At 66.1% G+C, this 54,359-nt stretch carries 61 protein-coding genes, 1 tRNA gene and 1 pseudogene (1 of these 63 running past the window's edge); 34 read left to right on the top strand and 29 right to left on the bottom strand.

All coding sequences use genetic code 11. The annotated features are described in order from the left end of the window. A protein-coding gene (locus A5658_RS19195; RefSeq protein WP_067339004.1) for an NAD(P)/FAD-dependent oxidoreductase crosses the window boundary here: on the bottom strand, positions 1-1,053 show its 5' portion. The gene continues 513 nt to the left of window position 1, outside the view; only the first 1,053 of its 1,566 coding nucleotides appear in the window; its start codon is at positions 1,051-1,053; its stop codon lies off the left edge, out of view. A gap of 95 nt (positions 1,054-1,148) precedes the next feature. Here A5658_RS19195 and A5658_RS19190 point away from each other — a divergent pair, with 95 nt between their 5' ends. Beyond that, on the top strand, positions 1,149-1,748 hold the full coding sequence (locus A5658_RS19190) for a TetR/AcrR family transcriptional regulator (RefSeq protein WP_067338917.1): 600 nt from the start codon (positions 1,149-1,151) through the stop codon (positions 1,746-1,748). On the opposite strand, the gene A5658_RS19185 is transcribed toward A5658_RS19190, so the two are convergent. The 5 genes from A5658_RS19185 to A5658_RS19165 all read right to left on the bottom strand — a co-directional run bounded on the left by A5658_RS19185 (position 1,745) and on the right by A5658_RS19165 (position 7,662). Then, a complete protein-coding gene (locus tag A5658_RS19185) occupies positions 1,745-3,379 on the bottom strand; it encodes a fatty acyl-AMP ligase (RefSeq protein ID WP_067338914.1) in 1,635 nt (544 codons plus the stop codon). The two genes, A5658_RS19190 and A5658_RS19185, sit on opposite strands and share 4 nt — an antisense overlap. 283 nt (positions 3,380-3,662) lie before the next feature. Next, on the bottom strand, positions 3,663-4,613 hold the full coding sequence (locus A5658_RS19180) for a 4-(cytidine 5'-diphospho)-2-C-methyl-D-erythritol kinase (protein ID WP_067338912.1): 951 nt from the start codon (positions 4,611-4,613) through the stop codon (positions 3,663-3,665). A 29-nt stretch (positions 4,614-4,642) separates the two neighbouring features. Then, positions 4,643-5,587 carry a 16S rRNA (adenine(1518)-N(6)/adenine(1519)-N(6))-dimethyltransferase RsmA gene (gene rsmA, locus A5658_RS19175; protein ID WP_067338909.1) on the bottom strand — a complete coding sequence of 315 codons (945 nt, stop codon included), beginning with the start codon at positions 5,585-5,587 and terminating at the stop codon, positions 4,643-4,645. After that, positions 5,551-6,678 carry a resuscitation-promoting factor gene (locus A5658_RS19170; RefSeq protein WP_067339002.1) on the bottom strand — a complete coding sequence of 376 codons (1,128 nt, stop codon included), beginning with the start codon at positions 6,676-6,678 and terminating at the stop codon, positions 5,551-5,553. Before A5658_RS19170 ends, rsmA begins: the two co-directional genes overlap by 37 nt. 138 nt (positions 6,679-6,816) lie before the next feature. Further along, a complete protein-coding gene (locus A5658_RS19165) occupies positions 6,817-7,662 on the bottom strand; it encodes a TatD family hydrolase (protein WP_067338906.1) in 846 nt (281 codons plus the stop codon). 18 nt (positions 7,663-7,680) lie between these two features. On the opposite strand from A5658_RS19165, the gene metG reads away from it, so the two are divergent. Then, positions 7,681-9,222 carry a methionine--tRNA ligase gene (gene metG, locus A5658_RS19160; RefSeq protein ID WP_067338904.1) on the top strand — a complete coding sequence of 514 codons (1,542 nt, stop codon included), beginning with the start codon at positions 7,681-7,683 and terminating at the stop codon, positions 9,220-9,222. Positions 9,223-9,232: 10 nt separating this feature from the next. On the opposite strand, the gene A5658_RS19155 is transcribed toward metG, so the two are convergent. Beyond that, positions 9,233-9,595, bottom strand: a complete 363-nt coding sequence (locus A5658_RS19155) for a nitroreductase/quinone reductase family protein (RefSeq protein ID WP_067338901.1) — start codon at positions 9,593-9,595, stop codon at positions 9,233-9,235. Between the two features lie 13 nt (positions 9,596-9,608). Continuing rightward, on the bottom strand, positions 9,609-10,073 hold the full coding sequence (locus tag A5658_RS19150) for a DUF1772 domain-containing protein (RefSeq protein ID WP_067338899.1): 465 nt from the start codon (positions 10,071-10,073) through the stop codon (positions 9,609-9,611). A gap of 97 nt (positions 10,074-10,170) precedes the next feature. Here A5658_RS19150 and A5658_RS19145 point away from each other — a divergent pair, with 97 nt between their 5' ends. The 4 genes from A5658_RS19145 to A5658_RS19130 all read left to right on the top strand — a co-directional run bounded on the left by A5658_RS19145 (position 10,171) and on the right by A5658_RS19130 (position 14,179). Then, positions 10,171-10,749 (top strand): TetR/AcrR family transcriptional regulator, encoded by a 579-nt coding sequence (locus A5658_RS19145; protein WP_067338897.1) that lies wholly within the window; start codon positions 10,171-10,173, stop codon positions 10,747-10,749. 77 nt (positions 10,750-10,826) lie between these two features. Continuing rightward, on the top strand, positions 10,827-11,996 hold the full coding sequence (locus A5658_RS19140; RefSeq protein ID WP_067338892.1) for an NAD(P)/FAD-dependent oxidoreductase: 1,170 nt from the start codon (positions 10,827-10,829) through the stop codon (positions 11,994-11,996). Next, entirely contained in the window at positions 11,993-12,895 is a 903-nt protein-coding gene (locus A5658_RS19135; protein WP_082993295.1) for an RNA polymerase sigma-70 factor, read from the top strand. The genes A5658_RS19140 and A5658_RS19135 overlap by 4 nt, the downstream gene beginning before the upstream one ends. 21 nt (positions 12,896-12,916) lie before the next feature. Further along, positions 12,917-14,179 (top strand): aminodeoxychorismate synthase component I, encoded by a 1,263-nt coding sequence (locus tag A5658_RS19130; protein ID WP_067338889.1) that lies wholly within the window; start codon positions 12,917-12,919, stop codon positions 14,177-14,179. On the opposite strand, the gene rsmI is transcribed toward A5658_RS19130, so the two are convergent. Continuing rightward, entirely contained in the window at positions 14,135-14,971 is an 837-nt protein-coding gene (gene rsmI, locus A5658_RS19125) for a 16S rRNA (cytidine(1402)-2'-O)-methyltransferase (RefSeq protein ID WP_067338885.1), read from the bottom strand. The two genes, A5658_RS19130 and rsmI, sit on opposite strands and share 45 nt — an antisense overlap. A gap of 24 nt (positions 14,972-14,995) precedes the next feature. Here rsmI and A5658_RS19120 point away from each other — a divergent pair, with 24 nt between their 5' ends. Next, on the top strand, positions 14,996-16,555 hold the full coding sequence (locus A5658_RS19120; RefSeq protein WP_067338882.1) for a dolichyl-phosphate-mannose--protein mannosyltransferase: 1,560 nt from the start codon (positions 14,996-14,998) through the stop codon (positions 16,553-16,555). Between the two features lie 102 nt (positions 16,556-16,657). Beyond that, on the top strand, positions 16,658-17,536 hold the full coding sequence (locus A5658_RS19115; protein WP_067338879.1) for a hypothetical protein: 879 nt from the start codon (positions 16,658-16,660) through the stop codon (positions 17,534-17,536). Between the two features lie 34 nt (positions 17,537-17,570). Here the strand turns inward: A5658_RS19115 and A5658_RS28925 are convergent, their stop codons facing one another. After that, positions 17,571-17,786, bottom strand: a complete 216-nt coding sequence (locus A5658_RS28925) for a hypothetical protein (protein ID WP_231997376.1) — start codon at positions 17,784-17,786, stop codon at positions 17,571-17,573. A gap of 137 nt (positions 17,787-17,923) precedes the next feature. Between A5658_RS28925 and soxR the strand changes: the two genes are divergently transcribed. Then, positions 17,924-18,355 carry a redox-sensitive transcriptional activator SoxR gene (soxR, locus tag A5658_RS19110; protein ID WP_067338876.1) on the top strand — a complete coding sequence of 144 codons (432 nt, stop codon included), beginning with the start codon at positions 17,924-17,926 and terminating at the stop codon, positions 18,353-18,355. A gap of 43 nt (positions 18,356-18,398) precedes the next feature. Next, complete coding sequence (locus A5658_RS19105) at positions 18,399-18,983, top strand: alpha-ketoglutarate-dependent dioxygenase AlkB (RefSeq protein ID WP_369830548.1); 585 nt, start codon at positions 18,399-18,401, stop codon at positions 18,981-18,983. A gap of 3 nt (positions 18,984-18,986) precedes the next feature. Here A5658_RS19105 and A5658_RS19100 read toward each other — a convergent pair whose 3' ends face one another. The 3 genes from A5658_RS19100 to A5658_RS19090 are packed head-to-tail and all read right to left on the bottom strand — an operon-like array spanning position 18,987 to position 21,321. Beyond that, positions 18,987-19,643 carry a DUF5642 family protein gene (locus tag A5658_RS19100; protein ID WP_067338873.1) on the bottom strand — a complete coding sequence of 219 codons (657 nt, stop codon included), beginning with the start codon at positions 19,641-19,643 and terminating at the stop codon, positions 18,987-18,989. A gap of 24 nt (positions 19,644-19,667) precedes the next feature. After that, a complete protein-coding gene (locus tag A5658_RS19095) occupies positions 19,668-20,321 on the bottom strand; it encodes a DUF5642 family protein (protein ID WP_067338870.1) in 654 nt (217 codons plus the stop codon). 1 nt (position 20,322) lies between these two features. Beyond that, on the bottom strand, positions 20,323-21,321 hold the full coding sequence (locus A5658_RS19090) for a GNAT family N-acetyltransferase (RefSeq protein ID WP_067338867.1): 999 nt from the start codon (positions 21,319-21,321) through the stop codon (positions 20,323-20,325). Between the two features lie 90 nt (positions 21,322-21,411). Between A5658_RS19090 and A5658_RS19085 the strand changes: the two genes are divergently transcribed. Beyond that, a complete protein-coding gene (locus A5658_RS19085; RefSeq protein WP_067338864.1) occupies positions 21,412-22,176 on the top strand; it encodes a methyltransferase domain-containing protein in 765 nt (254 codons plus the stop codon). Here A5658_RS19085 and A5658_RS19080 read toward each other — a convergent pair. Beyond that, a complete protein-coding gene (locus tag A5658_RS19080) occupies positions 22,161-22,712 on the bottom strand; it encodes a hypothetical protein (RefSeq protein WP_082993294.1) in 552 nt (183 codons plus the stop codon). The two genes, A5658_RS19085 and A5658_RS19080, sit on opposite strands and share 16 nt — an antisense overlap. 138 nt (positions 22,713-22,850) lie before the next feature. Between A5658_RS19080 and A5658_RS19075 the strand changes: the two genes are divergently transcribed. From A5658_RS19075 to A5658_RS19050, 6 genes are all read left to right on the top strand, one after another. Beyond that, a complete protein-coding gene (locus tag A5658_RS19075) occupies positions 22,851-23,513 on the top strand; it encodes a TetR/AcrR family transcriptional regulator (protein WP_067338994.1) in 663 nt (220 codons plus the stop codon). Positions 23,514-23,606: 93 nt separating this feature from the next. Then, complete coding sequence (locus A5658_RS19070) at positions 23,607-24,818, top strand: cytochrome P450 (protein WP_067338861.1); 1,212 nt, start codon at positions 23,607-23,609, stop codon at positions 24,816-24,818. Positions 24,819-24,844: 26 nt separating this feature from the next. Next, the gene (locus A5658_RS19065; RefSeq protein WP_067338858.1) at positions 24,845-25,813 is read left to right on the top strand and encodes an enoyl-CoA hydratase/isomerase family protein; all 969 of its coding nucleotides are present in this window, start codon (positions 24,845-24,847) and stop codon (positions 25,811-25,813) included. Position 25,814: 1 nt separating this feature from the next. Further along, the gene (locus tag A5658_RS19060; RefSeq protein ID WP_067338855.1) at positions 25,815-28,127 is read left to right on the top strand and encodes a CaiB/BaiF CoA-transferase family protein; all 2,313 of its coding nucleotides are present in this window, start codon (positions 25,815-25,817) and stop codon (positions 28,125-28,127) included. Further along, positions 28,120-28,881 carry an SDR family NAD(P)-dependent oxidoreductase gene (locus tag A5658_RS19055; protein WP_067338852.1) on the top strand — a complete coding sequence of 254 codons (762 nt, stop codon included), beginning with the start codon at positions 28,120-28,122 and terminating at the stop codon, positions 28,879-28,881. The genes A5658_RS19060 and A5658_RS19055 overlap by 8 nt, the downstream gene beginning before the upstream one ends. Next, the gene (locus tag A5658_RS19050) at positions 28,881-30,134 is read left to right on the top strand and encodes a hypothetical protein (protein ID WP_067338991.1); all 1,254 of its coding nucleotides are present in this window, start codon (positions 28,881-28,883) and stop codon (positions 30,132-30,134) included. The genes A5658_RS19055 and A5658_RS19050 overlap by 1 nt, the downstream gene beginning before the upstream one ends. Here the strand turns inward: A5658_RS19050 and A5658_RS19045 are convergent. Genes A5658_RS19045 through A5658_RS19035 form a run of 3 tightly spaced genes read right to left on the bottom strand, consistent with a single transcriptional unit; the run spans position 30,123 to position 33,663 of the window. Further along, the gene (locus A5658_RS19045; protein WP_067338849.1) at positions 30,123-31,235 is read right to left on the bottom strand and encodes a Xaa-Pro peptidase family protein; all 1,113 of its coding nucleotides are present in this window, start codon (positions 31,233-31,235) and stop codon (positions 30,123-30,125) included. The two genes, A5658_RS19050 and A5658_RS19045, sit on opposite strands and share 12 nt — an antisense overlap. 39 nt (positions 31,236-31,274) lie before the next feature. Then, positions 31,275-32,501 (bottom strand): Xaa-Pro peptidase family protein, encoded by a 1,227-nt coding sequence (locus A5658_RS19040; protein ID WP_067338845.1) that lies wholly within the window; start codon positions 32,499-32,501, stop codon positions 31,275-31,277. Position 32,502: 1 nt separating this feature from the next. Further along, the gene (locus A5658_RS19035; RefSeq protein ID WP_067338842.1) at positions 32,503-33,663 is read right to left on the bottom strand and encodes an amidohydrolase family protein; all 1,161 of its coding nucleotides are present in this window, start codon (positions 33,661-33,663) and stop codon (positions 32,503-32,505) included. 307 nt (positions 33,664-33,970) lie between these two features. Here A5658_RS19035 and A5658_RS19030 point away from each other — a divergent pair, with 307 nt between their 5' ends. Genes A5658_RS19030 through A5658_RS19020 form a run of 3 tightly spaced genes read left to right on the top strand, consistent with a single transcriptional unit; the run spans position 33,971 to position 36,295 of the window. After that, entirely contained in the window at positions 33,971-34,648 is a 678-nt protein-coding gene (locus A5658_RS19030) for a TetR/AcrR family transcriptional regulator (protein WP_067338838.1), read from the top strand. Next, positions 34,648-35,391, top strand: coding sequence for an SDR family NAD(P)-dependent oxidoreductase (locus tag A5658_RS19025; RefSeq protein WP_067338835.1), 744 nt, complete (start codon positions 34,648-34,650; stop codon positions 35,389-35,391). Before A5658_RS19030 ends, A5658_RS19025 begins: the two co-directional genes overlap by 1 nt. Before the next feature lie 22 nt (positions 35,392-35,413). Then, positions 35,414-36,295, top strand: coding sequence for an ABC transporter substrate-binding protein (locus A5658_RS19020; RefSeq protein WP_067338832.1), 882 nt, complete (start codon positions 35,414-35,416; stop codon positions 36,293-36,295). On the opposite strand, the gene A5658_RS19015 is transcribed toward A5658_RS19020, so the two are convergent. Further along, complete coding sequence (locus A5658_RS19015; protein ID WP_067338828.1) at positions 36,292-36,570, bottom strand: hypothetical protein; 279 nt, start codon at positions 36,568-36,570, stop codon at positions 36,292-36,294. The two genes, A5658_RS19020 and A5658_RS19015, sit on opposite strands and share 4 nt — an antisense overlap. A 227-nt stretch (positions 36,571-36,797) precedes the next feature. Here A5658_RS19015 and phoU point away from each other — a divergent pair, with 227 nt between their 5' ends. From phoU to A5658_RS18995, 4 genes are read left to right on the top strand one after another with little or no spacing between them, the layout of a single operon-like run. Next, on the top strand, positions 36,798-37,445 hold the full coding sequence (gene phoU / locus A5658_RS19010) for a phosphate signaling complex protein PhoU (protein ID WP_067338989.1): 648 nt from the start codon (positions 36,798-36,800) through the stop codon (positions 37,443-37,445). 30 nt (positions 37,446-37,475) lie between these two features. After that, positions 37,476-37,793: a helix-turn-helix transcriptional regulator gene (locus A5658_RS19005; protein ID WP_067338825.1), complete on the top strand. Its 318-nt coding sequence runs from the start codon at positions 37,476-37,478 to the stop codon at positions 37,791-37,793. Continuing rightward, on the top strand, positions 37,790-38,263 hold the full coding sequence (locus A5658_RS19000) for an SRPBCC family protein (protein WP_067338822.1): 474 nt from the start codon (positions 37,790-37,792) through the stop codon (positions 38,261-38,263). Before A5658_RS19005 ends, A5658_RS19000 begins: the two co-directional genes overlap by 4 nt. Then, positions 38,260-38,889, top strand: coding sequence for a maleylpyruvate isomerase family mycothiol-dependent enzyme (locus A5658_RS18995; RefSeq protein WP_067338819.1), 630 nt, complete (start codon positions 38,260-38,262; stop codon positions 38,887-38,889). Before A5658_RS19000 ends, A5658_RS18995 begins: the two co-directional genes overlap by 4 nt. 1 nt (position 38,890) lies before the next feature. Here the strand turns inward: A5658_RS18995 and arsB are convergent. Further along, a pseudogene (gene arsB / locus A5658_RS18985) lies at positions 38,891-40,392 on the bottom strand (ACR3 family arsenite efflux transporter). Further along, positions 40,356-40,811, bottom strand: coding sequence for an ArsI/CadI family heavy metal resistance metalloenzyme (locus A5658_RS18980; RefSeq protein ID WP_067338813.1), 456 nt, complete (start codon positions 40,809-40,811; stop codon positions 40,356-40,358). The pseudogene arsB and the gene A5658_RS18980 overlap by 37 nt, the downstream one beginning before the upstream one ends. A 99-nt stretch (positions 40,812-40,910) precedes the next feature. Here A5658_RS18980 and A5658_RS18975 point away from each other — a divergent pair, with 99 nt between their 5' ends. The 3 genes from A5658_RS18975 to A5658_RS18965 are packed head-to-tail and all read left to right on the top strand — an operon-like array spanning position 40,911 to position 42,625. Continuing rightward, entirely contained in the window at positions 40,911-41,270 is a 360-nt protein-coding gene (locus A5658_RS18975) for an Rv2640c family ArsR-like transcriptional regulator (RefSeq protein ID WP_067338985.1), read from the top strand. Between the two features lie 27 nt (positions 41,271-41,297). Continuing rightward, entirely contained in the window at positions 41,298-41,699 is a 402-nt protein-coding gene (locus tag A5658_RS18970; RefSeq protein WP_067338810.1) for a metalloregulator ArsR/SmtB family transcription factor, read from the top strand. Then, entirely contained in the window at positions 41,696-42,625 is a 930-nt protein-coding gene (locus A5658_RS18965; protein WP_067338807.1) for a cation diffusion facilitator family transporter, read from the top strand. The genes A5658_RS18970 and A5658_RS18965 overlap by 4 nt, the downstream gene beginning before the upstream one ends. Positions 42,626-42,632: 7 nt before the next feature. Here A5658_RS18965 and A5658_RS18960 read toward each other — a convergent pair whose 3' ends face one another. Further along, positions 42,633-43,181 carry a TetR/AcrR family transcriptional regulator gene (locus A5658_RS18960; protein WP_067338804.1) on the bottom strand — a complete coding sequence of 183 codons (549 nt, stop codon included), beginning with the start codon at positions 43,179-43,181 and terminating at the stop codon, positions 42,633-42,635. Between the two features lie 110 nt (positions 43,182-43,291). On the opposite strand from A5658_RS18960, the gene A5658_RS18955 reads away from it, so the two are divergent. Beyond that, positions 43,292-43,756: a hypothetical protein gene (locus tag A5658_RS18955; RefSeq protein WP_197503163.1), complete on the top strand. Its 465-nt coding sequence runs from the start codon at positions 43,292-43,294 to the stop codon at positions 43,754-43,756. Here A5658_RS18955 and A5658_RS18950 read toward each other — a convergent pair. Together A5658_RS18950 and A5658_RS18945 are read right to left on the bottom strand one after the other, a co-directional pair. Next, the gene (locus tag A5658_RS18950) at positions 43,697-44,410 is read right to left on the bottom strand and encodes a TetR/AcrR family transcriptional regulator (protein WP_082993293.1); all 714 of its coding nucleotides are present in this window, start codon (positions 44,408-44,410) and stop codon (positions 43,697-43,699) included. The two genes, A5658_RS18955 and A5658_RS18950, sit on opposite strands and share 60 nt — an antisense overlap. Continuing rightward, positions 44,403-45,656 carry a cytochrome P450 gene (locus tag A5658_RS18945; RefSeq protein ID WP_067338798.1) on the bottom strand — a complete coding sequence of 418 codons (1,254 nt, stop codon included), beginning with the start codon at positions 45,654-45,656 and terminating at the stop codon, positions 44,403-44,405. The genes A5658_RS18950 and A5658_RS18945 overlap by 8 nt, the downstream gene beginning before the upstream one ends. A gap of 240 nt (positions 45,657-45,896) precedes the next feature. On the opposite strand from A5658_RS18945, the gene A5658_RS18940 reads away from it, so the two are divergent. Genes A5658_RS18940 through A5658_RS18930 form a run of 3 tightly spaced genes read left to right on the top strand, consistent with a single transcriptional unit; the run spans position 45,897 to position 47,908 of the window. Further along, on the top strand, positions 45,897-46,622 hold the full coding sequence (locus A5658_RS18940) for a YafY family protein (protein ID WP_067338795.1): 726 nt from the start codon (positions 45,897-45,899) through the stop codon (positions 46,620-46,622). Between the two features lie 11 nt (positions 46,623-46,633). Beyond that, a complete protein-coding gene (locus tag A5658_RS18935) occupies positions 46,634-47,035 on the top strand; it encodes a nuclear transport factor 2 family protein (RefSeq protein WP_067338792.1) in 402 nt (133 codons plus the stop codon). 12 nt (positions 47,036-47,047) lie between these two features. Beyond that, complete coding sequence (locus tag A5658_RS18930) at positions 47,048-47,908, top strand: alpha/beta fold hydrolase (protein WP_067338789.1); 861 nt, start codon at positions 47,048-47,050, stop codon at positions 47,906-47,908. Between the two features lie 50 nt (positions 47,909-47,958). On the opposite strand, the gene A5658_RS18925 is transcribed toward A5658_RS18930, so the two are convergent. The 5 genes from A5658_RS18925 to A5658_RS18905 form a co-directional block, all read right to left on the bottom strand. After that, positions 47,959-48,031: transfer RNA gene (locus A5658_RS18925), tRNA-Ala, on the bottom strand. Between the two features lie 44 nt (positions 48,032-48,075). Then, a complete protein-coding gene (glpR, locus tag A5658_RS18920; protein WP_067338785.1) occupies positions 48,076-49,056 on the bottom strand; it encodes a gephyrin-like molybdotransferase receptor GlpR in 981 nt (326 codons plus the stop codon). Positions 49,057-49,178: 122 nt separating this feature from the next. Beyond that, positions 49,179-49,832: a GNAT family N-acetyltransferase gene (locus tag A5658_RS18915; RefSeq protein WP_067338782.1), complete on the bottom strand. Its 654-nt coding sequence runs from the start codon at positions 49,830-49,832 to the stop codon at positions 49,179-49,181. Positions 49,833-49,853: 21 nt separating this feature from the next. Beyond that, the gene (gene glp, locus A5658_RS18910; protein ID WP_067338778.1) at positions 49,854-51,146 is read right to left on the bottom strand and encodes a gephyrin-like molybdotransferase Glp; all 1,293 of its coding nucleotides are present in this window, start codon (positions 51,144-51,146) and stop codon (positions 49,854-49,856) included. 43 nt (positions 51,147-51,189) lie between these two features. Next, positions 51,190-52,098: a UTP--glucose-1-phosphate uridylyltransferase gene (locus A5658_RS18905; RefSeq protein WP_067338775.1), complete on the bottom strand. Its 909-nt coding sequence runs from the start codon at positions 52,096-52,098 to the stop codon at positions 51,190-51,192. Positions 52,099-52,122: 24 nt separating this feature from the next. Between A5658_RS18905 and A5658_RS18900 the strand changes: the two genes are divergently transcribed. Continuing rightward, positions 52,123-52,710, top strand: a complete 588-nt coding sequence (locus A5658_RS18900; protein WP_067338771.1) for a 5-formyltetrahydrofolate cyclo-ligase — start codon at positions 52,123-52,125, stop codon at positions 52,708-52,710. On the opposite strand, the gene A5658_RS18895 is transcribed toward A5658_RS18900, so the two are convergent. Then, positions 52,707-53,384 (bottom strand): HNH endonuclease family protein, encoded by a 678-nt coding sequence (locus A5658_RS18895; RefSeq protein ID WP_067338768.1) that lies wholly within the window; start codon positions 53,382-53,384, stop codon positions 52,707-52,709. The two genes, A5658_RS18900 and A5658_RS18895, sit on opposite strands and share 4 nt — an antisense overlap. A gap of 296 nt (positions 53,385-53,680) precedes the next feature. Between A5658_RS18895 and A5658_RS27685 the strand changes: the two genes are divergently transcribed. Then, positions 53,681-54,031: an FmdB family zinc ribbon protein gene (locus A5658_RS27685; protein ID WP_082993292.1), complete on the top strand. Its 351-nt coding sequence runs from the start codon at positions 53,681-53,683 to the stop codon at positions 54,029-54,031. A 65-nt stretch (positions 54,032-54,096) separates the two neighbouring features. Beyond that, a partial coding sequence (locus A5658_RS18885) for an SAF domain-containing protein (RefSeq protein ID WP_369830547.1) occupies positions 54,097-54,359 on the top strand: 263 nt, incomplete at its 3' end.

Below are 54,359 nucleotides of genomic sequence, written 5' to 3'. Positions count from 1 at the left end.
GATGCCGATCGACCCTTGCATGCCGGGCTCGTTGAGAAAGTCATAGGGCGGCGCGAACTCCGGCAGCCCGTCGAGCGCGAAATGGATCTGCACGAACGAAGCCCGATGGTCGCGTCCGCTGAGCCGGGTGACCAGGTCGGCGGGCAGCTGATCGGCCCCGACCATGTCGATCAAGGTCAAGTCGGGCGATAGGTTGGAAATCACCACGGGGGCAGTGATTTCCGAGCCATCCTTGAGACGAACGCCCGTCACAGAGGAGTTGTCGGTGAGGATCTTCTCGACCTTGGCGCGATATCTGATCTCGCCTCCATGCGAGACGAAAAGCTCGTGCAGGTGCTGGCAGAGTGCGCCGATTCCCCCTTCGAGCTTTGTCATCATTGCCGCTCCCTCGTTCGGGACGGCGAGCGCGAACGCCAAACATGTTGCGCTTCCCGGGGTGTAGGGCCCTCGGTAGGTGGAGTTGATCGCGAGGAAGGCAAGCATCCCGCGCAGCACCCCGTGCTTGTCCTTGTCGGGCAGGAAGCGGTCGATGGCGTCCATCGCCGTTCCGAACAGGACCTCGTGGATGGCTCTGCGCTCGTATTCGTTTGCGGCGCAGGCGTACATCTCGTCCAAGGTCTTGGGCAGCGTGCATACCTCGAAGCGGTCGAGTGCCTTCGCCGGACCCTGGCTCCAGCCGATCATCTCGGCCATGCCGGTGACGGCTTCGGCGCCGAGCTTCTCGGCGAGGTGGGTCATCAGCTGCATCGGGTCGCGGTAGAAGATCATCGGCTCTTCGCCGTTGTCGCCGAGATTGACCGACTGAACCTCGGCGTCCACGGTGGGCAACGTGTCGAGCCCGAGTTCTTTGGTGATCTGGGGAGCGGTCGGAAACTGCACGGAACCGGCTATCTCGTAACGGAATCCGTCGATCAACTCGACCGTGGCCGCCATGCCGCCGCTGTATGTGTTCGCCTCCAGGCACAGCGTCCGCATGCCGGCGCGCTGCAGAACCGCCGCCGCGGTCAACCCGTTGTGCCCGGCGCCGACCACGATTGCGTCATAGTCCGTCATCACCATGCTCCTTATCCGAGATGCGAGGTCAGGACCCTCCGCGAGGTAATATATGTCAGTACTGACGTAATTGGAAGTGTGGTGGGATGCCAGCTATGAGTGAGCGGCCGAACCTGCACACGTTGCGACGGACCAAGACGCGCGAGGCGCTACGGCAGGCCGCCTTGAAACGTTTCGCCAGCGACGGCTTCGGCAACGTCACCGTCGAACAGCTCGCCCAGGAAGCCGGGGTCACCGAACGCACGTTCTTTCGGCACTTCCCCAGCAAGGAAGCGGTGCTGTTTCAGGATTACGACACGCAGGTGGAGTGGCTGGCCGACGCGCTCGCCCAGCGTCCACTCTCTGAGTCGCTGTTCGATGCCGTACGGGCCAGCATCGAAAACTTCCCGCACGACCTCGAATTGGTTCGGCAGGCGGCGCTCGCCCGTGCCGAATTGATCACCGGGGAACAGGTCGCCAGCCACCTGCGAGTGGTGCAGTCATCGTTCGCCGCGGTGATCACCGACTTCGTCAAGCAGCGCTACCCCGATGTGCCGAACATCGATCTGGTCGCCGACGTCGCGGGCGCCTCGCTGGCGGCGGCAATGGTTGTCGGCGTGGAACGGTGGGGCCGCAACGGCTGCCGTGAAGATTTGAGCGAAATCACCGCCACGACGCTGGGACTCGTGCGCTCGGGGCTGTCCCCGTTGGCTTAGGTAACGAGCGTGACGGAGTTCGCCCGGCGCAGCTTGCCCGACGACGTCTTCGGGATGGTGCCGGGTCCGAGCACCACGACGTTGCGCGGCCGCACGTCGACCTCGGCCACGACCTCGTGGGCCACCTGGTGCTCGATGCGTCGCACCTCGACCGGGTCCTGCCAGGAGTTGGATTCCACAGCGACCGCGAAGGTTTCGCGTGAGTGCCCGGCGTCCAGCCGGACCGCGACGGCGCAGCCGACGCGCACACCCTCGACGCGGCCCGCGGCGCGCTCGATGTCGGTGGGGTAGATGTTGCGGCCGGCCATGATGATGACGTCCTTGACGCGGCCGCAGACCACGACGTGGCCGTTCTCCATCAGGTAGCCCAGGTCACCGGTGTCGTACCACCCGTTTTCATCCTGCGCGGGCAGGAAACCGCCCATCGTGATGTAGCCGGGTGTCACGCATTCGCCGCGCAACTCGATGACGCCGACGCCGCGAGCGGGCATCACGTTGCCGTTCTCGTCGACGACGCGGGCCTCCAGGTCCTTCAGCAGCGGACCGAGCGAGGCCAGCCGCCGGGTGTTGCCTTTAGTGGCCGGGACCGCGCGGCGCAGCGCCGCCAGCAGATCGGCGTCGACCTCGTCGACCACCAGGCCGGCGTTGCACTCCGAGAACGACACCGCCAGCGTCGTCTCCGCCATGCCGTACGCGGGCAGGATCGCCGACGGCTTCAGCCCGAAGGCCTTGCCGGCGTCCAGCAGGTCCTCGACGTCGGCGGGGTCGACGGGCTCGGCGCCCGACAGCGCGAACCGCAGCGTCGACAGGTCGTATTGGCCCGGCTCGGCCTGCTTGCGCAGCCGCTTGGCGAACAGCGCGTAGGCGAAGTTGGGCGCCGCGGTCATGGTGCCCTTGTACTTGTCGATGAGCTTGGCCCACAGCAGCGTGTCGCGCAGGAAGTCCATCGGGGTGACCTTGACCAGCTCGGCGCCGAAGTACATCGGGATGGTCAGGAAGCCGACCATGCCCATGTCGTGGAAGCAGGGCAGCCAGCTGACCATGACGTCCTTATCGACGTCGTACTGCGCGCCGATGAACATGGCCTCGGCGTTCGAGTAGATGTTGCGGTGCGTGATCTGGACGGCCTTGGGCGAGCCGGTCGAGCCGGACGTCAGCTGCATCAGCGCCAGGTCGTCTTCGTCGGTCTCGACCGGGTCGATCGGCTCGGCGTCGAGCAGGTCACCGATCTTGAGCACCTTGATGCCCTTTTCCTCGAGCACCGGGATGGCGACCAGGAAGGGCTCGGACACGATGACCGCACTGGCCTCGATCATCGCGATCACGTTCATGGTGTCCTCGGCCCAGACGGCGAGGTCGGTGCGCGGCGTCGGCTGGTGCAGCATCGTCAGGCTGGCGCCGCGCATCCACAGCGCCTGCGCCGTGGGCGCGATTTCCACCGGGAATCCGGCCAGAACGCCGACGGCGTCACCGTGCCCGACGCCCGCGGCAGCCAGTCCGCCGGCGATGCGCCGCGCGCGCTCGTGCACCTCGAGCCAGGTGTGCCGGACCGGCTCGTGGGGCTCGCCGGTAACCATGCCCCGCGAGCTCTCATGAGCGTTGCGGAACATGTTGTCGGTAAACCTGCTCACGATTGCCTCCTCGGTCCCGGCGCCATCGCCCAGCCCTTAATGTTGCTCCTGCTCAAGCACACTTTGGGATAGCCGCGCGCCCACAATTGGGCAGCGATTTGATCTCGATTCGTTTGCGCACCGATAACCGCGTGCAACGTCGCGAAGCCGCTGACGGCACGCCCGCCGAGGGGAACGGCGGGCGAAGAAACCAGGCTCGTTGCTCGACCAGAAATCAGCACCGCCGACAATCTTAAACTCCCCTTAAGTAACTGCCAAACTGTGTGACGAAATCGGCGCTTCGTCAGGCCCCGGAGGCCGGCGTAGGCACCACCCGGGCGCCGTGCACGGGACCGCTGGCGACCCGCACCGTCCGACAGACGCCGGCGCCGGACAGCTCGGTGCCCACATCGACGGCCGAGGACGCTGACCGGCACAGGAACGCGCACGTGGGCCCCGACCCCGACACGAGGCCAGCCAACGCGCCGGCCTCCACACCGGCCCGCAGCACCCGGCGCAGGGGCGCGCTCAGGCTCACCGCGGCCGCTTGCAACTCGTTGCCCAGCAGCGGCGCCAATTGCTCCGGGTCACCGGCCGCCAGGGCAGCCAGCACCGGACCGGCCTCGTCGAGGCGCGGCGGATCGCCCACCTCACGCAACCGATCCAGCTCGCGAAAAACCTTCGGAGTGGACAGTCCACCCTTGGCGAACGCCAACACCCAATGGAAAGTGTTGCGGGCCAACACAGTCGCCAGCTCCTCGCCGCGACCGGTGCCCAGCGCGGTGCCGCCGTGCAGGGCGAACGGCACGTCGCTACCGAGCTTGGCGGCCAGCGTGTGCAGATCGCGACGGGGCACCCCGAGTTCCCACAACGAGTTGAGCGCGACGAGCACCGCGGCCGCATCCGCGCTGCCGCCGCCCATTCCGCCGGCCACCGGGATGCTCTTGTCGATCACGATCTCCACGTCCGGTGCGCGACCGACGTGCTCGGCCATCAGCTCGGCTGCCTGCCAGGCCAGATTGCGCTCGTCGAGGGGTAGCTGGCCGGCGCCTTCGCCGGTGATCTCCAGCGAGAGCACGTCGGCGCCGCGAACGGTGACCTCGTCTACCAGCGAAACGGCGTGAAACACCGTCGTCAGCTCGTGATAGCCGGTCGGCATCAGGTCCCCGACGGCCAGATACAGGTTGATCTTCCCGGGGGTCCGAACCGTCACCGCCCCAGTGGGCACCCACTCGGCTGCTGTGCTCCCGTCCATCGGCACCGGACGAGACTATCGCCCGCCGGTCAGCTCGCGGACGCTTGTGGGTGAGCCTGACCTCGCGGCGGTGCGTCGCCAACGTCGCCCGAACGCTGGTAGAGCCGGACGAACTCGTCGATGGTCAGTGTCTCGCCGCGGCGGGCCGGGTCGATACTCGCGGCCAGCAGGCGGCTTGCCGATTCGTTACCCGACCCCGCCCATTCGACGAAGGCGTTGCGAGATGTCTTGCGCCGCTGCGCGAATGCGGTGTCGATGAGCCTGAAGACGTTCTGGCGGAATTTCGCATCGATCGGCCACGACGGGTTGGTGTAGCGGTCGATGCGTACCAGTCCGGAGTAGACCCGGGGGATCGGCCAGAAGACGGTCGGCGACACCGTCCCGTGCCGACGAACCTGCCCGTGGAAACGGACCTTGACGCTGGGCACGCCGTACTCCTTGCCGCCCGGTTCGGCGGCGAGCCGCTCGGCGACCTCGGCCTGCACCATCACCATTACCGTTCGCAGCGTTGGGAATTCGGCGAGTAGGTGCAGAATTGCCGGGACCGCGACGTTGTACGGCAGATTCGCCACGACCGCCGTCGGCGGGGAGGCGAGATCGTCGGGACCGATAGAGAGCACGTCGCGGTTGATCACCGTCAGCCGTTGACTCTCACTGTGCGAACGCTCGGCCACCGTCTGGGGCAGCCGTTCGGCCAGCACCGGGTCGATTTCGATGGCGCTGACCGTGCAGCCGCGGTCGAGCAACGCGAGGGTAAGTGAGCCGAGACCGGGCCCGACTTCGAGCACATGGTCGTCGCGGTTGACGCCCGAGGCGGTGACGATTCGGCGCACGGTGTTGGCGTCGTGAACGAAGTTCTGCCCCAACGATTTACGCGGCCGGATATCGAGTTCTTTGGCTAACCGCCGGATTTCGGTTCGCCCAAGTAACTGGATGGTCAGCGAGCACCCGCTCGTCCGCTGCAGACCGGCCATGCTCCCCAGCCCTGACGGGCGCGGGTCACTTCGGCCACGGCGATCTGCTCTTCGCGGCTGGCCAGATCGGCGCGCGGGGCAAACCGCAGCCCGCCGTTGCGTTCCCAGGTGTTCTGGTCGAACTGCACACCGCCGTAGTAGCCGTTGCCGGTGTTGATCGCCCAGTTTCCGCCGGCCTCGCAGCGCGAAATGGCATCCCAGATTTCACCGTTCCCGACGTTGGGTACCTCGGTGCCCGGCTTGGTACCGACCCGTACGACCGCCTCACGAGCAGGCGCGACGACGTGGCTGGCGATCGGCAGACGGCCGGTCTCGACGCCGTTGACCTTGGACACCGCGTAGGTCATGTCCTGGGTGCCGGCGACGCCCTTGTCTTCGACGATCTCTTTGCTCATGTTCAGCTGCGGGTCTTCGATCCGGCGCCGCGGCGGATCCAGCGGAACCCGCTCGGTGATCTTCTCGATCCGGTTGCGGATCACCTGGACGTGCATGCCGTCGATCACCGGCGCGCCGGCGCCGGGCGTGACCTGGTCGGCCTGCTCCAGCGGCACCCCGAGGCCGGCCAGCAGGTCGCCGACCCGCGCCGCGGCCAAGTGGACGTTGCGTACCTGGCCGGCGTCGTCGAGTTCGACGGTCTTGGCGCTGACGACCGGCAAGGCCATGCCGGCCAGCGGGACGCGGCTGCCACGCGAGGCGGCCGCCGGTGCGGTGTCGGACATCGCCAGCTGAGCCAGTGCCTCGTCGACCGTGGAGGCCGTCGTCCACACCTGCTTGGTGTTCTGGCCGTCGAGCGAGATCTGCAGCGGCCGACTGCGGCGCAGCACGATGTTCGCGGCGTTGTGAACTTTCTCACCAGCGGCCGGGTACAGGTCGTCGCGATCGCTGACCTTGAACCCGTTCTCCGTGATGATGTCGATCACCCGCGACTTCATCGTCGCCACGGTCATCGCGTTGCCATCGACGCTCAGCGTCACTGTCTTGTAGTCGGCAACTGCGACGGCTCCGGCGAACGCCAGGACCAGCAAAAGGCCCGCAACAAGGAAGCGCAGAGCCGGAGAAGGAGCCTGATGGAGTTTCGTAATAACATTCAACGCGCGCGTATCCCCGACCTCAATAACCACGTGAGTCACAAACAAAAGGGGGCCACCAGGGCCCCCCGCCTTCGATAACAAGAAGGTAACGAACAGCCCCGGCGGGGGCAACTCGGCCCCGGCCACATTAACCGACTATTAACCCTCCTGCGGCAGCCGGTAGGCCCGTCGCGCGTTGCCAGTGGTCAGCTCGGCCAAAGCTTCCGCGGGCCGTTGGAGCAGCTCGGCCAGCGCCCGCACGGTATAGGGCAGGCAGTACGGCTCGTTGGGTGCGCCGCGGTACGGGTGCGGGGTCAGAAACGGCGCGTCGGTTTCCACCAGCAGTTGCGCCGCGGGGACCAGCGGGACGGCGTCGCGAAGCTCACGGGCGTTTGTGAAACTCACCGTCCCCGACAGGCTGACCAGCCAGCCGGCGTCGGCACAGGCGCGCGCCAACTCCGGGCCCGACGAGAAGCAATGGAAGATCACGGTCGGCGGGGCACCCTCGGCCCGCAGCACGTCGAGCACCGCGGCGTCGGCGTCCCGGTTGTGGATCATCAGCGGTTTCCCGACCCGCTTGGCCAGGTCGATGTGCCAGGCGAAGGCCTCCCGCTGTACCGCAGGGTCAGCACATCCGTCGAGCTTCCCCGGCCAGTACAAGTCCATTCCGGTCTCGCCGACAGCCACCACCCGCGGGTGCGCCGCCAGGCGTTCGATCTCGACACGCGCGTCGTCGGTCAGCGCGTCGGCGCGGGTGGGATGCAGTGCCACCGCGGCGTAGACGCGGGAATCCCAGTCGGCGGCCTGGGTCGCCCAGCGTGCCGACGCCAAATCGTCGGCGATCGTGATCACCGCCGTCACACCGACGGCGTCCGCGCGGTCGACGATGGCGTGCACGTCGTCGGCGTCGCGCGCGCCGCACGCATCCAGATGGGTGTGCGCGTCGATCAGCGGGCTCAGCCGGGGCGGAGCCGGCGGCGGCGGACGTTTGGACCTCACGCGCACACCATAGGGTGCATCTTGATGAAGCCGTACTACGTCACCACCGCGATCACGTACCCGAATGGCGACCCGCACGTCGGGCACGCCTACGAGTACATCGCCACCGACGCGATCGCCCGGTTCAAGCGGCTCGACGGCTATGACGTCCGCTTCCTGACGGGCACCGACGAGCACGGCCTCAAGATGGTCGAGACCGCCGCCGCGGAAGGCATTCCGACCGCCGAGCTGGCCAAGCGGAATTCCGATGTGTTCCAGCGGCTGCAGCAGAGGCTGAACATCTCCTTCGACCGGTTCATCCGCACCACCGACGCCGACCATCACGAGGCTTCCAAGGACATCTGGCGACGGATGCAAGACGCCGGTGACATCTACCTCGACAGCTACTCGGGCTGGTATTCGGTGCGCGACGAGCGGTTCTTCGTCGAGTCGGAGACCGCAGAGGTCGACGGAACCCGCATCGCGGTCGAAACCGGCACCCCGGTGACCTGGACCGAGGAGCAGACCTACTTTTTCCGGCTGTCGGCCTACGCCGATAAGTTGTTGGCGCACTACGACTCTCACCCGGATTTCATCGCACCCGAGGTGCGGCGCAACGAGGTGGTCAGCTTCGTCTCCGGCGGTCTTCGTGACCTGTCCATCTCGCGGACGTCGTTCGACTGGGGGGTGAAGGTACCCGACCACCCCGACCATGTGATGTACGTCTGGGTGGACGCGCTGACCAACTACCTAACCGGTGTCGGCTACCCGGACACCGAATCCGAACTGTTCCAACGCTATTGGCCGGCCGATCTGCACATGATCGGCAAGGACATCATCCGTTTCCACACCGTCTACTGGCCCGCCTTCCTGATGTCAGCCGGAATCGAGTTGCCGCGAAAGGTTTTCGCGCACGGCTTCCTGCTGAACAAGGGTGAGAAGATGAGCAAGTCGGTGGGCAACATCGTCGACCCGAACACCCTGATCGACACGTTCGGCGTCGACCAGGTGCGCTACTTCCTGCTGCGCGAGGTCCCGTTCGGCCAGGACGGCAGCTACAGCGAAGACGCGATCATCACGCGGATCAACTCCGACCTGGCCAACGAACTCGGCAACCTGGCCCAGCGGTCGCTGTCGATGATCGCCAAGAATCTCGACGGCGTCGTCCCGACACCGGGTGAATTCAGCGCCGACGATACCGAGTTGCTGACGCTCGCCGATGGCCTGCTCGACCGGGTGCGCGCCGAATTCGACAACCAGGCAATGCATCTGGCGCTGGAAACGATCTGGCTGATGCTGGGCGCGGCGAACCGATACTTCTCCGCGCAGGAGCCGTGGGTGTTGCGCAAGAGCGAGTCCGAGGCCGACCAGGTGCGCTTCGCGACCGTGCTCTACACGACGTGCGAGGCGGTAAGGATCGCCGCGCTGCTGGCTCAGCCTGTGATGCCCGATTCGGCGGGCAAGCTGTTGGACCTGCTCGGCCAGTCGCCGGAACAGCGCGGCTTCGCTGCTATCGGAAACCGGCTCGAGCCCGGCACTGTGCTGCCGGCACCCAGCGGCGTCTTTCCGCGCTACCAGGTCGACTAGCAGTCGGACGTCAGATCCGGGGGCCGGTCAAGTCGACCCGGACGGTCACCCGGCCGTTCTCGTCTCGGTGAGCGACGGCGTGGCCGGAGTGCTCAATTCCGTCGAGCGTCAACGACATTGGCGCACCCTCGCCGAGGAAGTTGCGCCACCACGTCTTGGCGTCAGGCATATTCGCGACGATCGCGACTTCGTCACCGTCGCGCCGGAACGCCACCGGCATGTTGAACGTCCGACCCGAGCGGCGTCCGACATAGGTGATCATCGTGACGTTGCGGCGCAGCAACTTCCCCAGGCGAGGAGATGCCGCGAGCGCCGCGACGGGAGCATTGAACAGCGGAGCGGCCCGCATGATGAGCCGAGGGACATTGACCATTTATCGTGACCTTTCACATCGCCAGCGCCGCGGACAACAATGCGACCGCCAGACCCTGCAGAACCGCCCTGGCTGAGATGACCGCGTCCCAGTTTCGTTGCAGCGCACGGGCATCTACCGTAGGCGCGGCCTGATCGGCCGCGGCGGTCAGTTCACGGTTGATCGGCGCGCTCACCCGCAGATAGATCACCAGCCACACCACCAGAAGCGCGAACGCAATGCCCGCCGCGGCGGCCGGCACCCAGCGGCCCGATGACGCGGCGAGTCCCGCGCTGATCACGGCGCCCACCAACCCGACGACCCCCGGCAGCGGCATCCGCCGGTCGCCATAGCGATGGACATTGCCCATCACCGCAAGTAGGGCCGCGTCGTCGACCCGGGCCAGCGCGGGCCGCTGCACCATCGCGCAGAACACGTCGGTGCCGTAGACCACCGCGGTGCCCAGCAGCGCGATCACGGCGAACAACTTGGCGACCATCACACCCCTCTTCGTCCAGGTGTTAGCGACGCTAACCCTTGGCCTTCAGCGTGTCAATAGCTGCGCTAGCATTGATATCGACGCTAACATTTCACACATGGCCATCGAGGACCGCCGGGCGCGCGAGCGTGTAGCGCGCCGGCAGCTGATCACCACGACCGCCCGCAAGATCGCCGAAGCAGAGGGCTGGGACGCCGTCACCACCCGTCGGTTGTCCGCGGAAATCGAGTACAGCCAGCCGGTGCTCTACAAGCACTTCGCCGGCATGGAGGGCATCGTCGCGTCGGTGGCCGTGCAGGGGTTCGCCCAACTCGGCGCCGCACTGGCCGCGGCCCGTTCCGAAGCCACCGACGGCCGCGACGCCTTAACTCGAGTTGCCCACGCGTTCATCGGGTTTGCCCGGGACAACCCCGCGCTGTTCGATGCGATGTTCACCCGGGCGACCACCCTGCCGTTCGCCGCCGACGACACGCCCGTCGAGCTGAACAAGGCGTTCGATGAGCTGCGCGCGGCGGTCGACCTGGTCACCGGCGAACGCGACCCCGACACCTTGGCCGAAGTGGTGTGGGCCGCGCTGCACGGGCTGATCACCCTCGACCGCGGCGGCCGGTTGCGCCCCGACTATCGCGATGCGCGGATCGATCTACTCATCGACGCCATCTGCGGGAGGACGTGAGCCTGATCACACGCCGTCACAACGACGGTCGCGGCGGTGTCTTGAGGGCAGTACATACCTCGAGACAGGAGATACGAATGACCGCCAAGCGCACTCACGTCGTCGTGATCGGCGGTGGCTACGCCGGCACGCTGGCCGCCAACCACCTGCGGCTCAACGCCGACGTCGACATCACAGTCGTGAACCCCCGGCCGACGTTCGTCCAGCGAATCCGCCTGCATCAGATGGTCGCCGGCAGTGGCAGCGCCACCGTCGACTACGGGACGCTGCTCGGCGAGGGCGTCCGGTTGGTGGTCGACAACGCCGAGCGGATCAATGACGGAACCGTCGAGCTGACGTCCGGCGCGGTGCTCGAGTACGACTACTTGATCTACGCCGTCGGCAGCACCGGCGCGGTCCCGGCCGCGGTGCCCGGTGCACGCGAATTCGCCTATCCGATAGCCGAATTCGAGCAGGCCGAGCGGCTGCGCGACGCGCTCGACGCATTGCACCCCGACACGCCGGTCACCGTAGTCGGCGCCGGGTTGACCGGCATCGAAACGGCGTCCGAGCTGGCCGATCAGGGCCGTCGGGTGAACCTGGTCTGCGGCGGCCTGCTGGGCCCGTCGCTGAGCCGGGCCGGCCGCCGTTCGGTGGCCAAATGGCTGCGCCGCCTGGGGGTGACCGTGCTGGAGACCGCCGCGGTCAGCGAGGTCCGTGCTGACGCCGTGCTGCTCGACGACGGCTCGGCATTGCCGAGTGCGGTGACGGTGTGGACCGCGGGCTTCGGGATACCGGAGCTGGCCGCACGAAGCGGCCTGCCCACCGACGCCGCGGGCCGGTTGCTCACCGATGAGACACTGACCTGCGTGGACGATCCCCGCATCGTGGCGGCCGGTGACGCCGCCGCGCCGTCCGGCCAGCCGTTGCGGATGAGCTGCCAGGCCGCCATCCCGTTGGGCGCGCAGGCCGCGAACACGGTGCTCAGCCGCATCGCCGGTACGCCGGCCGCGGCGGTGAACCAGGCCTTCACCGGACAGTGCATCAGCCTCGGCCGCAAGTACGCCACCGTCCAGCTGGCCCGACCCGACGACACCCCGGTGAACCTGTTCGTCGGCGGCCGGGTCGCGGCGTCCATCAAAGAGGCGATCTGCAAGGGCACGGTGTGGGGCATCCGCAAGGAAGCCGCCAAGCCCGGCTGGTACCGCTGGCTCAAGGGCGGCAAGCGGGCGGAGCGGCTGGCCGCCGAGGCGGTCCCAGTGTCGTGACCGCCTCCGACGAACACGCCGAACGGTTCATGCTGCTGCGGCCGCTGCTGTTCACCATCGCCTACGAAATCCTCGGTTCGACAACCGAATCCGACGATGTGCTGCAGGACAGCTACCTGCGCTGGGCGGAGGTCGATCTCAGCGGCGTGCACGACACCAAGTCATATCTGGCCCGGCTGGTCACCCGTCAGGCGCTCAACACGCTGCGGGCGGGTGCCCGGCGCCGGGAGGACTACGTGGGGCCTTGGCTACCCGAGCCATTGCTGCTCGACGAGCAGGATCCTTCGGCCGATGTCCTTCTGGCGGAATCGGTTTCGATGGCGATGCTGGTACTGCTGGAAACCCTCGGTCCCGACGAGCGCGCGGTGTTCGTGCTGCGGGAAGTGTTCGGCTTCGAGTACGACGAAATCGCTTCGGCGGTAAGCAAATCGGTGCCGGCGGTGCGACAGATCGCGCACCGGGCCCGCGAGCATGTGCAGGCCAGGCGCAAGCGCTTCGTCCCGGCCGACCCCGAGCAGAACACCCGCATCGCCGCCGAGTTCATGGCGGCCGCGGCCGGCGGTGACGTCGCGACGGTGATGTCGATGCTGGCGCCGGATGTGGTGTGGACCGCCGACAGCGGCGGCAAGGCCAGCGCCGCCCGTCGTCCGGTGGTCGGAGCCGACAAGGTCGCCCGGGCGATCGTCGGCCTGATCGGCCGCGGCATCCAGATGCCGGACGTCCGGGTGGAGATGGTGGTGTGCAACGCCGCACCCGCGGTGCTGCTCTACGCGCGCGACGAGCTGGAGGGTGTGTTCACCGTCGAGATCGTCGACGGCAAGATCACCAATTTCTACGCGATGCGCAACCCCGACAAGCTGGTGGCGGTCACGACCGCACGCAAAATCAGCCGCGGCTGAATTTTCTGCCAAGCTAGGGGCGTGCGAATCGACCGACTCGGCGACCTGGGCAGCCCCCATGAGGTGCTGCGCGCCATCGGCGATGCCACAAACCGGCTGGATCTGCCGCCGCCGGCCGCGTTGACCGGTCAGTGGTTCGGTGCGACGGCCGTGATCGCTCCGAGCGTGCCGATCGTCGCAATCGACGCCACCGACGCCTTCGACGTGCGCCCCGGCTCACACAGCACCACGATCGGCGGGGGCTGGATCGGCTATCTGTCCTACCCGGATCCGGCTACCGACGGGCTGACGGCCCGGGTACCCGAGGCCGCCGGCGGCTGGACGGACTGCGTGCTGCGCTGCGACCGCGACCGGCGGTGGTGGTACGAGAGCCTGTCCGGCGCACCGATGCCCGGCTGGCTCACCGACGCCGTGACGTCACCTGCGCCGGCCCGCGCGTACCGGATCGACTGGGATGCCGCCGACCGTGCCGCACATCGCGCCGGCGTGCTGGCCTGCCTGGAAGCCATCCGCGCCGGCGAGGTCTACCAGGCCTGCGTGTGCACCCAATTCAGCGGCGCGATCGCCGGGGATCCGTTGGACTTCTTCCTTGACGGCGTCGCCCGCACCGCGCCGGCCCGCGCGGCTTACGTCGCCGGCGACTGGGGCGCGGTCGCCTCGCTGTCACCGGAGTTGTTCCTCTGTCGCCGTGGCGATTTGGTGACGTCCAGCCCGATCAAGGGCACGCTTCCGCTGTACGCTCCCCCGTCGGCGCTGCGCGCGTCGAGCAAGGACGTCGCCGAGAACGTGATGATCGTCGACCTGGTGCGCAACGACCTGGGCCGGGTCGCGGTCACCGGCTCGGTCACGGTGCCCGAACTGCTCGTGGTGCGCCCGGCGCCGGGCGTGTGGCATCTGGTGTCGACGGTGTCGGCGCAGGTGCCGGTCGAGCTGCCGACCACAGCGATGCTGGATGCCACCTTCCCGCCGGCGTCAGTCACCGGAACACCCAAACTCCGTGCCCGCGAGCTCATTTCGCAGTGGGAGCATTTCAGACGCGGAGTCTATTGCGGCACAGTCGGTTTGGCTTCGCCGGTCGCGGGCTGTGAATTGAACGTCGCGATTCGCACCGTCGAATTCGACGCGGTCGGCAATGCCGTGCTGGGGTCCGGCGGCGGGATCACCGCCGACTCCGACGCCGACGCCGAGTGGGAGGAGTGCCTGCACAAGGCCGCCCCGATCATCGGCGCGGGCATCGGCTCAGCCTCGGGCCCGCAGCACCGCGTCGTAGAGCTGACGCCGTGACGGCGCGCCCAGCGTCGCGGAAATCACTTGCGCGCACGCGTCTTTGACGCCCATCCCGTCGTCCACCAACGCGCTTACCTGAGCCACCAGCGTCGGCAGGTCGGCCTGCAGCACCGCGCCGGCCAGCACGACGGTGATCTCGCCGAGCACCCCGTCTGCCGCCCACGCGGCCAGCTCGTCCAGCGACCCGCGGACCACTTCTTCGTGGGTCTTGGTCAGCTCGCGGCACACAGCGGCGCGGCGATCCCCGCCGAGTTCGGCCACCGCGTCGAGTAGACACGCGTGCAGGCGCCGCGGCGACTCGAAGAACACGGTCGTACGCTGCTCGGCCGCCAGCGACGCCAGCCAGCCGCGGCGCGCACCCTGTTTGCGCGGGGCGAACCCCTCGAAGCAGAACCGCTCCGACGGCAGCCCGGACACCGCCAGCGCGGTCGTCACCGCCGAGGGGCCGGGCAGGCACTGCACCGGCAGGCCGGCCTCCACACAGGCAGCCACCAACCGGTGACCGGGGTCGCTGATCAACGGCATGCCCGCGTCGCTGACCACCAGCGTGGTGGCGCCGGCGGCGATCTGCTCGACCAGCGCGGGCACCCGGGCGGCTTCGTTGTGATCGAAGAGGCTGACGACCGTTCCGCCGATCGCCACATCGAGCGCCTTGGCCAGCGTCCGCAACCGGCGGGTGTCCTCGGCGGCGACGATGTCGGCGGTGGCCAGCGCCGCGATCAGGCGCGGTGAGGCGTCGGCCGGCTGGCCCAGCGGCGTGGCGCCCAGCAGCAGTCGACCCTCGGACATAGGGCACAGCCTACGATCGACCCGATGACGATCACCGATGACGACGAACTCGTCGCCGACGCGGACGCTGTTCCGGTGATCAGCCCGGGGCCGCTCGCCCCGGCACCCGATTTCGGGCCCGTCGACCGGCTCGAGGGCTGGGTGGTAACCGGGGTCGTCACCGCGCTGGCGGCGCTGACCAGGACGGTGAACCTCGGCTCGCCCACCGACGCCGGAACGCCGATCTTCGACGAGAAGCATTACGCCCCGCAGGCGTGGCAGCTGCTGCACAACCACGGCGTGGAGGACAACCCCGGCTATGGCCTCGTCGTGCACCCGCCGGTGGGCAAGCAGCTGATCGCGATCGGTGAGGCGCTGTTCGGCTACAACGGGTTGGGCTGGCGATTCACCGGCGCGATCCTCGGCACGATCATGGTGGCGCTGGTGGTGCGGATCGTGCGGCGGATCAGCCGCTCGACATTGGTCGGCGCGATCGCGGGTCTGCTCGTCGTCGCCGACGGCGTCAGCTTCGTGGTGGCGCGCACGGCGCTGCTCGACGGGTTTCTGGCATTCCTGGTGCTCGCGGCTTTCGGCGCACTGATCGTCGACCGCGATCAGGTGCGCGAGCGCATGCACGTCGCATACCTCGAGGGCCGAATCGACGACACGGTGTGGGGGCCGCGGCTCGGCGTGCGGTGGTGGCGCTTCGGCGCTGGCGTACTACTTGGATTGGCCTGTGGGACAAAGTGGTCCGGCCTGTACTTCGTGGCCTTCTTCGGCGTGATGTCGTTGGCGTTCGACCTCGCGGCCCGCCGGCAGTACCGGGTGCTGCGACCATGGCTGGGCACCGTGCGCCGCGACCTGCTCCCAACGGCCTACGCGCTGTTGGTCGTTCCGTTCGGGGTCTACCTGGCCAGCTATGCGCCATGGTTCGCGTCCGAGACGGCGATCGACCGGCACGAGGTGGGCCAGTCCATCGGGACGAAGTCGAATTTCCCTCTGCCCGACGCGATTCGATCGCTGTGGCACTACACCTACAACGCCTACCATTTCCACGCCGGCCTGACGAATGCGGCGGGCAACTACCACCCGTGGGAGTCCAAGCCGTGGGCCTGGCCGATGTCGCTGCGTCCCGTGCTCTATGCGATCGACCAGCAGAACGTCCCGGGCTGCGGCGCGCAATCGTGCGTCAAGGCGGTGATGTTGGTTGGCACACCCGCGATGTGGTGGATCTCGGTGCCGGTGCTGTTTTACGCCTGCTGGCGGATGCTGGTTCGACGCGACTGGCGCTACGCCGCGGTTCTGGTCGGCTACTGCGCGGGCTGGCTACCGTGGTTCGCCGATATCGATCGGCAGATGTACTTCTTCTACGCGGCGACGATGGCGCCGTTTCTGGCGATGGCGATCGCGTTGATCCTCGGCGACATTCTCTACTCCGAAACCGGACGAAAAAGCGCGGAACGTCGCAGCCTCGGGCTCATCGTGGTGTCCTGTTACGTGGCAATGGTTTTGACGAACTTCGCCTGGCTGTTCCCGGTACTCACCGGTCAACCGATTTCGCAGAACACCTGGAACATGGAGATCTGGCTACCCAGCTGGCGCTGACTTTCGGCGCGAAACTGAGGCTATGGTCGTGATTCTCGACTATCCACAGCCCTGGCTTCTGTCTGACGACGTAATGCTCGACCGCTCGGCATCATCACGCACGTGGAGCCACCCATCGTCGGCAGTGAAGCGGTCGCCGGCGGCGCGCTCAGCCGCGGACAACTGCGATGGAATTATCGGCCGATATTTCCGGATATCTACATTCCGAGATCGGCCGACCGATCGCTGGAGGCCATGACCGTCGGTGCTTGGCTGTGGTCCGGGCAGCGCTCGACGATTACCGGACGAGCGGCCGCAGCGCTACACGGCGCGAAATGGGTCAGCGAGACCTCGCCAGTCGAAATGCTCTGGCGAAACAGCCATTGCCCGCCCGGCATCATCGCGCGCGACGAACGATTCGCGCCGGACGAAGTCATGTCGGTTCGCGGTCTCTCTGTTGCCACGCCGGCGCGAACGGGATTCGATCTAGCACGCCACCTCGTGGGAGCAACCGCTGTCGCACACCTCGACGATCTCGCCCGCGCAACACGAATAACGAGGCAGGACATGGTGAATCTCATCGAGCGCTATCCGAGGGCCCGGGGAAACAAGCATGCCCGCCGGTTGATCGACATGATGGACGCCGGCGCGGAGTCACCGAAAGAATCGTGGTTGCGGCTGGTCCTGGTCAGCGCTGGACTCCCGCCGCCCACCACCCAGATCCGGGTGACTGACGGCGAATTCGTGGCCTACCTCGACATGGGCTGGGAAGTGCCGATGGTTGCCGTCGAATACGACGGCAACCACCATCGCCTGGACCGAACCCAGTACGTCAAGGACATCCGGCGCGCGGAGACGGTGGAGCGCCTTGGCTGGCACGTCGTCCGGGTGGTCAAAGAAGACCGCCCGCGCGAGATCGTTGAGCGAGTCACGCGAGCATTAGCCCGGCGCGGTTACCCAATTTCGCCGCGAAGCAGAAGCCATGGTCGCGGCGCCGCGTAAATCACTGCCATAGCTTCTGTTTCGCGCCAACGCGTCAACGATCAGAACCCAGCTCGCACGAGTCACGTAACTTCGGCGAATAGGTGACGTCGCCGCACTCGCATTCCCAGGTGGTGTGCCGTCCCCGGCCACACGAGCACGACCGGCTGCCGACGATCATGTGTCCAGGCAGCAGCCAGTGCCCCCGCGCGCATCGGTAGGGCCGGCTATCCGTGTACAGCACCAGCTCGTCGTCAACATCAAGAGTCACACTTCAGACAGTGACACGTTCCGCGCGACATCGGCAGGCCGGAGACCGCATCGTGACCGTTTGGTGTCCTGTCCCGGGCGTGTCGGTGACCTCGTCAGTCGCGCAACGCATTACATGACCTGAAGTATTGTTCAGGTGTGCCCGATCACGTACTGTCGCCCGGTGAACTCGCCGCCCGCGCGGGCGTCGCGATCTCGGCCCTGCACTTCTACGAGCGGCAAGGGCTGATCTCGAGCAGCCGCACGTCGGGCAATCAACGCCGCTACACCCGTGACACGCTGCGCCGGGTCGCATTCATCAAGATGTCGCAGCGGCTCGGCATTCCACTGGCCCGGGTCCGGGATGCGCTGGCCACCCTGCCCGCCGATCGCGTTCCGACCAGCCGTGATTGGGCCAAACTGTCTGCGGGCTGGCGCTCCGACCTCGACGATCGAATCCTGCATCTGCAACGCCTGCGCGATAACCTCGCCGACTGCATCGGCTGCGGCTGCCTGAGCCTGAAAGCCTGCGCGCTGTTCAATCCCGGCGACACGCTTGGCGCACAAGGGCCCGGGGCCGCACTCCTGTAAATTCGAACAACTGTGCGATAGAATCGAGGCCGTGGCGATCGAGATGCAGGAGTCGTTGTTCGAGTGCAACGACCGGCGATTACTGGGCCGTGGAGCCTGGATCGACATCCGCTCGGGATGGTTGACCGACGCCGACGAGTTGATCGGCGAATTGCTCGAGACCATCCCGTGGCGCGCCGAACGCCGCCAGATGTATGACCGCGTACTGGATGTCCCCCGCCTGGTGAGCTTCCACGACCTCACGACCGAAGAGGCGCCACATCCGCAGCTGGCCCGGATTCGGCGGCGGCTCAACGACATCTACGCCGGCGAACTCGGGGAGCCGTTCACCACCATCGGCCTGTGCTGGTATCGCGACGGATCCGACAGCGTCGCCTGGCACGGTGACACCATCGGCCGCAGCCGGGCGCACGACACCATGGTCGCGATCGTCAGCCTCGGCGCCACCCGCACATTCGCGCTGCGGCCCCGCGGCGGCGGCTCGTCGTTGCGGCTGCCGCAGGCGCACGGCGATCTGCTGGTGATGGGTGGCTCGTGCCAGCGAACCTGGGAGCATTCCGTACCGAAGACGTCGGCCCACGCCGGCCCGCGGGTCAGCATCCAGTTCCGACCGCGAGATGTCCGGTAGCGATCAGTCCTTGATCGCGGCGACCGATTTCACGAGCAGGTCGCGAGCCTGCTTGGTGTCGACGGGTTTCGGCGGTTGACCCTGCACCAGCATCGGGTTGGCGGTGACGATCACCTGGTAGTCGCCGAAATGCGCGGAGTAGTTGTACAACTCGCCGCTGCGCGGCTTGCCCTGCACCACCGTCTGCAGGACACGGTGCACGCCTAGGGTGTGGGTGCCCTCGATCTGTGGTGTGTCGACGACCTCGATCAGTCCCCGCACCCGGCCGCCCTGGAAGGCCACCTTCTTGCAGTTCCGCGGCGGTTCTTGGAAGGGGACCGGCGACGAGGTCTGCACGGCCATCGCGATGAAGCGTCCGCCGTCACCTTCGGCCGCCACCGCCGCCATGTTTCCCTGCAGCCCCGGCGGCATGTCCTCACCGATGACGAACGACGCGCAGTCGGGCGGGTCGAAGGTCAGACCCGGCGGCAGTTTGTGCGTCTGAAGCACCTTCGGGTCGATGCCGGTTTTCGCCGTTTCCTTCACCTTGTAGCCAGGCCCGAAGTCGGACTTCACCTTCGAGATCTTGGTGATATCCGCAGAAGGGGGCGCCTCCGACGAACCGTGGGAGCACGCCGCCAACAGGCCGACTCCCCCGATCGCAACCGCAATCCGCATCATTGGGGTCAATCTAACCCACCACCCCTAGCCGCGTACGGCTGACACGGTTTTCACCAGCAAGTCGGCGGCGAACTGCGGCGTCAGCGCCGCATTCGGCGAGCCGGGATCGCTGACCACCGTGGTGAATGCGTAGTAGTCACCTAGGTACGCGGTGAAGTTGCTTGCCCGCGAAGCGATTTCATTGCCGCCCTCGACCGAGGTGAGGATGTCCGCCGTCATCCCGACCGTGTCGGCACCGTCGATGCGGGGCGCATCGACCAGATGGACGCGTGCGCTGGCCCGCCGGCCGGCGATATCCCACTGCCGGCACTGGGCCACCAGCGACGGATCCAGCGCGACTGCTCCCGCCACCACCACGGCGTGTAGCGTGCCACCCGGGCCCGATCCCGAAATGCCTTGAGCGCGTCGGCCATGACCCCCACCCGGGTCGGCCAGCGGCGCGCACCGCGCCGGGGTCGCCACGCCGGTTCCGCCGAGGCCCCAAATACCCGACGGCGCAGGCACATCCGCCACCGGGGCCGCCTCGTAACCGGGCGGCAGGTCACGTCGCACGCGCCTGATGTTGGCGGGATCGATATGTCGCGAAGTCGCGCTCGCCGACGGTGTCGGCGCCCGTTCGACGGGCTGACCACATCCGGCGATCAGCAGCAACACTGCCGCCGGCGCCCACATCCGCATGCTAGCCGACGGCCCGAATAACTTGACGCGCAGCGTGTTTGATCTCCATGACCATCCCGCGGCTCAACGAAAGATGACGGACATCGGGTACATCGATGAGCGTCGTCACCACCCCGACGTCGTCGCGCTCCCAGATCGCGCCATAGCGGTCCATGATCGTGCGCATCGCCACGTTGTCGGCCAGCATCCGGCCGGAGAACTTCTCCACCCCGGCAACTCGCGCGGCCACCGACAGTGCCGCGATCAGAAAAGAACCGATCCCGCGCCCCTGATAGGCATCGGCGACGGTGAACGCGATCTCGGCCATCGTGGGATCGTCGTGATCGCGGACGAACCGCGCGTCGGCGACCGGGTTGCCGTCCAGGTCGGTCATCACCCAGACGAAGTGGTCGACGTAGTCGACCTCGGCCAGGTAGTCCATCAGCGCCGGGCTGGGCACCCGCGCCGACATGAACCGCCGGTACAACGTCTCGCTGGAAAACCGGACATGACCCTGCAACGTTCGCGCACTGTCGCCGGGGAGCACCGGACGCAGCAGCAACTCCGATCCGTCGCGGATCCGCACCGGGATCGGGGTGAGAAATGCCGCCAACCGCTGCCGGGCCGTGCGCACCAGACGGGTCATGATGCCGGGGATGTGTACCAGCCGGGCGAACGCGTCGCTGTCGCCGATCCAACCGCCCAGCGGTTCGGCGGTGGTCACCGTCGCCGTGCGCGGAAGATGCCGTAGCAGCGCGATCTCGCCGACGATGGTGCCGGCGCAGACGTGCTCGACGGACACCGCGTGATCGTCGGCGATGTGTTTGATCTCGACCGTCCCCGACGCGATGAGCAGGAAAGACACCGCCTGATCGCCCTGTCGCATCAGGATCTGGCCCGCCGCGGCCTGCAGCGGTTGCAGGCTGGCCGCCAGCGGCATCAAGTCCTCGGGCGGGCAGCCTTTGAAGATCTCCAGGGTGGCGAGTTCCTCGGCGCGCAGCGCGGTCAGTTCGATCGCCATGCCGCCCCTGTCGCCGTTGAAGGATGCTGCCCAGGCTAGGGGCATTCGGCGTGTTGCAGCAAGGACGCGCGCCCCGGCAGACTCACTGCCGTGACCCGCGCCGATGATCCGCTGCAGACGACCCGCGACCTGCTCGACCGCGACGCAAGCCTGCGGCACGGCTTCCTCGACGTGCTCGGCGAATCGGTGGCCAGCGAGACCCCCACGCTGGCTCAGCAGGCGATGAACAGCCCGCTGGTCGCCACGGTGTACGAACGGCTGTGGCGCCCGGTCGCGTTCTACGTCGCCAGCGGCGTCACCACCCGGACCGAGCAGCGGCGTGCCGCGGACGCGCTGAAGCTGTCGGACGCCTCCCGGTTGCTTGACATCGCTTGTGGCCCAGGCAATTTCACCGGCAAGCTGGCCGAGAAGCTGCCGCCGGGCGGACTCGCGGTTGGCCTGGACATCTCGGTACCGATGCTGACCCGTGCCGTGCAGGACAACAGCGGGCCGCGCACGTGTTACGTCCGTGGGGACGCCGGAACGCTGCCGTTCGGCGACGAAACCTTCGACGCCGTCTGCTGTTTCGGTGCGCTCTATCTCATGCCCGAGCCGTTCCAAGTCGCCCGTGAAATGGTGCGGGTGCTACGGCCCGGCGGCCGGGTCGCGATCCTGACCAGCTATGCGAGTCGCATACCGCCCGTCCGCTACGCGACGAAGGCCAGCGCCAAGGCGATCGGACTGCGCTTGTTCGACCGTGACGTGTTCGTCGACCTGTTCGCCAGATCCGGCTTGGTCGATATCGGCCAGCAGATCCAACGCAACCTGCAATTCGTCACGGCCGGCAAGCCGGATAACGGTCAGGCCAGCGAGTAGAAGCCCTCGTCGGCCCGTTGCATCGGCGGCGCCCCGCCGGCGGTCAGCGCCTGCGCTTTGAACACGTGCGCGGCCGCGCTCGGCTGATGCCGGACGGCAACAAACGTGCGATCCAGGTTCGTCGGGTGGTGCCGGCCCCAGAGCAGTACCTCGGTCTCGTTGTCGTCGCCGATCGCGAGCACCCGCCGGCGCACGGCATCGCTTTTGACCATGACGTCGGTCGCGACCGCGAGCAGGTGCGGGCGCGACAGCGTGTGGCTGGGATCGGACAACCGTTTGGCAACGCGGGCGCCGAGAATCCGGAGCGGACGGTCGTCGGTACCGGAGTCGCCGTCGACCACCACGCTGACCTCCCAGCCCGCCATCGCCCGGTCGAAGATCAGGCCGCCGATCGAACGCACCGCGTCGGCGATGTTGTCGGCCACCACCTGAAATTGGTATTTGCCGAGCTCATCGGTGGCATCGCGGAGCAGTGGCACCACCGGACGCGCGAGCGGGCTACGCGGGTGGCTGAGCGTGCTGGCGGGAGCGGTCACAGGGAGTCCGTTCGACGATTCGCATTTATTGGCTGACACTACGAATATAGAGTAGTCTTGGTCGAAACGAAACCTAGCTCGTCGCCGGGATCTGCTTTGACAACAAAACCGCGGGTAAGCGGCCGCTACACTGCCGGGATACCTAAGAGACGCAAGCCCAACCCCGATCAACGCCGCCGCGAACTGTGCGATGCGGCGATCCAACTGCTCGCCGACGACGGCGCCAAGGGCCTGAGCCACCTCAAGGTCGACGGCCGCGCCGGCGTTCCCGACGGCACGACGTCGTTCTACTTCCGGACCCGTTCGGCGCTGCTGCACGCCGTTGCCGAGCGGATGGTCGAACTCGACCTGGCGGCGTTGCAGACCGTTGCCGATAGCGGCGCGGTCGACGACGGGTCGGCGTCGGCGCTGGCCAAGGTCGTCATCCAGAGCGGCGAAGAACCCCAGTTGAGCCGCACCCGGGCCCGCTACGAAATGACCATCCAGGCCACCCGCGATCCCGCGATCGGCGCCACCTTGCAGCGCGCGGTGGACGCCTTCACCAAGCTGCACCACGACATCGTGGTCCAGTTGTTGCCCCACGGCGCCGAGCTCGACCCCGCCGTAGTCGACGACCTCAGCAACGTCACGCTGACCTTCATCAACGGCCTGATGCTGCGCTTCGTCCATGGCGACCGGATCATCACCAGCCCCGAACAACTCGACGCCGTCCTGTCGGCCATCGTCGCCGGCATCTTGCACAGCAAGCAGCAAGGGCAACTCACCCACGACGGCGCCGCGCTGGAATCGCGCGCGAAATAGCCCGCCGAATCCGGCCCGTATAGTTCTCTACGGTAATAGAGTCGAGCGGTCGCAAGTAAGCCCTAACGAAGTTGTGGCGGAAGGCAAGATCTCGTGACCATCAGCACCGACGCGAACGTCCAAGACGTGCACTACGACCCATACGACGTCGTCGTCAACGCCGACCCCTACCCGACGTTCGCGCGGCTGCGCGAAGAGGCACCGCTGTATTACAACGCCGAGCACGACTTCTACGCGCTGAGCCGTTTCGCCGACGTCGACAAGGCGTTGGTCGATCACGGCACGTTCAGTTCGGCGCGCGGCATCATCGTCGAACTGATCAAGGCCAACCTCGACATTCCCCCCGGCCTGCTCATCATGGAAGACCCACCGGTCCACGACATCCACCGCAAACTGCTCTCCCGGATGTTCACCCCGCGCAAAATCGCTGCGCTGGAAACCCAGATCCGCGACTTCTGCGCCCAGTCATTGGATCCCCTGATCGGGACGGGCCACATCGACTTCGTCGGCGACCTGGGCGCGCAGATGCCGATGAAGGTGATCAGCATGTTGCTCGGAATCCCCGAGGACGACCAGGAGTTCATCCGCGACCACACAGGAGCGCAGATGCGCACCGAAGCCGGCAAGCCGATGAACGCCGAAGGAGGCCTGGTTACCGGCGAGATCTTCGCCGCCTACATCGACTGGCGAGCCGAGCATCCCTCCGACGACATCATGACCGAGCTGCTCAACGTCGAGTTTGCCGACGAGACTGGCACCACCCGTCGGCTGACGCGCGACGAGTTGCTGATCTACCTCAACGTGGTCGCGGGCGCCGGCAACGAGACCACCACGCGGCTGATCGGTTGGGCCGGAAAGGTTCTCGCCGAGCACCCGGATCAGCGCCGCGAACTGGTCGACAACCCCGGGCTGATCCCGCACGCCGTGGAGGAACTGCTGCGATTCGAGCCGCCGGCACCGCATGCGGCGCGCTACGTGACCCGCGACATCACCCTCCACGACCAGACCGTGCCCGAAGGCGCGGTAATGATGATGCTGATCGGCGCCGCCAACCGCGACCCACGTCAATTCGGCTCGGACAGCGAGGAATTCAACATCCACCGCCCGCCCCGCCAGCACCTGGCGTTCGGCGTCGGCACCCACTTCTGTCTGGGCTCGGCGTTGGCACGGTTGGAGGGGCGCATCGCTCTCGAGGAGATCCTCAAGCGCTTCCCGGAGTGGGACGTCGACTTGAGCAGAGCCAAGCTCAGCCCGACCTCGACGGTGCGGGGATGGGAGACCATGCCGGCGACCTTGCTCAAATAATCAACAACCAACATTGGAGATGGCTCATGGTCGAATTCGACTACGAAAAGCTGAAGAAGGAAGCCGAGCAGTACATCAGGTTCGAGAAGGACAAGAAAAACCGCATCGCCTACATCACGTTCGACCGTCCCGACGCCCAGAACGCCACCAGCCTGGGCATGCGGCAGAACTACGCCGACCTGATCCACAAATGCAACGTCGACGACGAAGTGAAGGTCGTCGTGATCCGCGGCGAGGGCGACGATTTCGGCAGTGGTGGCGACCTGCCCGAGCAGCGCCCGATGCTCGAAAACCCCGGCCTGCCACTGCATCACGAGCTGGCGATCAACGACGACGACGTCAAATACCCGCCTGGGGGTTCGTACCGCTACCTGTCCACCGTCACCGACTTCTACGCCAAGGCACGCGCCGGAAACCGCCCGCTGCAGGAGCTTCGCAAGATCAGCATCATCGAGGCCAAGGGGTACTGCTACGGCTGGCACTTCTACCAGGCCGGCGACGCGGACCTGGTGATCGCCAGCGACGACGCGCTGTTCGGTCATCCCGCATTCCGCTACGTCGGGTGGGGCCCGCGGCTGTGGTGGTGGGCGGAAACGATGGGTCTGCGTAAATTCTCTGAAATGCTGTTCACCGGAAGGCCGTTCAGCGCGAAAGAGATGTACGACTGTGGCTTCGTCAACAGCGTGGTGCCCCGCGACAAGCTGGAGGCCGAGACCGAGAAGTACGCGCTGGCGTGTTCGAGGTCGCGTCCGACCGACACGGTCGCGGTGCAGAAGACCTTCCTCGAGTTGTACAAGCAACACAAGGGCGAGTACTTCGGAAGCCTGCTCACCGGCATGGTCGAGGGCATGCTGCCGATGATCAAGAACGACGCCGAAGAGGTCGACCTGACCGGCGGCACCTTCGAACAGGGTCTCAACAACGTCGTCAAAGACAACGACCTGAACTTCCCGCCCGAATGGCGGCTGAGCCGCTCGGGTCGCGCCAAGCCCTGACATGTCGGCACTGGCCGGCATCCGAGTCGTCGAGTTAGCCGAATCCGTTGCCGGAGAATACTGCGGGAAACTGCTCGCGGACTTCGGTGCCGAGGTGATCAAGGTCGAGCCCCCGGGTGGCAGCCCCACCCGGGCGATGGCCCCGCTCGTCGGCGACGACGGCCCAGAGCGCAGCGCGGTGTTCGCGTATCTGAACACCAACAAGCGTTCGGTCGTAATCGCCGAGTTGGACAGCCTCATTGCGACGGCCGCCGCCGTCATCGGCGAGCTATCGGTGAGCGACCTCGCCCGTCGCCACCCCGGCGTGGTGTTCTGCTCGATTACCCCATACGGCATCGATGCGCCCCCGGAGTTGCAGAACGCGCAGAGCCTCAACGTCTTTCACAGCAGTGGTTGGGGCTTTCACACGCCCAGCCACGCCGATCCGGCCAGACCGCCGCTGAAGGGGCCCGGTCGATTTCTGGCCGACTACGAGGCAGGACTGGATGCGGCGCTGTGCGTCGCGTCGTCGTTGTTTCGCAAGCTGCACACCGGCGCCGGCGAATTCATCGACGTGTCCGCCCACGCGGTGCTGGCCTCGCGCGCCGACTGTGTGCTGGGCCGGTTCGTCGCCGGCGAGATCTCGCCGGCGAACACCCGCGACGATTATGACCAGCAAGGCCCCGCCTCGTTCTTCGCCTGCGCGGACGGCTTCGTCTACCTGTACATGACCAGCGGCAGCCATTGGGCCGGTCTCAAAAAGCTGATGGGTCAACCGGACTGGCTCGACGACTTCGAGGACGACTGGCTCGAGTTCTCGGTCACGCCGAAGAAGGTGAGCCGTTTCCAGCGCGGCTTCGCGGATTGGGTGCGCGATCTCAACAAGGACGCGGTCTCCGACGAGGCTCAGCGCCTTGGTGTTCCGCTGGTGCCGGTCACCGGCGCAACCGACCTGAAGACCTCACCGCAGTACCGGCACCGCGGCTTCTTCCATGAGATCACGCATCCGGTGCTGGGCACCGCCGCCTATCCCGGTGTCCCCTACCTACTGAGCAGATCACCGGCCCGGATTACCAGCCCGGCACCCGCCCTCGGTCAGGACACCGACGACATCCGGGAGCATCGGCCTCCGAAAGTGGTGTCGGCGCAACTCAAAACACCGAGAAAGCGGCGCGGCGGACCACTGGAAGGAGTACGCGTCGTCGAACTCACCAAAGTCTGGGCGGGGCCATACGCGGGCAAGCTGCTGGCGTTCCTCGGCGCCGAGGTAATCAAGGTGGAAAGCTCGACCCATCCCGACGAGATGCGCGCCTACGGCGGCACCGACATCAACCACGCACCCTTCTTCCTCAGCATCAACCCCGAAGTGCTCAGCGTCGAGCTGGACCTCAAGTCGACCCAGGACATCGACCGGCTACGCGCGCTGATCTCACACAGCGACGTTGTCATCAACAATCTGCGGCCCGGCGCGATGGAACGAATGGGTCTGGGCTACGACCAGCTGAAAATGCTGAAGCAGGACATCATCTCGGTGTCGATCAAGATGTGGGGCAACGACGGGCCGATGGGTTATCAGACCGGCTACGCCCCATGCTTCGCCGCGCTCGCCGGGGTCGCCTCGCTGGTGGGCTATCCTGGCGGACCACCGCTGGGCACCAGCATGCGCTACGGCGATTCCACCGTCGGCGCCGCCGCCGCGTTCGCCACTGTGGCAGCGCTCCTTCATCGCGACCTCATCGGCGAAGGGCAGTTCGTCGACCTGTCGGCGGTGGAGACGCTGTCGTCGATGATCGGCGACTGCCTACTCGCCCAGGAACTCACCGGAACGCCACTGCGGCCAGACGGAAACCGGCACGCAAACATGGCCCCGCACAACTGCTACCCGTGCACCGGTGGCGACTGGGTGGCCATCGCCGTGTCCGACGAGGCGCAGTGGCGCGAACTGTGTCAAGCACTCGACACCGCAGTGCTGGCGGAAGACCCGCGGTTCGCCACACTCGCGGATCGCCTCGTTCACGTCGATGCGCTCGACGTGGCACTCGCCGAGTTGACCCGCGACCACGACGCTACCGAGCTGGCGCACCAACTTCGCGCCGCCGGCGTACCAGCGACCAAGAGCGCCACCGCGCTGGACGTCATCAGCGACCCGCTGCTCTGGGACCGCGATCTGTACCGCTTCGTCAGCGATCACCGCGAGGGACAGCGACCGGTGCTGGCAGCGCCGTGGCGGATGTCGATCGCGGACACCGATATCGCTCGCGGCGCCCCGGATCTCGGTGAGCAGGATGACTATGTTCGTAACGTGATCCTGACGGAGGAGCGGCGTAATGCCTGAACTGACCGGCACCGCGGCGCTGGTCACCGGCGCCAGCAGCGGCATCGGCGCCGCGACGGCGCGGGCGCTGGCCGCCGAGGGTGCGGCCGTCGCACTGCTGGCCCGCCGCGCCGACCGGCTCGATCAGCTGAAGGCTGAGATCGAGTCCGCCGGCGGCCGAGCCGTGGCGGTGCCCGCCGACGTCACCGACGCCGACCAGGTGACCGCGGCTGTGCAGCGCAGCGTGACAGAGCTGGGGCGGCTGGACACCGTCGTGAACAACGCGGGCCTGATCCGAATGTCGCCGGCCTCCCAAGCGACACTGCAGGATTGGGACGACCTCGTGCGAGTCAACATCCAGGGCGTGCTGTACGTGACCCGGGCCGCGATCCCGCACCTGATCCATGCCGCCGCGGACTCACCGCGCGGCGTCGCCGACATCGTCACGATCAGCTCCACCGCCGGCTGGGTGGCCCGCCCGGGCACCGCCGTCTACTCGCTGACCAAATTCGGGGTGAATGCCTTCAGCGAGGGGATCCGCCAGGAGCTGATCGGCCAGCGGGTCCGCGTCGGGGTGGTCGGCCCCGGCACCGTCGACACCGAGATCAGCGACCATCTGTCCGCGGAATCGCGCGAAGCGTTCGATCGTCAGACCGCCGGCATGGTCAAGCTGGCGTCCGAGGACGTCGCCGATGCCGTGCTGTACATCGTCACCCGTCACCGCAGAGTGGCGGTCAACCACATGCTGGTGCGAGCCGCCGAACAGACCTGGTGATGTCGACAGATCGATGGGTGGTCGGCGATCACCTCGGCCTGTCGATGCCGGCCGACCCGAACGCGTTACGTGCCGGTGGCACAGCGTTTCTCACCGAGGCATTTCGTGCCTACGGCATCGACAACTCGGTCACCCGGATCACCCGATTCGCCGAGGTCTCCGGCGGCAGCACCGGCCGCAAGGCTCTGTTACGCGTCGAGTACGCAGCGCCGGGTGCGCTCACCGATCTTTTCGTGAAGTTCTCTCGCGACTTCGACAGCCCCATCCGCGATCGCGGCAAAACACAGATGGAGTCCGAGATACTATTCGCGTCGCTGTCGCGCGAGCCGGGATTCCCGATCAGGGTTCCGGTCACCCAGTTCGCCGACTACCACCGCGACACCGGCACCGGGCTGCTGATCACCGAGCGAATCTTATTTGGCGCCAACGGTATCGAGCGCCAGTATCACAAATGCCTCGACTATGAGATGCCCGAGCCGGTGGCGCATTACCGCACCCTGATGTGCGCGCTGGGCCGGCTGGCGGGCGGTCACCGGTCTGGCCAAATACCGGTCGGTGACCAATTCCCGGTCGACATGCAAGCCGCGCAGGTGGGAGAGCGGGCGCCGATCGACGCCGACAAGCTTGCCCGCCGGCTCGATCAGCTCACCGATTTCGCGGCGACCAGCCCGGGCCTGCTGCCCGCCAATATCCGCTCACCACAATTCCTTTCGCGGCTACGTGATGAAGCGCCGCGGTTGTTGGACCGGGAAACGGCGGTGTGGGACTACCTCGCCCGCAACCCCGACTACATTGCGCTGTGTCACTGGAACGCCAACGTCGACAACGCCTGGTTCTGGCGCGATAGCTACGGCCAACTGCACTGTGGTCTGATGGACTGGGGTTGCGCCGGCCAGATGAACGTCGCGATGGCGCTGTGGGGTGCGATGTCAGGCGCCGAGACCGATCTATGGGACCACCGTCTCGACGAGCTGTTGGGCCTGTTCATCGACGAGGCACGCCGTTGTGGTGGGCCAACTCTCCAGGTGCCGGAGCTTCGTAGACAGGTGATGCTCTACGTCGGGATCATGACGGTCGCCTGGCTACTCGACATCCCCGCGCTGATCGGCAAGCGTTTCGGCGCCCAAGCGGGGACACTCACCCGTAAAGACCCGCGGATCAAGGGCGACGAGAGCGTGCGGGCACCGCTGCAGATGCTCACAAATGCGCTGAACCTCTGGGAGACACAGCGATTCGGTGATCTACTGCCATAGCGGGCTGGCGGTCAACACCTGCGGCCCGTCGTCGGCGATGACGACACTGTCGCGGCGCAGCACCCCGCCGACGCCCTCCTGCCACACGTAAGCCGTCAACGCCAACACCATTCCCGGATCCAGCCGTTCGGCGTCTGCGGTGACCGGGAGTCGCCGGGAGATCACCGGCGGGTCGAAGCCGAGCCCGAGCCCGTGTGCGACCGCCATCGGCGGTGCCGGCTCACCGGCGGCCTCGTAGGCGGCCAGCAGATCACCGGCCCGGGCGCGAGGCCGGCAGACCGCAATCAGCTTGTCCCACAGGTGATTCGATCGTTCATAGAGTGCACAGATCGCATCCGTCGTCTCACCCACCGGCCAGGTACGGGCGACCTCGGCGACGTAACCGTCGGCGAGTGCCCCAGCGCTGAACGCGACCAGGTCGCCGTCGCGCACCTCGCCGTGCGCGCGTTGCCACGGGTGTTCGCGGGACGTCACCCACGCGGCGTCCTGGGTGGCAGGCGTGCTCACGCCGCCGGCGGCCATCGCCTCGAGCACCGCGCCGGTCAGCGTCTGCTCGGTCAGGCCGGCGCGTAACTCCGCGACGCCTCCGGCGATCCCGGCCCCGGCCACCCGCACCGCGGCGGACATGGCCGCCAGCTCATCGGGCGTCTTGGTCCGGCGCGCGGCGAGCATCGGCAGTTCGCCGTCGACCAGCTCGGCGTTCGGGAACGCCATCGGCAACAACGTTGCGAAAGTCGGTGTGATGGCGTCGGTTCCGACCCGCTTGGCGGTCGACGATCCGTCGATGTTCTTCAGCACGTCGATGAATGTCATCGGGTTCCACGCCAGCCCATAGAGCCGGTCGCGGCCGATCTCGTCGGGCACGCCTTCGTCGTCGGTGCTCATCAGGAAGATCTCACCGCTACCCCGCAGCATCACGCACACCGGGCCGAAAGGTCTTGTCCCGCCTATCCACAACTGCGGCGCACCGGTCACGTAACGGACGTTGGCCTGGCGACCCAGCACCAGGACGTCGATGTCGTGGGCTTCCATCTGCTCCAGCGCCCGCCGCCGACGTCCGAACCGAAGTGCTCGGTCGTCGGGCAGTACGTCAGTCCCCATTGGCGCCACTCCTCCGCATCGCTTCGCTCTGCATCGTCGTCAGCGCGTCCCATAGGGCGTATACGGGTAGTCGGTGATCGGGATATAGCCGTCCTCGGTAATGACCACGATCTCCTCACTGCGGTAGCCGCCGGTGCCGTCTTCCCACACCACCGGTTCCAGCACCAGCGTCATCCCGACCGGGAAGACGAAGTTGTCGTCGAACTCCTCACCGAGATCGGTGCCGATCATGGGCGCCTCGGCGGGATACAAGCCGATGCCGTGCCCGAGGTAGAAGTGCGGCAGCCACGGCTTGGTCCCACCGTTGGCGGCGATCGCCGCGCGAGCCAGATCACCCGATGTGGCACCGGCTTTGGTGACGTCGAGCACCGCGTCGAGAATGTGTTGCCACTGCTGATACTGGGCCTGCTGCCGATCCGATGGCTGGTCGCCGACGATCCAGGTGCGGCCGAAGTCCGAACAGTAGCCGGCGTAGCTGATGCTGATGTCGGTCCACAGCACGTCGCCCCTGGCCAGTTCGCGCTCGTTGGTCAGCAGCGGCAGCGCGAGGTCGCCGTGCGTGGTCCACACACCCTCCGCGCGTGAGCGCGGCATCACCTGCCAGATGGCCTCCAGCATGTTGGCGGTCGCGCCCAGTTCGAAAACCCGGCGCACCAGCTTGGCCGACAAGTCGGTCTGCTTGACACCCGGTGCGAGCTGTTCCTGGACGTCGACCATCGCGCGCTCGGTGATGCGCATGGCCGTGCGCAGGCACGAGATCTGGTCCGGGGTCTTGACCAGATTGGACGCCCCGATCACGACGGCGGCCTCCGACGGCGGACCCCCAGGGAAGATCCGATTAGCGGCGCGGCGCATTGCACCGGTCATTTCGTCGACGGCGACGCTCGCGCCCGGCGGGATCAGGTCGGCGATCACCCGCACGAACTGCTCGACGCCCTCGTCCAGTTCGAGGTACAGCGCATCGTGCAGATGGTCATGCGGCACTTGGGTTTCCGACGCAGCGCCGCTGCGGAACGGGAGATACAGGTGCGGGTGTGGGTCGTCGGCGAGCACGATCGCGACCGGGCGTTCGACGTGGGACAGTCCGGCGTCCAGCACCGGCCAGCTCGCACCGGTGGCGTAGACGACGTTGTCGTTCATCAGCAGGATCATCGCGTCGACGCCGTGGTCGGCCATCGCGCTACGCAGCCGGCCGCTGATGTCGCGGTGCATTCGCGCGAAGTCCGGCTCGTCGGGGATGACGAAGCTCTGAACCGACGCCGTCATCTCAGATCGCCAGGAATTTCTTGATGTTGCCGCTCACGATCTTGGCGGCGTTCTCGGGCCCGACGGCCTCGACGACGGCGGCCAGCGATTTCTCCGAATAGCCGTAGCTGCTCTCGTTGTGCGGGTAATCCGAGGACCACATCACCTTGTCCACGCCGATCTCGTCGATCAGCCTGAGCCCCAAGGGGTCGACGATAAACGACGCGCTCATGTGGGTGTCCCAGTAGTGGCGGATGTCGTGCTTCAGCTTGTGGTCGAGCATGTGTTGGTACGACGCCAGCACGTGCTCGGCGTCTTGCAGAGCCGGCGGTATCCAGGCGATGCCGCCCTCGAACCAGCCGATCCGCAGGCTCGGGTGGCGGTCGAGAATTCCGCCAAAGATATACTTGGAGAACATTTCCCGGAATCCGTCGATGTTCACCATCATCGCGACCGCGACGTTGTTGACCTCGCAGGGCGCCTTCGGCGGCGTCTCGCCGATGTGGTGGGTGATCGGGAGGCCGGATTCCTCGATCGCCTCCCAAACCGGCCGCATCGCGTTACAGGCGTAGTCCATCATCACGCCGTCGTCGCCAGTGCCCGGGTTGAGTGGCAGCAGAAAGGTGGTCAGCCCAAGTGATTTCAACTCGGTGAGCGTTCGCTGGGCGCCGTCGGCGTCCCACCAGTTGACCAAGCCGACACCGAGGAAGTGTCCGTTGGACCGTTGCTGCAGATCGGCGAGGAACTCGTTGTAGATGCGAAATACCTTCTCGCGCATGGGTTTGTCGGGAAATCCGAACATGGCCAGTAGCGCATTGGGGAAGGCGAGTTCACGGTCTACGCCGTCTTCATGCAATTCGCGGATCCGCGCCTCGATGTTGTTGGTTGCGGCGCCGGCCAAGTCGTCGTATTGCATCAGCACCGCGCTGAAGACGTCAGGCAGGAACGACTGACCCTGATGGCCGATCTGGTAGGCGCCGTCTTCGTACCAGATCCGCGGTGCGCCGTCTTTGATGTCGTCAGGGAGGCGTTCGTAGAAGATGTCGGCGGCCAGCGAAATGTGGGTGTCGGCGGAGAACACCTCGGTGCCGGCGGGAAGGCCGACGTCTCCCTTGGCGCGGCCGTGTCGGTTCTTCGGCGCACCGAAGCCCCCGGGCGGGTAGAGCGTGTTGGCTTGGGTCATTGCTGCAGCGCACCAATCAGTTTCAGATCGTCAGATATTTGCAGGTTAGCCCTTCGGACACCTGCGGTATCGGGAGTCGGGATTTCTCCGTCCTCGGCGCTCGCGCGCCGTCCCGGTCGCAAAGCCAACTAACCGGTTGGCTCGGTATCGGACACGCGGGGCGTATAGTTCCTCCCGCTCCAGCACGACTATCGGAGGAGACGCTGGCGATGTTCGGCCTCGCCGAAGCCGTCGACCTGCAATTGCTCGCCGACGGCGTGGACTACTCGGCGGCCGCGTCTACCCTGAAGACCACGATCGGCAACGAATGAACGAGATTGGCGACAAGCGCTCCGATACGACGCGCGAGCAGATTCTGCGAGCCGCGGCGCACCAGTTTGCGCAGCGCCCGTATTACGCCGTCGGCCTCGACGACATTTTGGCCGAAGCCCAGCTCACCAAGGGCGCGATGTATTTTCATTTCCGCTCCAAGCATGCGTTGGCTTTGGCGATCGTCGACGAGCAGACCGCCAAATCCGCAGCTGCCGTGCAGGAATTGCTCACCCGAAAACTGTCCGGGCTGGAAACGCTGATCGACGTCTCGTATCTGATCGCGATGGCGGACATCACCGAGAATGTCACGCGCGCGGCCTTTAATCTGCTCGAATCCGTCGGTCGGACCGAGAAGCTGCAGGAGCGACTGTTAGGCGGCTGGATCGAATTGCTCGGCGATGTCGCCGCGCGCGGAATTCGCGAAGGCGACATCATCGACCGGGGCGATCCCGAGGAGATCGGACGCCTGCTGGTGTCGATCTACATGGGGATGCGTCAGGCCAGCCATCTGGATGATCCCGTGCGATTACTCGGCGACTACGAAAAAGCGCTGTCGACGGTGCTGCGTGCAATCGCACAACCCGACAAGATCGATTACTTCACGCAATTTCTGAGGCGGCGTACGGCGTTGGCGATCAAGGCCGCGTCGGCAAGCACCGTGTCGGGCGACTGATGGATCGCGTCGCGGTAGTCACCGGCGCCAGCCGAGGGGTTGGCGCGGCCGCGGCCCGACTTCTCGCGCAAAGGGGATTCCGGGTAGCGGTCAACTACCGCTCCAGCACCGAAGAAGCCGACGAGGTGGTCCAGGCGATCACCGCGGCGGGCGGCGAGGCCTGGGCGGTCCGGGCCGACGTCACCGATCCCGACGACGTCACATCACTGTTCTCGGAGACTGAGCGTCGTTGGGGACGGGTCGATGTGCTGGTACACAACGCACTGATCCCCTATGACGTCACCTCGTTCGCCGATCTCAGCTGGGAGCAACTGGGCGGCAAGCTGGACCGCGAGTTACACGCAGCGTTTCTGGTCACCAAAGCTGTTGTGCCGGGCATGATCTCCCGTAGTTTCGGCCGGCTCATCTACATGACGACAATACTGTCGCGTCGCCCACGTGAAGGCATGATCACGATCGGCACAGCCAAAGCGGCGATGGACCAGTTCGTTCGTTACGTCGCGCTGGAGCTGGCGCCGCACGGCATCACCGCCAACCTGGTGTCGCCCGCGACGGTGGCCGATGCCACCGCCGAGAAGCTCATGACCACCGAAAAGATGCGCAGCCTCAGCGCCGCCAACCCGATGGGCCGACTCGTGACGCCCGAGGAAGTGGCCCACACGATCGCGTTTGCCGCCAGCGAGGATTCCGGTTTCATCACCGGCCATTGCATGGAGGTCAACGGCGGCTTGGCGATGGATTGAGATCGCGAAAGGGGTTGCGGCGATGGAAACGATCGACCTCGCCTACGTCGGACGCGGCCTGCACGAGGAGCTGGTCGCCCACATAGCCGACCAAGAGGGCTTCTTCGAAGACGAAGGCGTGCACGTGGCCATCCACGACGGCGTCGGCTGGCCCGCCGAACGGCTGCGCCGGGGCGCGGTGATAGGTCTCGGCAGGACTTTGGTCTCGCGCCTCAAAGACGGAATCGATTGGACCGCAGTCAGTTTCAGCACCGACCACCCACTGTTCTGGTTTCTGGGCAACAGCGGCGTGAAGTCCATGGCAGACCTTCGTGGACGGCGGCTGGCCGTTCACGGACCCGCCGACCCACCGGGGACGTTCGCCCGAATCGTCCTGCGCCGGCACGGGTTAGACCCCGATCGTGACGTGGCCTGCATCGTGCGGCATCCGGGCGACTACCAGATGGACCTGCGGCAGCTGCGAAACGGATCGATCGACGCGGCGTATGTCGGAAGCACCCTGTCGCCCGAGCAGGTCGCCGAAGAAGAAGGATTCCATCTGCTTGCCTGGGTGGGCGATCATTTCCAGATCCCGACCGTCGGTATCGTCGTCGACCCCGATCGCATCCCGCTGGATAGCCCCGCCCTGCTGGGACTGGCGCGCGCCAACGAACGCGCCCTGCAGCTGATCGTCGACAATCCGAGCAGGGCGGTCGATTATGTGGCCTGGTTCCTTGACCGGCTCACTCGCGACGAGGCGGAACAGTATTACCGACGCTACGTGGGACCGTACTTCGTACCCGGCCGTAAGGCCGACCTCGCCATGGCGCAACACGCCATCGACGCCGTCGCCGGCGAACTCGGCGTCGAATCTGTAGCGGCATCCGCGATATACGGGCTTGCCGGGACGTTGATCGGTACCTAAGTCCGTGGGAAGCGGGCGTTTAGCGCGCTGAGCATCCTGCGCGCCTCGGCGAGGCGTTCGCGCACGATCACCAGACGTTTCGGCGGCTCGACATAACCTTCTGATTCGCATCGCTTTTGCCACGCCGATTCGGCCTTCACGACCTTCCGCTTCATCGTTTCGATGTCGCGACGCAGCAGTTTCGCGAACAGCTGGGCCTGAACTCGTTCGGAGCGCCGAGATACCGGAATGACATTGGCAGTCGACGGCTCCTCATCCGCATCCCTGGTCGTCATCGGTAGTCACCCCAGAAGACCGAGGGAATAGTCGGCGCGAGGACACGCGACGATCCGCGAGAACACACCGGACAGCGGCATCGTCACCCCCAAGCGGGAATCGTCCTGCATCTAACACTGGCGCTTTGAGCTTTCCGCGGCAACGACCGCCCTGGTCGGGAAAGATAGGGTTCATGACAAGTTCATCGACGCGGATGCGCTTGGTCGCATCGGCTTAAGGATTGGCGATGCGGACGGCTTTCCAGGAACAGCTCGAGACGCTGACTGACACGCTCAGCAGCATGTGCGGCCTGGCTGGTTTGGCGATGGACCGCGCGACGCAGGCATTACTGGAAGCGGACCTTTCGAAGGCCGAGCAGGTCATCGGCGACCACGACCGTATTGCCGAGATGCAATCGCAGGCAGAGGAAATTGCCTTCGTCCTGCTTGCGCTGCAGTCGCCGGTCGCCGGTGACCTGCGACTGGTCGTCGGGTCGCTGCAGAACGTGGCTGACGCCGAACGCATGGGCGGGCTGGCTCTGCACGTCGCCAAGATCGCACGGCGGCGCCATCCCAACCACGTGTTGCCCGCCGAAGTGCGAAGCCATTTCGCCGAGATGGGACGGGTCGCAGTCGAGCTGGGAAACAGCGCCAAAGACGTTGTCGTATCGAGGGATTCGCAACAGGCCGCGGACATCAGCCGCGAAGACGACGCGATGGACCAGCTGCACCAGCAGCTGTTCAACGTCTTGATGGACACCGAATGGAAACACGGCGTAGCCGCCGCCGTCGACATCACCCTGCTCGGTCGGTTCTACGAACGCTTCGCCGACCACGCGGTCGAGATCGGGCGCCGCGTCGTTTTCGAAGCGACCGGCAAAACCACCGACCAATAACGCATCGGTAAGCGTAGACTTACCGATGCCATGACCACCGATACCATCGATGCGTGGGCCGCCCTGGCCGACGGCACCCGGCGCGAGATATTCAAGCGGCTGGCCGACGGGCCGATGGCGGTCGGCGAAATCGCCCGTCATCTCCCCGTCAGCAGGCCGGCGGTGTCACAGCACCTCAGCGTCCTCAAGCGCGCCGGGCTCGTGTCCGACCGCGCCGCCGGCACGCGACGGCTCTACCACGTGAACCCGAGCGGCATCGAGGCACTGCGATCGGAGCTGGACATGTTCTGGGGCAAGGCATTAGACGCCTACAAACTCCTGGCCGACAAGGAAGGACAGAATCCATGATCGAACCGGTTCGGCGCCAGCTGGTCGTCAACCTCGGCATCGAACGAGCCTTCGCGCTGTTCATCGAACGCTTCGATGCAATCAAGCCGCGCGAGCACAACCTGCTTTCCGTTCCGATCGCTCAGAGCGTCTTCGAGCCGCGGGTTGGCGGCCATATCTACGACGTCGGCGTCGACGGCAGTCAATGCCGATGGTCGCGCGTGCTCGCCTACGAGCCGCCGCACCGGCTCGTCTTTTCCTGGGACATCGGGCCGACCTGGCAGCTGGAGACCGACCTGGACAAGACCAGCGAGGTCGAGGTCAGGTTCATCGCCGAATCCGACAGCCGCACGCGGGTCGAGTTGGAGCACCGCAACCTGGAGCGGCACGGCGACGGGTGGCGGTCGGTCGCGGATGGAATCGGTGGCGACGCGGGGTGGCCGCTGTATCTGCGGCGCTACGCCGAGATCGCGGAGGGCGCGTCGCAATGACCGGCGACCAGACGCTGATGGAACTGGCGTACGCCGAGCGCGTCGACCTCGCCGGATTCCTGGCGACGCTCACACCCGACGAATGGCAGGCGCCAAGCCTGTGCGACAAATGGACGGTGAAAGATGTTGTCGCGCATGTGGTCAGCTACGAAGAGTTGTCGCCTCTCGGGTTGGCGATGCGCTTCGCCAAGGGCCGAATCGTCCGCGCCAACGAAGTAGGTGTCAGGGAGTTTGCGCCGCTGTCCCCTAGGGAGCTGGTCGACTTTCTGCGTGCCCATCTGCGCCCGCAAGGTCTGACAGCCGCGTTCGGCGGCATGATCGGTCTGGTCGACGGCACCGTCCACCACCAGGACATCCGGCGCGCGCTCGGCCATCCGCGCGCCGTCCCGACCGAGCGGCTGGAGCGAATACTGCCGCTGGTGCCGGGAAATCCGCGGCTCGGCGCGGGACGCCGGATCAGGGGTTTGCGGCTGGCCGCCACGGACGTCGCGTGGCAACACGGGGACGGGCCCGAGGTGGCTGGTCCCGGTGAGGCGCTGCTGATGGCGATGACGGGTCGCCGCGATTCCCTTGGCGAACTGGACGGGCCGGGGCTATCCACGCTGAGCGCGCGTATCACCCGGTGAGCTAGACCCCTAACTGGCTCAACAGCATCGTCACGCGACGCTCGATCTCGTCACGAATCGGCCGGACCAGTTCCAGCGATTGCCCGGCGGGATCGGGCAGCGTCCAGTCCTCGTAGCGCCGTCCGGGCACAATCGGGCAGGCATCGCCGCATCCCATCGCCACAACGACGTCGACGGCTTCGAGCATCTCCCTCGTCCATCGCTTCGGTTGCTCGCCCGCGATGTCGATGCCCTTCTCCGCCATCGCCGCGACGGCAACGGGATTCACCTCGCTGGCCGGATCAGAGCCGCCCGAGTACACGTCCGCTCGGCCATTGGCGAGGTGTCTGAAAAATCCCATCGCCATCTGGGACCGACCGGCGTTGTGCGTGCACAGAAAAAGAACGGCGGGCGTAGCGGTCATCCGTCGACGCTCGCGAATCCTCGGCGCAGCGCCAGCGACACGTAGACCAGCGCGACGAGCACCGGCACCTCGATCAGCGGGCCGACAACGCCGGCAAGCGCCTGCCCGGAGGTAGCCCCGTAGGTGGCGATGGCGACGGCGATGGCAAGCTCAAAGTTGTTGCCCGCTGCGGTGAATGCCAGCGTGGTGGTGCGCTGGTAGCCCAGACCCAGCGTTGCGCCCAGCGCGTAGCCGCCGCCCCACATGATGGCGAAGTAGGCCAGCAGCGGCAGCGCGATGCGGGCAACGTCGAGCGGACGCCCGATGATCTGATCACCCTGCAGGGCGAAGAGGACCACGATGGTGACCAGTAGCCCGTACAGCGCCCACGGTCCGATCTTCGGCAGAAAAGCTGTCTCGTACCAGATTTGGCCCCGGGCCCGTTCGCCGAAACGTCGTGTGAGATATCCGGCGACGAGCGGAATGCCGAGGAAGATGACGACCGATTTAGCGATCTGCCACGCAGATGTGCTGATCGAGGTCTGCGGCAGCCCAAGCCAACCGGGCAGCACCGAGAGATAGAACCAGCCGAGCGCGGCGAACATGACGACCTGGAAGATCGAGTTCAGCGCGACAAGAACGGCCGCGGCTTCGAGGTCGCCGCGGGCAAGGTCGTTCCAGATGATCACCATCGCGATGCAACGGGCCAAGCCGACAATGATCAGCCCGGTCCGGTACTCCGGCAGATCCGGCAACAACAGCCAGGCCAGGGCGAACATCAGCGCCGGGCCGAGTACCCAGTTCAGCAGCAGCGAACTCAGCAGCAGCCGGCGGTCGCCGGTCACCGAATCGAGGCGGTCGTAGCGCACCTTCGCCAGAACCGGATACATCATCACCAGCAGACCCAGGGCGATCGGCAGCGAAATACCATCTACCTGAACATGATTCAGCGTACTGTTCAACCGTGGTGCACTGCGGCCCAGCAGCAATCCGGCGGCCATCGCGACACCGATCCAGACCGGCAAGAAGCGATCCAGAACAGAAAGCCGTTCGACAACGCCGGAATGTTGCTGTGCCGTCTGGGTCACGACGTCGCGCCCCGCGCGTCCGCGGTTCCGCAGCACACACAGTCAGCGTCCGCGCTCTCGTCAGTGTGTGGTTCGGGGCCGAACGATTCCGCGTCCGCGAGCACGGTGTACACCTCCCACCGTTCTCCGCTTGGGCCCGTCACCCAGACCTTGTCCTGGGTGGCGAAGCAGCATGTGGTGGCGATTTCCTCCTCGGTGAACATGCCGTGCTCGGAGAGGCGGGCGATTTCGGTGTGGACGACATCGCTGGATTCCACTTCGACACCCAGGTGGTTGAGAGTTCCACCGCGGCCGGGGTTTTCGATGAGCACCAGTTTCAACGGCGGCTCGGTGACGGCGAAGTTCGCGTAGCCGGGTTTGACCTTGTTGGGCGAGGTACCGAACAGCTTGGAGTAGAAACCGACCGCCGCGTCGAGGTCGTCGACGTTGAGGGCGAGTTGAACGCGGGACATGAGTTCTCCCTACCTCTGTGGCTTATGTCGAACTAGCTAACGGTAGCGATCATGCCACCTCTTCGATATATGTCAAGAAGCTGTGGCAGAATGGTGGACATGCCCAAGACGTTGCCGACGGTGGACATCTCGGCGCCGGTGTGCTGCGCGCCGGTAGCGGCCGGCCCGCTGGACGACGGCGCGGCGCTGGACATTGCCCTGCGCCTGAAGGCTCTGGCCGACCCGGTCCGGGTGAAACTGGTGTCGCTGCTGTTCAGTTCGGACGCGGGCGAGATGTGCAGTTGCGACTTGGCCGTCAGCGTCGGGTTGAGCGAATCGACTGTCAGTCACCACCTTTCGCAACTTCGTCGCGCCGGGATGGTCGAGTCGGAGCGTCGGGGAATGAACGTCTACCACCGGCCCCGCCGTGAGTCGTTGACGGCGCTCTGCACAGTGCTCGACCCTAACTGCTGTCGCTGAGGTCTCTGCATAAGTTAATATCTGCGTATGAACGCAAATAACGACGTTCCCGCGTCGATCCCCGACGACGAAGTCAACCTGATCGTCGAGGTTTTCCGAATGCTGGCCGACCCCACCCGCGTCAGACTGTTGTGGGCGCTGACCGGCGGCGAGCTGTCAGTGTCTGAGCTGGCCGAGCAGGTCGACAAGCCCGCACCGTCGGTGTCGCAGCATCTGGCCAAGCTTCGGATGGCCCGGTTGGTGCGCACCCGGCGCGAAGGCACGACGATCTTCTACAGCCTGGAGAACGAACACGTCAGCCAGCTCGTCGCCGACGCGGTGTTCAACGCCGAACACGCCGGGCCAGGTGTGCCCACCCACCATCGCGGCGACGGCACAGTGCGGACAATTTCCCGAGACCGTAACCAGCGCAAGGTAACTCAGCGATGACGCACTCCCACGGCCACGGTCACCCGCACTCGCACGATTCCGCCGACAGCATCGACAGCGCAGTGGAGTCCAGCGCCGCGGGCATCCGCGCGGTCAAGGTCAGCCTGGTGGTGCTCGGCGTGACGGCACTCGCGCAGATCGCCATCGTGATGGTCTCCGGGTCGATCGCGCTAGCCGCCGACACCATCCATAATTTCTCCGACGCCCTGACCGCCGTCCCCCTCTGGATTGCGTTCGCGCTCAGCACAAAAGCCGCCACGCGCCGCTACACCTACGGGTTCGGGCGCGTCGAGGATCTCGCCGGACTGTTCGTCGTCGCGACGATCACGCTGTCGGCGATCATCGCCGGTTACGAGGCCGTCCAACGACTCGTCCACCCCCAGCCGATTCAGAATCTCGGCTGGGTCGCGCTGGCCGGCCTGGCGGGCTTCGTCGGCAACGAGTGGGTGGCCCTCTACCGCATCCGAGTCGGAAGACGCATCGGCTCAGCGGCTTTGGTGGCCGACGGCTTGCACGCCCGCACTGACGGCTTCACCTCACTGGCTGTGCTCGTCGGTGCCGGGGGTGTCGCACTGGGCTTTCCGCTCGCCGACCCCGTCGTCGGCCTGATCATCACCGTGGCCATCCTCGCGGTGCTGCGGACCGCCGTGCGCGACGTGTTTCGCCGCCTGATCGACGGCGTCGATCCGCAACTGGTCGACACTGCCGAAGTGGTGCTGGCCGGCCGCGAGGGCGTCCGCTCGGTGCACAGCGTGCGGATGCGCTGGATCGGCCACCGACTACACGCCGATGCCGAACTCGACGTCGACCCGACGCTGAGTTTGGCTGCGGCACACCGCATCGCACACGACAGCGAGCACGACCTCACCCACGCGCTGCCGAAACTCGCCTCCGCGATGATCCACGCCTATCCCGCGGACGGCTAGGCAGGCGTTACGCTGCTGCGCCTTTGAGAAAGACCGAGACAACGGTGTCGGCTGCTTGCTCCGGTGTCAGTTTGCCGGTGGTGGTCAGTATCAGGGCGCGCCCGATCAGCGCGCCATACATCGCGAACAGTGCGCCGTCGGGCAGGTCGGCCCTCAACTCACCGCTACGGATCGCCCGATTGATGACATCGCGCATCGGTGCGATCGCGCGGTCGTGGGGCGGGTGCTCCTTGTGCTCGTCGTCCTGGCTGACCACCGCGGCGTACTTCATCCCGGTGCGCAAGAAAACACCGGTAATGCGTGCGATTGCCCGGTCGGCGGGCAGCGTGTCGAGATCGGCGGCCGCGAGCGCTTGGAGCAATTCGGTGGTTCCGACTTCTTGAACACCGCGAACAAGTGATTCACGGGTCGGGAAGTGCCGGTACAGGGTTGCCCGACCGACGCGGGCCTCTTCGGCGATGTCGGTCATCGCCGCATCGGGCTTGCGGCCGAGCACCCGTGCGGCGGCGTCGAGGATCGCCTGCCGGGTGCGTTCGCTCATCTCCTCGCGCGCCATGTGAGCATTCTAACGTCTCGTGACGAGACATCGGTGTCTCATGATGGTGTAGTGTCATCTCGTATGAGAACCGCACTGCGTGTGCAAATGACGCCGACGCGAGGCTAGTGATGGACAATCCCGCACGGTTTATGAAGATCTTCGCGAAAGCCAACGCGCTTGTTCGGCCAGTTCTGCGGTCGCCGTTGCACCCGTTGCTGAGCAAGCGGCTGATGTTGTTGAACTACGTCGGCGGTAAATCAGGTCAGGCGTACACCTTCGCGCTCGGTTACTTTCCGTGGGACGACGGAACCGTCGTCGCGTTCAGCTCGGCCAACTGGCCGAAGACGATCGCTCGCGCACGGAATGTGAGAGTGCTTCTCGAAGGTCGGTGGTTCGCCGCGGAACCCACCGCGATCACCGACCCCGACCAGAAATGCGACCTGCTTGGCGAGTTCGCCAGGCGCAACGGGCCAAAAGCCGCCAGGGGACTGATGATTGGCCTGCCCGGCGACCGGCAACCGAGCCGTGAAGAGCTACTCGCTGCTGCGTCCAAGACGACCATCGTGCGCTTCGCGCTGACCCTGACGAGCTGACGTGAAAAAGTCCCCATCGGCTTTTTCGTCATGGCCGTCGAGCGACAGCGAGGTCATTCTCGGATAAAGGATCGCTGGGCCCAACCATCGAGTAAGAAAGCGGCGTAACGCGAGCCCTTCACGCGCCTCTTGTCCGGGATCGGTCAGGAGGGACTGCACGGTGCGCAAGGTCATTTCGGCAAGTTCACGGAGGCCCGTGGCGTCGAATCCGTGAAGCTGCCAATCGACGTCGAAGCGGTGGAAGACGGACAAACAGAATGCGATGGCCGTGTCAGAGGCCAGCGAGGTTGCGGCTTCGCCCTCGTCTCGGCGGGTCAGCAGATTCTCCAATTGTGGATCACCACCGAGGTTCTCGAGTCCAAAGGACACGCTTTCGACGATTGCGGTAACGGGATCCTTGACGCCGCCGACGTGGTTCGCAACCTGGTCGATGAAGCCGTTGACCGCACGCATCGAGCTGGCGATGAGTAGCGCGTCAACATTGGTGAAGTAGCGATAGACCGTCTGGCGAGTGACACCGAGCCTGCGGGCGACGTCGGCAAGGCGGATCGCTGATCCGCGCTCGGCGACCTCTTCGTCTACCGCGGTCAGGATGCGCGAGATCGCCTCCTCGTCGGATGAGGGTGTCACACCCGCCCAGCCGCGACTACGCATCGGCCGTCACAAGCCTTTCGCTGGTGAATTCGATCGGAAGCGTTGTCGGACCGGTCATTCCCAGCACGGATTTCCACGGTGCCGTGCCGGCGCGATGGGCCACGGGCAGGCGGCGAGTGAGGACCGTGAGTGCTTCCGCCAGTTCCCGGCGGGCGAGGTTGGCCCCTAGGCAGTAGTGCGCACCACCGCCGAACGTCAGAATCGCAGGCACGTCCTTGCGCGCGATGTCGAAGCGGTCAGCATCGTCATAGATCGCTGGATCTCGGTTAGCCGCAAAGGTATTCGCGAGCACAAAGGTCCCCGCCGGGAACAAATAACCGGCGAACTCGACATCCTCAATGGCGGCTCGGGGCGCGATACACGCCGCTGGTGAGTGGCGCATGCTCTCCTCGACCGCTTGCATGGCGAGTTCGGGATGCTCACGCAGCTTCGCCCATTGATCGGGATGCTCGCAGAGCACCTGCACTGACGCGGCAAGTTGGTTTCGCGTCGTATCGGTTCCCGCCATCAGGAAGCCGGCGACCAGCATGCGGAGTTCGTCGAGATTGAGCCTGTCACCGTCACTTTCGGCGCGGATGAGTTCCGACAGCAGATCATCGGTCAGATTCTTGCGGCGGGCGGCGACCATGTCATCGACGTAGGCGTCGAGTTCACCCCATGCGCGAATGATGACGGACTCATCGAAGGTGGGATCCGGCTGAAAGTTGAGGGCTTTGAAGATCTCCTCAGTCCAGTCCGCGAACAACTGCCAATCCGCGCGAGGCGCACCTAGCAGCGCGCACATGATCGGGGTCGGGTACTGATACGCGATGTCGGTCACCACGTCACACCGTCCGGCGTCCGCCACCCGATCGATCAGCCCATTGACCACCTCGTGGATCGTGTCTTGCAGACGCGCTGTCGCCCGGGGGGTGAACGCCTTGGAAACCAACTTGCGTAACCGGATATGTGGTGCACCCTCTAAGCCCAGGAGGCTGTTCGCCATCTTGTCGTACAGCGGACCCGACGTGATGCCCTGCGCCGCCAGCGTGATACCGGGCGGTAGGCGGAATCTGTTGTCGCGCAATATATCCCGAGCCAATTCGTAGGACATGATTTCCGGGCCGAGTGGTCCGATCGCGATCGGCGAGCGCGATTGCGCCTCTCGGGCATCGTGAAGGACGTCGTGCGGAGTGGCGGCGAGGCCGTAAGTGAGCGTGGGGAGCCCAGCTTCGAAGACGTTGGGGGCGGCGCTCTGGGCGTTCATCGATCTCCCGACTTCCGGTTGAGCCAGATCAGGCCCGATGGACATCCATATTCGAAGTGTATGACCAAATCTCAATTAGCGTCAACGAGTCCCATCAAGCGCCGAGGTAAATAAGCACGTAACCTGCCTAAGGTCATACGAGTTATTTGTTGGCGTCCAGGTTGTGGGGTCGGGGCTGCAGCACCCCGGTGTGTCAGTCCCCGGTAGTACGGTCGCGACTAACTCGGAGGGTTCAGCGGGATGACCAAGACAGAACGTTGGTACGCAATTGTCGAGGAACTGCGCGCATCGTCGCCGCGGCCCCGTAGCGCCCGATGGTTAGCGGAGCGGTTCGAAGTCAGCACCCGCACGATCGAGCGAGACCTGGACGGACTCCTCCAAGCGGGTGTGCCGCTCTATACCCAGGCAGGTCGCTCCGGCGGTTGGATACTCGACAGCTACGCCACGTTCGCTGCACCCTCGCTCGACGCAGCCGAAGTCACTGCACTCGCTGTAGCGGTGGCACTTCTAGCCAATACTCCATTCGCCGAAGCGGGCAGGGGTGCGTTGAGCAAGCTCGTGGGTTCGTTGGGTGAGTCGGGACGTCGCGACATTGGCGCGTGTTCGACTCCGGTCGGCCTGATGAACTGCCACGGCGAAGCCAATTCCGTACCGCGCGCGGTGCAGTGGGCGTTGGGCCATCGGCGGGTGCTGCGCCTCGAATACGGCGATACGAACGGTGCTCTGTCTGTCCGCGAGGTCGAGCCCGTCGGGTTTCTCGGAGGGCAAAGTTGGTATCTGGTCGCATGGTGCCGGCTTCGCGAAGAGATGCGCACCTTTCGCATGGACCGCATCCGCTCGGCTGAGGTCTTGGCCGAACCCATGCCTCGACGTGACGTCGATCTGGCCATCGCGGCACGCGGCTACGAAGTCGAATTTCTAAATCCGCTCGGAAACTCCGACACTACGGTGTCGCAACACTGCTAGATGCTCGCCTTATGAGCACAGCTGAAGAGGACAAGCACGCCCAACTCGTCCTAGAGGCGTTTGACGCACTGTTCAACCGACACGACTTCGAGGCGGCTGAACGTTACTGGTCGCCGAACTACATCCAACACAGCGCGGTGATCCCCCCAGGCCGCGACGGTCTGTTCGCTCACGTCGCTGCCCTGCCCACGACCGTCAAGTATGAACACCACGTCATTGCCGCCAACCGGGATTTCGTCTTGGTCCACGGTCGGCTCTCCGGCCCGGGGCTGGCTAGAGCAATCGTCATGGCCAACATCATTCGCATCGAAGACAACCGGTTGACCGAGCACTGGGAGGTGCTCCAGGACGAAGTCACCCGAAAGGAGTCCAAGAGCGGAATGCCGATGTTCGGCAACGAATTTCCAGCTTGAGGGGAAGTACTCATGGCATCGAACATCGATGAAGACTGGTCACACGGCTCGGAGGAAAGGTTGATAGCGACTGCCCTCGGATCGATTAACGTCAGAATCGGCGGGCGCGAGGACGGTCCGGCGATGGTGTTCTGGCCGAGCCTGCTGATGACCGGGTCGATGTGGCGTTATCAGTATCAGCACTACGCTCCCACCCATCGCGTGGTTCTCATCGACCCGCCCGGCATCGGGAGATCGACTCCCCTCACCGAGACCATCACGCTCAACCAGAGCGCGGACTGCCTCGTCGAAGTCCTCGATGCTTTGGGCATCGACAAATGCCTTTTCGTGGGTAACAGCTGGGGTGCAATCCTTGCCGGAGTATTCGCCGCGCAACATCCAGAGCGACTACTCGGGTCGGTGGCGGCCAACGGAACCGCGTCTGCCGCAAGCGCAATCGACAAGATCAAACTGGCCCCACTTATCGCACTTCTTCGGCTGCATGCCACTACACCCAGATGGTTCGTAGCCGTCACGCAATCAAGCTTCGCTGGTAAGACCGCCCAGAAGAGCAAGCCCCAGTTCCTCAGCGTCCTCCGATGCGTACTGGACGAGAACCCCAAATCTATGGCCCGGCAAATGAGGAGCATCCTGACCGGACGCGTGGACACGCACGCACACTTGCGTGCCATCGACAACGTGCCGGTTCTTGTCATCGCCGGAGCCGAAGATCGTCAATTCTCGGTGGCCACAGCCCAAGATGTTGCGTCCGCTATCCGCGGCAGCAGGCTTGTCGTCCTTCCGGGAACGGGTCATCTGTCAGCACTCGAAAGTCCGGACCTGTTCAACAACGCTGTAGACGACTTTCTAGAGGAAATCCGCACACACGGCTAGGGGCCGAGCGACTGCGCCCTCACGCACCGCGCTGAACTGCTCAATTTCTGTGGAGCTAAGGGGAATCGAACCCCTGACCTACTCGATGCGAACGAGTCGCGCTACCAACTGCGCCATAGCCCCTGACCGGTAGCAGGCTACCAGTCGCGGCCGATGCGGCCGAACCGCTACTGCCCGACCGCCCTCGGCAGGTCCCAGCTGTACTCCCGCGCATACGGCGCGTAGTCGAGGTGCTCGAACATCGGGTCTTCGTCGTCGATCTCCAGGACCACCGCGCCGGGCCGTCGCAACCGCGACGGCACCACGTCGTACTCGCGGTCGTAGGTGTTCTCCACACCAAGCTGCGAGCGCGCCATCCGCTGCATCCGGCGCCTGCGCACCCTCTCCTCGATCCGGGTCTGCTTGCGCAGGTAGCCCAGGTAGAGCACGGTCGCCGCGGACATGGCGCCGAAGAGCCACCACGCCGACGGCGTCAACAGGAAGGCCGTCATCGCCGACAGCACCAAGGCCAGCGCCATCACCATCAGCACCCGCTTGCGGGCGGCGTATTTGCGAGTAGCGGCCGCCGCGGCCTTGTCCGGGTCGAAGCGATGCCGCCGGTCGTACGCCGGCGCGGCGCGCATCGGCTGCTCCTCGGCGACCGGGATCCCCGACGTGTCGTCGATGTATTCGTACTGGTCCTCGTCGTCACCGAGTTCGATGGCGAGGTTGACCTCGGTGTCGGCCTCGTCCTCGGTCTCGTCGTCGGTGTCGGTGCTGGCGGCCGGCAACGCGGCCGAGTCCGGGTCGATCACGTCGACGTCCAGATAGTCCGGACCGGTCTCCTCCGCCGACGGCGCCGCCACGGTTGCCATGACGCGCGAGGGCGGCGCGTCGTCGGCATCGTCGGCGTCGTCTGCGACGAGATCGTCCTGGTCGTCATATTCGTCTTCGTCGGGCTGCCAGTCCGGGTTGCTGCGGTGCCCGGCGGCGGGCTTACCGCGCTTGATCAGGCGAGCCGCGGTGCTGGTGTTGAGCACCCTCGTTGCCAGGGCCACGTCGCTGGTGCGTCGCACCGCGTCGCGCTTGCTGACCAGCATGGGGACCAGCACGAAGAGCCAGAGCACCACGAGTGAGATCCAAAGCAATGATTGCGGGATGCTTGGCATGGCGACCCGCTCCTTTCCCGGCCAGACGCGACCAGTTGACGACGCCCTCTGACAAGCATCATTGGTCACAAAAGTCACGTTCGTAACACGACACGCCGCGCGTTGACGACGGACTGAAACCCTTAAGCCCAGCGGGCGTGGCCCTCGCGGACCAGCGCCGACACCACCGACCCGTAGACCTCTTCGATCGTCAGGCCCATCAGTAGGTGATCGCGCCAGGCACCGTCGACCTGGAGGTAGCGCTTCAACAGTCCTTCTTCGCGAAACCCGACCTTCGCCAGCACGGCCCGGCTCGCCGCATTCTCCGGTCGCACTGTGGCTTCCACCCGGTGCAATCTGACCGGTCCGAAGCAATGGTCGAGACCTAGCGCCAAGGCGCCGGTGGCGACGCCCCGACCGGTCATCGAACTGGAGACCCAGTAGCCGATCCAGGCCGACCGCAACGCGCCGTGCGTCACGTTGCCGATCGTCAACTGTCCGCAGAATTGGCCGTCCAACTCGATGACGTAGGGCAGCATGCGGCCCTTGCGGGCCTCCGACCGCAAACTGGAACACACCGCGGGCCATGTCGAAATCGAGTGTCGGGCAATCCAATCGGCCTCAGTGCTGGGCTCGTACGGCTCGAGGTGCGCGCGGTCGGCGAGCCGGGCGCGGCTCCACTGCGCGGCATCACGCAGACGCACCGGACGCAGCCGGATCACCCCGGCGTCCACCCGCAGCGGGCCCACCGAGCTCGGCCAGCCGGGGTGCTGAGAGTTGTTGCCCCACAAGGTCACGAGCCCAAACCGCCGGGTCGTTCAGCCGCGCTGAGCCAGGAAGGCGACGTCGACGATCTCGCCGGTGCGGATCTGCTCAGCCTCACGGGGAACCACGACCAGACAGTTTGCCTCAGCCAGCGTCGCCAACAAATGCGACGATGCGCCCGGGGCCCCGCCCAGCGCCTGCACCAGGTACTCACCGGTGTCCTGATCGCGCATCAGTTGCCCGCGCAGAAAGCCTTTGCGGCCGGCCACCGAAGTGATCGGCGACAGCGTGCGCGCCTGCACGACCCGGCGCATCGGCTGGCGCTTGCCCAGGGACAACCGGATCAGCGGCCGGACCATCACCTCGAACACCACCAGCGCGCTGACCGGGTTGGCGGGCAACAGAAACGTCGGCACCCCGTCGCGGCCCAACTGTCCGAAGCCCTGCACCGAACCCGGATGCATGGCGACCCGGGTGACTTCCATGTCGCCGAGCTTGGACAGCACCGAACGCACCGCGTCGGCCGCCGCACCACCGACCGCGCCCGCGATCACCACGATCTCGGCGCGGTTGACCTGTCCCTCGACCACCTCGCCGAGTTCGCGGGCGTCGCCAGAGACGATGCCGACGCGGTTGACCTCGGCGCCGGCATCGCGGGCGGCGGCCGCCAGCGCGTAGGAGTTCACGTCGTAGACCTGGCCGTTGCCCGGGGTGCGGGAGATGTCGACCAGCTCGCCACCGACCGCCAGCACCGACACCCGCGGACGCGGATGCACCAGCACGCGGTCACGTCCCACCGCGGCCAGCAACCCGACCTGGGCGGCCCCGATGATCGTCCCGGCTCGCACGGCGACATCGCCGGGTTGCACGTCGTCGCCGGTGCGCCGCACGTACGCGCCCGACCGCACGCCGCGCAGCACGCGCACCCGCGACTGGCCGCCGTCGGTCCAGCGCAGCGGCAACACCGCGTCGGCCAGTGTCGGCAGCGGCGCCCCGGTCTGCACGCGCGCGGCCTGGCCCGGCTGCAACCTGCTGGGCGTCCGCGCACCGGCCGTCACGGTGCCCATCACCGGCAATGTCACGCCCCCGCGGGCGGACGCCGCCCCCGGCGCGTCGTCTTCGTCGTCGGGCGGCTCGTCGGGCTCGGTCTCGCCCACGCCGAGCACGTCGACGCTGCGGACCGCATAGCCGTCGATCGCGGCCTGATCGAATCCGGGCAGCGGGCGTTCGGTCACCACTTCTTCGGCGCACAACAGCCCCTGGGCCTCGGCAATGGCGACCCGCACCGGCCTCGGCGCCACCGCGGCAGCCGTCACCCGGGCTTGTTGCTCTTCCACCGAACGCACAGCGCGCCTTTCTTTCTCGACCGGGCGCGGAACCTGGCAGCGGCTAGTCTTCGGCCAGACCCAATCGGGTCACCAACCACCGCCGCAGATCTGGCCCGTAGTCGTCACGGTCCAAGGCAAAGTCAACCGCAGCCTTGAGGTAGCCGCCGGGATTTCCCAAGTCGTGTCGGGAGCCGCGGTGGACCACGACGTGCACCGGATGCCCCTCGTCGATCAGCAACGCGATCGCATCGGTCAGCTGCATTTCGCCGCCCGCGCCGCGCTGAATGCGTTGCAGCGCTTGGAAGACGGCGCGGTCGAGGACGTAGCGGCCCGCCGCGGCGTACAGCGACGGCGCGTCTTCGGCCTTCGGCTTTTCCACCATGCCCTTGACCTTCAACACGTCCCGCTCGGCACCGGGCACCGGCTCGACGTCGAAAACGCCGTAGGCGCTTACGTCTTCGCGCGCCACCTCGATGGCGCAAAGCACCGAACCGCCATACTCGGCACGCACTTTCGACATCGTCTCCAGCACTCCGGTCGGTAGCACCAGGTCGTCGGGAAGAAGGATGGCGACGGCGTCCTCGTCTTCCCACAGCACCGGTTCCACGCAGCTGATCGCGTGCCCGAGGCCGAGCGGCTCGGTCTGTACGACCGACTCGACCTTGATCAGCTGCGGCGCCCGGCGGACCTTGGCCAGCATGGCCTTTTTGCCGCGGGCCTCCAGGGTGCCCTCGAGGACCAGGTCTTCGACGAAGTGCGCGACGACGCCGTCCTTGCCTTCGGAGGTGATGATCACCAGACGTTCCGCGCCGGCCTCGGCCGCCTCGGCCGCGACCAACTCGATGCCCGGCGTGTCGACGACCGGCAGCAGCTCCTTGGGCACGGTTTTTGTCGCTGGCAGAAAACGGGTGCCCAAACCGGCCGCGGGCACAATCGCCGTGCGAGGAACCGAATCGTGTGGGGTCGCCATTGTTGAAACCATATCGTTGACCCCGTGGCCACCGCGGGCAAGTCCGCATTGCGAGAACGGCTGTTAGCAGCGCGTCGATCGGTGCCCGATGCCGCGCGGGCGCAGCAGGCCGCCGCGCTGGCCGGTCATATCGACGCGCTGGCGGTCGACGGCGCCACGGTGTGCGCCTACGTCCCGGTCGGCGCCGAACCGGGATCGCGCGACATGCTCGACGTGCTGGCGCGCCGGGCCGACCGGGTGCTGCTGCCGGTTGCGCGCACCACCGCCGAGGACGACGCGGTCGCGCTGCGGTGGGGCGAGTACCGCGCCGGGGAGCTGGTGGCGGCGCGCTTCGGACTGCTCGAACCGCCCGGGCCCTGGTTGCCCGCGACGGCGGTCACCGAGGCGAGCGTCGTCCTGGTGCCGGCACTGGCCGTCGATCGCACCGGGGCGCGCCTGGGCCGGGGCCGCGGCTTCTACGACCGGACGCTGGTGCTGCGGGCCGCGGGCGCGCGGCTGATCGCCGTGGTGCGCGACGAGGAAGTGCTCGACGAGGTGCCGCACGAGCCGCACGACGTGCCGATGACGCATGCGCTGACGCCCGGGCAGGGCCTGATCGCGCTGACCGGTTAGCAGCCGCGCAGCACCCGCCGCATCGCGTCCTTCTCGTTGCCCGATACCCACAGCTGGTAGTCGGTCTTCACCTCGACCACGCGGGTGACGAAGGCGCACCGAAAAGCCGCGTTCGGCGGCAACCACGACCCGACATCACGAAAAGCCTTGTCGAAGTTGGCTTGTCCACCGACGGCCAGCAGATTGCGGGGGTCGTTGGCGAAGTCGAGGCGGCGCTGGTCGTCCCACAGTCGCGCGCCCTTGTACCACGCGTCCGACAACGAGACGACGTGGTCGATCTGGACGGCCGACGATGTCTCGGGGCCGCGGACGAAGTCGATCGTCGCGCCCGTGTACGGATCGTGCAACACGCCGCTCTGCGCGAAGCAGGTTCCTGGCCGCACCTGCAGGTCGGCCAGGTCGCGGCGCAGGATGTCGTCGCGGGTGTTGCATCCGTTGTGGCCGAACTCGACGTTGACGTCGTCGCTCCACGGCTCGCCGAACCGGAACCGCTGAAAGTCAGAGACCCGATCCCAGCCGTGGACGGGCAGCGCCTCCACCTGTTGGCGGGCCGCGGCGAAGGCCGGGTTTGGGGGGAACTCCTGCGGGACGGGTGCGGGTTGGCGGGCCCCTTCGTCGCGCAGGTACTGCCAGCTGACGGCAACGGCGATGCCCAGGATGATCAGGACTGCCATCGCATTCCTGAACCGCCTGCGAAACCGTCGATGGGGTTTCATATCACTGAGAACCGTTTCGCCGCCGTGAGCGTTGTCGCCTCGCGAATGTAATTCACACTGTCGGCGTTGCCATTCGAATGGAGCCGCAGTGCTGTTGAAACGCGGTGCCCTGTTCGCCTCGAATCCCAGCCGCACCTCCACACGAAGCGCCCCCGGCCTCCTGACGCCGCAGGCGGGAATGACAGGCGCCACATAGCGGTTTTAGCACTTGAGACTGTAGAGTGCTAAGCGTTTAGACCATCACGGAGGTTTGTGTGCCGACTTACAGCTACGCCTGCACCGAATGCGGTAACCGCTTCGACGTAGTCCAGGCCTTCAGCGATGCCGCCCTGACCACGTGCGAGAAGTGCTCCGGCCGCCTGCGCAAGCTGTTCGGCAACGTCGGTGTGGTGTTCAAGGGCAGCGGCTTTTACCGCACCGATAGTCGCGAAGCGTCAAACGGCTCGAGCAGCAAGACCTCGAGTGCGTCGTCGAATGGTGACGGCTCGAGTTCGGGCGACGCGGCCAGCTCGTCCTCGGAGAAGTCGAGCTCCTCGAGCGACTCGTCCACCTCGAAGTCCGACTCCACGTCGGCGTCGAAGTCGCCGGCCACCACCTCCAGCTAGCCGGTTATCCACAACCGGCACTTCGCCGGCCGCGCGTTTCGCCGCTTCACACTTACCGTTGTCGGGTGGCGGGTTCCCAGACATCGTTGGATCCGTCGCTGCCGGCGCGTGTTTCGCAATGGCTGCGTCCCGACTGGTCGCGCACCGTGCAGGCCCGTCGTATCGCGGCCGGCGGACTGGTTTTGCTCGCCGGGGTCGCGGCGCTGCGGCCCGATCCCACCGACGGCCGCGCGCAGGTGGTGGTGGCCGCACGCGACCTGAGCCCGGGCGCGGCGTTGACCGGCAACGACGTTCACCTCGAAACACGTTTAGTGCCAACGATTCCCGA

The organism is Mycobacterium sp. 1245111.1, assembly GCF_001673405.1.
Taxonomy (GTDB): domain Bacteria; phylum Actinomycetota; class Actinomycetes; order Mycobacteriales; family Mycobacteriaceae; genus Mycobacterium.
This window is presented reverse-complemented; position numbering and strand designations above follow the sequence as displayed.

What these genes read in the sequence shown, in the direction of transcription:
- A5658_RS19145 (WP_067338897.1), top strand. Translation starts at nt 10,171, where the DNA reads ATGGCCATCGAGGACCGCCGGGCGCGCGAGCGTGTAGCGCGCCGGCAG.
- A5658_RS19030 (WP_067338838.1), top strand. Translation starts at nt 33,971, where the DNA reads ATGAACGAGATTGGCGACAAGCGCTCCGATACGACGCGCGAGCAGATT.
- A5658_RS18905 (WP_067338775.1), bottom strand. Translation starts at nt 52,098, where the DNA reads ATGGCGACCCCACACGATTCGGTTCCTCGCACGGCGATTGTGCCCGCG.
- A5658_RS18945 (WP_067338798.1), bottom strand. Translation starts at nt 45,656, where the DNA reads ATGAACGCCCAGAGCGCCGCCCCCAACGTCTTCGAAGCTGGGCTCCCC.
- A5658_RS19060 (WP_067338855.1), top strand. Translation starts at nt 25,815, where the DNA reads ATGTCGGCACTGGCCGGCATCCGAGTCGTCGAGTTAGCCGAATCCGTT.
- A5658_RS19065 (WP_067338858.1), top strand. Translation starts at nt 24,845, where the DNA reads ATGGTCGAATTCGACTACGAAAAGCTGAAGAAGGAAGCCGAGCAGTAC.
- A5658_RS19025 (WP_067338835.1), top strand. Translation starts at nt 34,648, where the DNA reads ATGGATCGCGTCGCGGTAGTCACCGGCGCCAGCCGAGGGGTTGGCGCG.
- A5658_RS18995 (WP_067338819.1), top strand. Translation starts at nt 38,260, where the DNA reads ATGACCGGCGACCAGACGCTGATGGAACTGGCGTACGCCGAGCGCGTC.
- A5658_RS19055 (WP_067338852.1), top strand. Translation starts at nt 28,120, where the DNA reads ATGCCTGAACTGACCGGCACCGCGGCGCTGGTCACCGGCGCCAGCAGC.
- A5658_RS18895 (WP_067338768.1), bottom strand. Translation starts at nt 53,384, where the DNA reads ATGGCAGTCCTGATCATCCTGGGCATCGCCGTTGCCGTCAGCTGGCAG.
- A5658_RS18960 (WP_067338804.1), bottom strand. Translation starts at nt 43,181, where the DNA reads ATGGCGCGCGAGGAGATGAGCGAACGCACCCGGCAGGCGATCCTCGAC.
- A5658_RS19155 (WP_067338901.1), bottom strand. Translation starts at nt 9,595, where the DNA reads ATGGTCAATGTCCCTCGGCTCATCATGCGGGCCGCTCCGCTGTTCAAT.
- rsmI (WP_067338885.1), bottom strand. Translation starts at nt 14,971, where the DNA reads ATGTCCGAGGGTCGACTGCTGCTGGGCGCCACGCCGCTGGGCCAGCCG.
- A5658_RS18940 (WP_067338795.1), top strand. Translation starts at nt 45,897, where the DNA reads ATGACCAAGACAGAACGTTGGTACGCAATTGTCGAGGAACTGCGCGCA.
- A5658_RS18950 (WP_082993293.1), bottom strand. Translation starts at nt 44,410, where the DNA reads ATGCGTAGTCGCGGCTGGGCGGGTGTGACACCCTCATCCGACGAGGAG.
- A5658_RS18970 (WP_067338810.1), top strand. Translation starts at nt 41,298, where the DNA reads ATGAACGCAAATAACGACGTTCCCGCGTCGATCCCCGACGACGAAGTC.
- A5658_RS19005 (WP_067338825.1), top strand. Translation starts at nt 37,476, where the DNA reads ATGACCACCGATACCATCGATGCGTGGGCCGCCCTGGCCGACGGCACC.
- A5658_RS19050 (WP_067338991.1), top strand. Translation starts at nt 28,881, where the DNA reads ATGTCGACAGATCGATGGGTGGTCGGCGATCACCTCGGCCTGTCGATG.
- A5658_RS19190 (WP_067338917.1), top strand. Translation starts at nt 1,149, where the DNA reads ATGAGTGAGCGGCCGAACCTGCACACGTTGCGACGGACCAAGACGCGC.
- A5658_RS19045 (WP_067338849.1), bottom strand. Translation starts at nt 31,235, where the DNA reads ATGGGGACTGACGTACTGCCCGACGACCGAGCACTTCGGTTCGGACGT.
- A5658_RS18980 (WP_067338813.1), bottom strand. Translation starts at nt 40,811, where the DNA reads ATGTCCCGCGTTCAACTCGCCCTCAACGTCGACGACCTCGACGCGGCG.
- A5658_RS19090 (WP_067338867.1), bottom strand. Translation starts at nt 21,321, where the DNA reads ATGGCGATCGAACTGACCGCGCTGCGCGCCGAGGAACTCGCCACCCTG.
- A5658_RS19035 (WP_067338842.1), bottom strand. Translation starts at nt 33,663, where the DNA reads ATGACCCAAGCCAACACGCTCTACCCGCCCGGGGGCTTCGGTGCGCCG.
- A5658_RS19000 (WP_067338822.1), top strand. Translation starts at nt 37,790, where the DNA reads ATGATCGAACCGGTTCGGCGCCAGCTGGTCGTCAACCTCGGCATCGAA.
- A5658_RS19180 (WP_067338912.1), bottom strand. Translation starts at nt 4,613, where the DNA reads ATGGACGGGAGCACAGCAGCCGAGTGGGTGCCCACTGGGGCGGTGACG.
- rsmA (WP_067338909.1), bottom strand. Translation starts at nt 5,587, where the DNA reads ATGGCCGGTCTGCAGCGGACGAGCGGGTGCTCGCTGACCATCCAGTTA.
- A5658_RS18955 (WP_197503163.1), top strand. Translation starts at nt 43,292, where the DNA reads ATGGACAATCCCGCACGGTTTATGAAGATCTTCGCGAAAGCCAACGCG.
- A5658_RS19015 (WP_067338828.1), bottom strand. Translation starts at nt 36,570, where the DNA reads ATGACGACCAGGGATGCGGATGAGGAGCCGTCGACTGCCAATGTCATT.
- A5658_RS19040 (WP_067338845.1), bottom strand. Translation starts at nt 32,501, where the DNA reads ATGACGGCGTCGGTTCAGAGCTTCGTCATCCCCGACGAGCCGGACTTC.
- A5658_RS19140 (WP_067338892.1), top strand. Translation starts at nt 10,827, where the DNA reads ATGACCGCCAAGCGCACTCACGTCGTCGTGATCGGCGGTGGCTACGCC.
- phoU (WP_067338989.1), top strand. Translation starts at nt 36,798, where the DNA reads ATGCGGACGGCTTTCCAGGAACAGCTCGAGACGCTGACTGACACGCTC.
- A5658_RS19105 (WP_369830548.1), top strand. Translation starts at nt 18,399, where the DNA reads ATGCAGGAGTCGTTGTTCGAGTGCAACGACCGGCGATTACTGGGCCGT.
- A5658_RS19095 (WP_067338870.1), bottom strand. Translation starts at nt 20,321, where the DNA reads ATGCGGATGTGGGCGCCGGCGGCAGTGTTGCTGCTGATCGCCGGATGT.
- metG (WP_067338904.1), top strand. Translation starts at nt 7,681, where the DNA reads ATGAAGCCGTACTACGTCACCACCGCGATCACGTACCCGAATGGCGAC.
- A5658_RS18965 (WP_067338807.1), top strand. Translation starts at nt 41,696, where the DNA reads ATGACGCACTCCCACGGCCACGGTCACCCGCACTCGCACGATTCCGCC.
- A5658_RS19120 (WP_067338882.1), top strand. Translation starts at nt 14,996, where the DNA reads ATGACGATCACCGATGACGACGAACTCGTCGCCGACGCGGACGCTGTT.
- A5658_RS19020 (WP_067338832.1), top strand. Translation starts at nt 35,414, where the DNA reads ATGGAAACGATCGACCTCGCCTACGTCGGACGCGGCCTGCACGAGGAG.
- A5658_RS18975 (WP_067338985.1), top strand. Translation starts at nt 40,911, where the DNA reads ATGCCCAAGACGTTGCCGACGGTGGACATCTCGGCGCCGGTGTGCTGC.
- A5658_RS19100 (WP_067338873.1), bottom strand. Translation starts at nt 19,643, where the DNA reads ATGATGCGGATTGCGGTTGCGATCGGGGGAGTCGGCCTGTTGGCGGCG.
- A5658_RS18935 (WP_067338792.1), top strand. Translation starts at nt 46,634, where the DNA reads ATGAGCACAGCTGAAGAGGACAAGCACGCCCAACTCGTCCTAGAGGCG.
- A5658_RS18930 (WP_067338789.1), top strand. Translation starts at nt 47,048, where the DNA reads ATGGCATCGAACATCGATGAAGACTGGTCACACGGCTCGGAGGAAAGG.
- glpR (WP_067338785.1), bottom strand. Translation starts at nt 49,056, where the DNA reads ATGCCAAGCATCCCGCAATCATTGCTTTGGATCTCACTCGTGGTGCTC.
- A5658_RS19150 (WP_067338899.1), bottom strand. Translation starts at nt 10,073, where the DNA reads ATGGTCGCCAAGTTGTTCGCCGTGATCGCGCTGCTGGGCACCGCGGTG.